The sequence below is a fragment of the Paenibacillus sp. Dod16 genome (genome assembly GCF_049893405.1).
Lineage (GTDB): Bacteria > Bacillota > Bacilli > Paenibacillales > Paenibacillaceae > Paenibacillus_AQ.
Map to the genome: position 1 here is coordinate 288688 of NZ_JBNDYG010000005.1, position 57671 is coordinate 346358.

At 50.3% G+C, this 57671-nt stretch carries 55 protein-coding genes (1 of these 55 running past the window's edge); 15 read left to right on the plus strand and 40 right to left on the minus strand.

Translation table 11 applies throughout. From position 1 onward, the window contains the following. Window positions 1-49: 49 nt before the first annotated feature. Window positions 50-775, plus strand: coding sequence for a Crp/Fnr family transcriptional regulator (locus ACPV3A_RS06165; RefSeq protein ID WP_113057034.1), 726 nt, complete (start codon window positions 50-52; stop codon window positions 773-775). Between the two features lie 84 nt (window positions 776-859). After that, a complete protein-coding gene (locus tag ACPV3A_RS06170) occupies window positions 860-1018 on the plus strand; it encodes an asparagine synthase (protein ID WP_071223816.1) in 159 nt (52 codons plus the stop codon). Between the two features lie 219 nt (window positions 1019-1237). On the opposite strand, the gene ACPV3A_RS06175 is transcribed toward ACPV3A_RS06170, so the two are convergent. From ACPV3A_RS06175 to ACPV3A_RS06220, 10 genes are all read right to left on the minus strand, one after another. Continuing rightward, complete coding sequence (locus ACPV3A_RS06175) at window positions 1238-2035, minus strand: formate/nitrite transporter family protein (protein WP_426198450.1); 798 nt, start codon at window positions 2033-2035, stop codon at window positions 1238-1240. A gap of 47 nt (window positions 2036-2082) precedes the next feature. After that, on the minus strand, window positions 2083-2400 hold the full coding sequence (nirD, locus tag ACPV3A_RS06180) for a nitrite reductase small subunit NirD (RefSeq protein WP_426198451.1): 318 nt from the start codon (window positions 2398-2400) through the stop codon (window positions 2083-2085). 95 nt (window positions 2401-2495) lie between these two features. After that, complete coding sequence (nirB, locus tag ACPV3A_RS06185; RefSeq protein ID WP_426198452.1) at window positions 2496-4934, minus strand: nitrite reductase large subunit NirB; 2439 nt, start codon at window positions 4932-4934, stop codon at window positions 2496-2498. A gap of 179 nt (window positions 4935-5113) precedes the next feature. Next, window positions 5114-5788, minus strand: a complete 675-nt coding sequence (locus tag ACPV3A_RS06190) for a hypothetical protein (protein ID WP_194541844.1) — start codon at window positions 5786-5788, stop codon at window positions 5114-5116. A gap of 183 nt (window positions 5789-5971) precedes the next feature. After that, window positions 5972-6292, minus strand: a complete 321-nt coding sequence (locus ACPV3A_RS06195; RefSeq protein WP_071223811.1) for a winged helix-turn-helix transcriptional regulator — start codon at window positions 6290-6292, stop codon at window positions 5972-5974. A 197-nt stretch (window positions 6293-6489) separates the two neighbouring features. Next, a complete protein-coding gene (locus tag ACPV3A_RS06200) occupies window positions 6490-7107 on the minus strand; it encodes a uracil-DNA glycosylase (protein ID WP_426198453.1) in 618 nt (205 codons plus the stop codon). Window positions 7108-7280: 173 nt separating this feature from the next. Beyond that, a complete protein-coding gene (locus ACPV3A_RS06205) occupies window positions 7281-8003 on the minus strand; it encodes a ThuA domain-containing protein (RefSeq protein WP_194541842.1) in 723 nt (240 codons plus the stop codon). A 45-nt stretch (window positions 8004-8048) separates the two neighbouring features. Next, window positions 8049-9017 carry a sugar phosphate isomerase/epimerase family protein gene (locus tag ACPV3A_RS06210; RefSeq protein WP_194541841.1) on the minus strand — a complete coding sequence of 323 codons (969 nt, stop codon included), beginning with the start codon at window positions 9015-9017 and terminating at the stop codon, window positions 8049-8051. A gap of 45 nt (window positions 9018-9062) precedes the next feature. After that, complete coding sequence (locus ACPV3A_RS06215; RefSeq protein WP_426198454.1) at window positions 9063-10148, minus strand: Gfo/Idh/MocA family protein; 1086 nt, start codon at window positions 10146-10148, stop codon at window positions 9063-9065. 172 nt (window positions 10149-10320) lie between these two features. Next, on the minus strand, window positions 10321-11421 hold the full coding sequence (locus ACPV3A_RS06220; RefSeq protein ID WP_194541839.1) for a Gfo/Idh/MocA family protein: 1101 nt from the start codon (window positions 11419-11421) through the stop codon (window positions 10321-10323). Window positions 11422-11562: 141 nt separating this feature from the next. On the opposite strand from ACPV3A_RS06220, the gene ACPV3A_RS06225 reads away from it, so the two are divergent. Further along, complete coding sequence (locus tag ACPV3A_RS06225; protein WP_100536197.1) at window positions 11563-12381, plus strand: AraC family transcriptional regulator; 819 nt, start codon at window positions 11563-11565, stop codon at window positions 12379-12381. Window positions 12382-12481: 100 nt separating this feature from the next. Here the strand turns inward: ACPV3A_RS06225 and ACPV3A_RS06230 are convergent, their stop codons facing one another. Together ACPV3A_RS06230 and ACPV3A_RS06235 are read right to left on the minus strand one after the other, a co-directional pair. Then, complete coding sequence (locus tag ACPV3A_RS06230; RefSeq protein ID WP_194541838.1) at window positions 12482-12790, minus strand: hypothetical protein; 309 nt, start codon at window positions 12788-12790, stop codon at window positions 12482-12484. A gap of 91 nt (window positions 12791-12881) precedes the next feature. After that, entirely contained in the window at window positions 12882-13583 is a 702-nt protein-coding gene (locus ACPV3A_RS06235) for a TerC family protein (RefSeq protein WP_194541837.1), read from the minus strand. A gap of 521 nt (window positions 13584-14104) precedes the next feature. Between ACPV3A_RS06235 and ACPV3A_RS06240 the strand changes: the two genes are divergently transcribed. The 3 genes from ACPV3A_RS06240 (at window position 14105) to ACPV3A_RS06250 (ending at window position 16085) form a co-directional block, all read left to right on the plus strand. Then, window positions 14105-14716, plus strand: coding sequence for a TVP38/TMEM64 family protein (locus tag ACPV3A_RS06240; RefSeq protein WP_194541836.1), 612 nt, complete (start codon window positions 14105-14107; stop codon window positions 14714-14716). Between the two features lie 89 nt (window positions 14717-14805). Beyond that, entirely contained in the window at window positions 14806-15771 is a 966-nt protein-coding gene (gene msrA / locus ACPV3A_RS06245) for a peptide-methionine (S)-S-oxide reductase MsrA (protein ID WP_426198455.1), read from the plus strand. 131 nt (window positions 15772-15902) lie between these two features. Next, window positions 15903-16085 carry a hypothetical protein gene (locus ACPV3A_RS06250; RefSeq protein ID WP_071223800.1) on the plus strand — a complete coding sequence of 61 codons (183 nt, stop codon included), beginning with the start codon at window positions 15903-15905 and terminating at the stop codon, window positions 16083-16085. Between the two features lie 69 nt (window positions 16086-16154). Here ACPV3A_RS06250 and ACPV3A_RS06255 read toward each other — a convergent pair whose 3' ends face one another. Beyond that, complete coding sequence (locus tag ACPV3A_RS06255; protein ID WP_426198456.1) at window positions 16155-16847, minus strand: YitT family protein; 693 nt, start codon at window positions 16845-16847, stop codon at window positions 16155-16157. Between the two features lie 487 nt (window positions 16848-17334). On the opposite strand from ACPV3A_RS06255, the gene hmpA reads away from it, so the two are divergent. Beyond that, window positions 17335-18540, plus strand: a complete 1206-nt coding sequence (gene hmpA / locus ACPV3A_RS06260; protein ID WP_194541833.1) for an NO-inducible flavohemoprotein — start codon at window positions 17335-17337, stop codon at window positions 18538-18540. Window positions 18541-18722: 182 nt separating this feature from the next. Here the strand turns inward: hmpA and ACPV3A_RS06265 are convergent, their stop codons facing one another. Next, window positions 18723-19232, minus strand: coding sequence for a Crp/Fnr family transcriptional regulator (locus tag ACPV3A_RS06265; protein ID WP_194541832.1), 510 nt, complete (start codon window positions 19230-19232; stop codon window positions 18723-18725). Between the two features lie 182 nt (window positions 19233-19414). On the opposite strand from ACPV3A_RS06265, the gene ACPV3A_RS06270 reads away from it, so the two are divergent. Both ACPV3A_RS06270 and ACPV3A_RS06275 read left to right on the plus strand, forming a co-directional pair. After that, window positions 19415-19801, plus strand: a complete 387-nt coding sequence (locus ACPV3A_RS06270; protein ID WP_426198457.1) for a hypothetical protein — start codon at window positions 19415-19417, stop codon at window positions 19799-19801. 30 nt (window positions 19802-19831) lie between these two features. Next, a complete protein-coding gene (locus ACPV3A_RS06275; protein WP_426198458.1) occupies window positions 19832-21979 on the plus strand; it encodes a YhgE/Pip family protein in 2148 nt (715 codons plus the stop codon). A gap of 130 nt (window positions 21980-22109) precedes the next feature. On the opposite strand, the gene ACPV3A_RS06280 is transcribed toward ACPV3A_RS06275, so the two are convergent. The 13 genes from ACPV3A_RS06280 to ACPV3A_RS06340 form a co-directional block, all read right to left on the minus strand. Beyond that, complete coding sequence (locus ACPV3A_RS06280; RefSeq protein WP_426198459.1) at window positions 22110-23198, minus strand: glycosyl hydrolase family 18 protein; 1089 nt, start codon at window positions 23196-23198, stop codon at window positions 22110-22112. 29 nt (window positions 23199-23227) lie between these two features. Then, window positions 23228-23803, minus strand: coding sequence for a hypothetical protein (locus ACPV3A_RS06285; RefSeq protein WP_426198460.1), 576 nt, complete (start codon window positions 23801-23803; stop codon window positions 23228-23230). Window positions 23804-23829: 26 nt separating this feature from the next. Further along, entirely contained in the window at window positions 23830-24984 is a 1155-nt protein-coding gene (locus ACPV3A_RS06290; protein ID WP_426198461.1) for a polysaccharide deacetylase family protein, read from the minus strand. A gap of 32 nt (window positions 24985-25016) precedes the next feature. Then, entirely contained in the window at window positions 25017-26888 is a 1872-nt protein-coding gene (locus ACPV3A_RS06295; RefSeq protein WP_220685937.1) for a glycosyltransferase family 2 protein, read from the minus strand. Window positions 26889-26903: 15 nt separating this feature from the next. After that, window positions 26904-28217 (minus strand): nucleotide sugar dehydrogenase, encoded by a 1314-nt coding sequence (locus ACPV3A_RS06300; RefSeq protein WP_426198462.1) that lies wholly within the window; start codon window positions 28215-28217, stop codon window positions 26904-26906. 1 nt (window position 28218) lies between these two features. Then, a complete protein-coding gene (locus ACPV3A_RS06305) occupies window positions 28219-29670 on the minus strand; it encodes a polysaccharide deacetylase family protein (RefSeq protein WP_426198554.1) in 1452 nt (483 codons plus the stop codon). Between the two features lie 399 nt (window positions 29671-30069). Next, complete coding sequence (locus ACPV3A_RS06310) at window positions 30070-30978, minus strand: hypothetical protein (protein WP_259445348.1); 909 nt, start codon at window positions 30976-30978, stop codon at window positions 30070-30072. Window positions 30979-30995: 17 nt separating this feature from the next. Beyond that, window positions 30996-32357, minus strand: a complete 1362-nt coding sequence (locus ACPV3A_RS06315) for a nucleotide sugar dehydrogenase (RefSeq protein ID WP_194541823.1) — start codon at window positions 32355-32357, stop codon at window positions 30996-30998. Window positions 32358-32540: 183 nt separating this feature from the next. After that, window positions 32541-33347 (minus strand): response regulator transcription factor, encoded by an 807-nt coding sequence (locus ACPV3A_RS06320; RefSeq protein ID WP_071223785.1) that lies wholly within the window; start codon window positions 33345-33347, stop codon window positions 32541-32543. A 61-nt stretch (window positions 33348-33408) separates the two neighbouring features. Beyond that, window positions 33409-34776 (minus strand): glycosyltransferase family 2 protein, encoded by a 1368-nt coding sequence (locus tag ACPV3A_RS06325; protein ID WP_235613270.1) that lies wholly within the window; start codon window positions 34774-34776, stop codon window positions 33409-33411. 43 nt (window positions 34777-34819) lie between these two features. Further along, entirely contained in the window at window positions 34820-36013 is a 1194-nt protein-coding gene (locus tag ACPV3A_RS06330) for a HEAT repeat domain-containing protein (protein WP_194541820.1), read from the minus strand. Window positions 36014-36031: 18 nt separating this feature from the next. Beyond that, window positions 36032-38290, minus strand: coding sequence for a hypothetical protein (locus ACPV3A_RS06335; RefSeq protein ID WP_194541819.1), 2259 nt, complete (start codon window positions 38288-38290; stop codon window positions 36032-36034). A 770-nt stretch (window positions 38291-39060) separates the two neighbouring features. Next, window positions 39061-39582 (minus strand): HPP family protein, encoded by a 522-nt coding sequence (locus tag ACPV3A_RS06340; protein WP_071223782.1) that lies wholly within the window; start codon window positions 39580-39582, stop codon window positions 39061-39063. 149 nt (window positions 39583-39731) lie between these two features. Here ACPV3A_RS06340 and ACPV3A_RS06345 point away from each other — a divergent pair, with 149 nt between their 5' ends. Then, window positions 39732-40688, plus strand: coding sequence for a GntR family transcriptional regulator (locus ACPV3A_RS06345; protein ID WP_194541818.1), 957 nt, complete (start codon window positions 39732-39734; stop codon window positions 40686-40688). A gap of 154 nt (window positions 40689-40842) precedes the next feature. Here ACPV3A_RS06345 and ACPV3A_RS06350 read toward each other — a convergent pair whose 3' ends face one another. The 6 genes from ACPV3A_RS06350 to ACPV3A_RS06375 are packed head-to-tail and all read right to left on the minus strand — an operon-like array spanning window position 40843 to window position 45082. Next, window positions 40843-41865: an ion channel gene (locus ACPV3A_RS06350; RefSeq protein WP_426198463.1), complete on the minus strand. Its 1023-nt coding sequence runs from the start codon at window positions 41863-41865 to the stop codon at window positions 40843-40845. Between the two features lie 36 nt (window positions 41866-41901). Continuing rightward, complete coding sequence (locus tag ACPV3A_RS06355) at window positions 41902-42294, minus strand: DUF350 domain-containing protein (protein WP_100536174.1); 393 nt, start codon at window positions 42292-42294, stop codon at window positions 41902-41904. Beyond that, entirely contained in the window at window positions 42291-42965 is a 675-nt protein-coding gene (locus ACPV3A_RS06360; protein WP_220685944.1) for a hypothetical protein, read from the minus strand. Before ACPV3A_RS06360 ends, ACPV3A_RS06355 begins: the two co-directional genes overlap by 4 nt. Then, entirely contained in the window at window positions 42966-44165 is a 1200-nt protein-coding gene (locus tag ACPV3A_RS06365; protein WP_426198464.1) for a glutathionylspermidine synthase family protein, read from the minus strand. Continuing rightward, window positions 44162-44842, minus strand: a complete 681-nt coding sequence (locus ACPV3A_RS06370; RefSeq protein ID WP_426198465.1) for a hypothetical protein — start codon at window positions 44840-44842, stop codon at window positions 44162-44164. Before ACPV3A_RS06370 ends, ACPV3A_RS06365 begins: the two co-directional genes overlap by 4 nt. A 24-nt stretch (window positions 44843-44866) precedes the next feature. Next, window positions 44867-45082 (minus strand): hypothetical protein, encoded by a 216-nt coding sequence (locus tag ACPV3A_RS06375; protein ID WP_113057067.1) that lies wholly within the window; start codon window positions 45080-45082, stop codon window positions 44867-44869. Window positions 45083-45411: 329 nt separating this feature from the next. On the opposite strand from ACPV3A_RS06375, the gene ACPV3A_RS06380 reads away from it, so the two are divergent. Beyond that, a complete protein-coding gene (locus ACPV3A_RS06380) occupies window positions 45412-46350 on the plus strand; it encodes an NAD(P)-dependent oxidoreductase (protein ID WP_426198466.1) in 939 nt (312 codons plus the stop codon). Between the two features lie 162 nt (window positions 46351-46512). On the opposite strand, the gene ACPV3A_RS06385 is transcribed toward ACPV3A_RS06380, so the two are convergent. The 3 genes from ACPV3A_RS06385 to ACPV3A_RS06395 form a co-directional block, all read right to left on the minus strand. Further along, window positions 46513-46752 (minus strand): glutaredoxin family protein, encoded by a 240-nt coding sequence (locus ACPV3A_RS06385; protein ID WP_071223769.1) that lies wholly within the window; start codon window positions 46750-46752, stop codon window positions 46513-46515. A 23-nt stretch (window positions 46753-46775) separates the two neighbouring features. Then, window positions 46776-47648, minus strand: coding sequence for a hypothetical protein (locus ACPV3A_RS06390; protein WP_426198467.1), 873 nt, complete (start codon window positions 47646-47648; stop codon window positions 46776-46778). Window positions 47649-47840: 192 nt separating this feature from the next. Then, window positions 47841-49439 (minus strand): cobyric acid synthase, encoded by a 1599-nt coding sequence (locus ACPV3A_RS06395; protein WP_233354807.1) that lies wholly within the window; start codon window positions 49437-49439, stop codon window positions 47841-47843. A gap of 335 nt (window positions 49440-49774) precedes the next feature. Here ACPV3A_RS06395 and ACPV3A_RS06400 point away from each other — a divergent pair, with 335 nt between their 5' ends. The 3 genes from ACPV3A_RS06400 to ACPV3A_RS06410 all read left to right on the plus strand — a co-directional run bounded on the left by ACPV3A_RS06400 (window position 49775) and on the right by ACPV3A_RS06410 (window position 52204). Continuing rightward, window positions 49775-50323, plus strand: coding sequence for a Crp/Fnr family transcriptional regulator (locus tag ACPV3A_RS06400; RefSeq protein WP_426198556.1), 549 nt, complete (start codon window positions 49775-49777; stop codon window positions 50321-50323). A gap of 86 nt (window positions 50324-50409) precedes the next feature. Then, window positions 50410-50973, plus strand: a complete 564-nt coding sequence (locus tag ACPV3A_RS06405; protein ID WP_426198468.1) for a peroxiredoxin family protein — start codon at window positions 50410-50412, stop codon at window positions 50971-50973. 256 nt (window positions 50974-51229) lie between these two features. Continuing rightward, complete coding sequence (locus tag ACPV3A_RS06410; protein ID WP_220685950.1) at window positions 51230-52204, plus strand: hypothetical protein; 975 nt, start codon at window positions 51230-51232, stop codon at window positions 52202-52204. On the opposite strand, the gene ACPV3A_RS06415 is transcribed toward ACPV3A_RS06410, so the two are convergent. From ACPV3A_RS06415 to ACPV3A_RS06430, 4 genes are all read right to left on the minus strand, one after another. Next, window positions 52199-53284, minus strand: a complete 1086-nt coding sequence (locus ACPV3A_RS06415) for a Gfo/Idh/MocA family protein (RefSeq protein ID WP_233354806.1) — start codon at window positions 53282-53284, stop codon at window positions 52199-52201. The two genes, ACPV3A_RS06410 and ACPV3A_RS06415, sit on opposite strands and share 6 nt — an antisense overlap. A 441-nt stretch (window positions 53285-53725) precedes the next feature. Continuing rightward, window positions 53726-55345, minus strand: coding sequence for an extracellular solute-binding protein (locus ACPV3A_RS06420; protein ID WP_194541804.1), 1620 nt, complete (start codon window positions 55343-55345; stop codon window positions 53726-53728). Window positions 55346-55389: 44 nt separating this feature from the next. Next, the gene (locus tag ACPV3A_RS06425; RefSeq protein ID WP_194541802.1) at window positions 55390-56310 is read right to left on the minus strand and encodes a carbohydrate ABC transporter permease; all 921 of its coding nucleotides are present in this window, start codon (window positions 56308-56310) and stop codon (window positions 55390-55392) included. Window positions 56311-56330: 20 nt separating this feature from the next. Further along, window positions 56331-57260: an ABC transporter permease gene (locus ACPV3A_RS06430; RefSeq protein ID WP_220685951.1), complete on the minus strand. Its 930-nt coding sequence runs from the start codon at window positions 57258-57260 to the stop codon at window positions 56331-56333. 315 nt (window positions 57261-57575) lie between these two features. Between ACPV3A_RS06430 and ACPV3A_RS06435 the strand changes: the two genes are divergently transcribed. After that, window positions 57576-57671 carry the start of a sensor histidine kinase gene (locus ACPV3A_RS06435; protein ID WP_426198469.1) on the plus strand. 1644 nt of this gene lie beyond the right edge of the window, so only the first 96 of its 1740 coding nucleotides appear in the window; it begins with the start codon at window positions 57576-57578; the stop codon falls past the right edge of the window.

Consider the following 57671-nt stretch of genomic DNA (forward strand, 5'->3'; position numbering starts at 1 on the left):
TATTTAAAGATTAAACAGATCAAATTTTAGGATGTTAGGGGATACCAACATGAATACTGTAGACCATGTAATGGAAATCGAAAACTTAGGGAACACGCAGTGCTTCTCGGAGCAAAACCGCAACCGTCTGCTGGTCAGCATGAAGGAAAGGGTACTCCCTGAAGGATCCCATTTGTTCTGGGAAGGCGATTTCGCCGACAAGCTGTACTACGTTAAACAAGGAAGAATCAAATTAACCAAATCGACCGATGAAGGCAAAGAGTTGATTCTATATATGTACCATCCGGGAGACATGGTCGGGCAAGCCGATCCATTCTTCAGCAACAATCACAGTTTCTCGGCAGAGGTGCTTGAGGATAGCGTTGTCGGTGTCATCGAGCACAAGGATCTGGAGCTGCTGATCTGTCAGCACTGCGACTTCGCCATTGATTTTATGAAGTGGATGGGCATTCACCACCGCATCACCCAGACCAAATTCCGGGATCTCATGATGTACGGCAAGCCCGGCGCTTTAACATCGACACTCATCCGGCTGAGCAATACCTACGGGCAGCATCAAGCGGATGATACTATTCTCATCAACAAGAAGATTACCCACACCGATCTCTCGAACATGATTGGGGCAACCCGCGAAAGCGTGAACCGGATGCTGAGCGACCTGCGCAAAAAAGATGCTATCGAATATGCCGGCGGGATGATTGTCATTAAAGATCTTCCGATGCTGCAGGAAATCTGCCATTGCGAGCTGTGCCCGAACGAAATCTGCCGGATTTAATCGGCCTCCCTTCTGTGCATAATACACAGTCATCTGCTTACAATAACCTTGTCTTTCCAAACCAAAATAAAGGGAGTGCTCAGCATGCGTGAAGGTTTGATTCCTGCTGTTCTTGGAACTGTGGTTTCTGCTTCGGGTGCCGCTCTGCTTGGCAGCAAGTATAAACTTGCCGCAACCGGTATTCTCGGCTTCGGACTGGCTCATATTGTGCTTGGTGCGATTGACCTGGTGGAACATCGGTAAGGATTGGAAGACAAGATTCACATAGCTGTCCTATTCAGTCATTGAACTGAAGGGACGGCTTTTTATGTATGTGCCCGACGGGATCCCTCTTTTTTTGTTAGGAGACGTTCCGTGCAGGTCCCTCACTTTAATTAGACAAATGAAAGAAGCGGTCAACTGTTTGGTCGACCGCTTCTTTTCGGCTGTATATTATGAGCAGCCCCTTTTCTATGATGCCTACTATGCAACCTTCTTTTGCTTGCTCCCTTTTCCCGACGAGATAAACCAATACGTCATCCCCACAAACAATCCTCCGCCAAGAATGTTCCCCAGCGTGACCGGCACCATGTTGCTGATCCATCCGCCGATGGAAATGGCCTCGGGATGCCCCGGCAAAATCGTCGCGAGCGTCAGAAGTGTCATATTGGCTACGCTATGCTCGTACCCTGTCGCAATGAAAGCAAACAGACACCACCATATTAAGATCAGCTTGGTCGTTTCTCCTTTGGCCCGAATCCCCATCCACAAGGCCAGACAGACAAGCCAGTTACACAAGATGCCTCGGAAGAACAGCTCCATAAACGGATCATTCATTTTCTTGGCGGCAGCCGTGAAGATGAGATGGTCCTGCGGCAGGCCTTTGAACAGGCCGGAAGCATACACCAGATAGCTGAGCAGAATCGCTCCGGCCAGATTGCCGATAAACACGAGCACCCAGTTCTTCAGCGTATCCCCCATTGTCGTTCGACCGGATAATGTGCTTATCGTAAAAAACATATGATTCCCGGTAAACAGCTCTGATCCTGCGAACACCACCAACGTGAGCGCGATCCCGAATGCAGCTCCCATGACGAGGGATTGGAAGGGCGAACCGGCAGCTGCGAGCGGCGCCCCCAACTTAAAGATCAATACAATTCCAATGCCGACATACGCGCCGGCCAGCATAGCCGATACCATATAGCGCAGCAGGTTACTATTCATCTGCTCCTTTTTCCCGACGGCGGCATTAACAACGGCTTCCACATCCGTTTTAAACATGGGATACCACCCCTTGATTTCGTCTGTTTAATATGCGAGATCTGGCCTTAAACACCCATCTCAACCTTCCCGTCCACGGCGCGAATCGGGTATACACGAACCTGGCCTTGATCCGGAGCCTGTACGAGTCCGGTTGAAAGCTCGATCTTCCAATCGTATAACGGATCGTAGATGTAGTGCCCGGATACGATGGCTTCCGAGAGCGGCCCTCCTTTGGGATGCGGGCTTTGATTGTCCAGCGCAAACCATTGATGATCCGAAGTCCGGAAGATGGCAATCTCCCGGTCTCCGAGATGGACCACCCTTCCGAGCTGTGACAGAAAATCATTTTCATTTCCTACCGTAATAAATCTTTCGGTTTCCATAACATGCAGCCTCCACTTCTCTTGTCTATTCCCATCCATACTGCTACAAACTCTCTGTGCTCAGGCGGCAAGAGGGGAGCAGGTTCCTCCCTCTTCTATTTGCTGATCACTGGTCTTGCATCCACGAATAACGTATTACGCAGCTTCTCGTCGTTCAGCACTTTCTTCCAAGGATCCTCAACTTGCTGCAGGGCAAGCTCGATTCTCTCCACCAGTTCCTTACGCTGCTTCGGATCGTCCAGGATAACGGCTCGGATTTGTTCCAGTCCCAAGCGTTCTACCCACTCCGATGTTCTCTCCAGGTACTTACCGGTTTCACGGTAATACTGCATCAGGGCTCCGCAGATTTCGACCAGCTCTTCATCCGTTTTCACTTTGCAGAACGAATCCGCCAGACGTGCCTTCGTGCCGCCGTTGCCTCCAACGAATATTTCCCATCCACCGTCATTGCCAACGATCCCGATATCTTTCGTGCACGACTCGGCACAGTTTCGCGGACATCCGTTGACCGCCATTTTAAATTTTGCCGGAAAATCCAGTCTTTCGAATTTCTCCTCGAGGAATGCTCCCATGCCCATCGAATCCTGCGTACCGAAACGGCAGAACTGGGATCCTACACAGGTCTTCACGGTCCGAAGCGATTTGGCATATGCATAACCCGACGGCATATCGAGCTCTTCCCAGACGCTCGGTAAGTCTTCCTTCTTAACACCGATGAGGTCCAGACGCTGTCCGCCGGTAACCTTGACAACCTTCACATTATATTTAAGCGATACATCCGCGATTTTCTTCAAATCCTCCGGCGTGGTAACGCCGCCGTACATTCTTGGGACTACCGTATACGTGCCGTCTTTCTGAATGTTGGCGTTCATCCGTTCGTTGACAAAACGGGATTCCCTCTCCTCCTGATGGGTTTCCGGGTTCAGCATGGCCAGATAATAATGGATGGCCGGGCGGCATTTCGAGCAGCCTTCCGGGTTGCTGAAGTTCAGAACATGCATGACTTCCTTCGTCGTGGTAAGTCCCTTCGCACGGATTTCCGCGACGATTTCATCCCGATCGAGTGTCGTGCATGGGCATATGCCTTGTTTGCCTGCGGCCTTAAAGCCATCGCCCAATACGCTCTGGAGTATTTGCTCCACGACAGGTTTGCAGCCGCCGCACGAGCGGGTAGCACCTGTGCAAGCTTTGATCTCATCCACTGTCGTATGACCTTGGAGAGTAATGGCATCCACGATGGCTTTTTTGGTTACGCCGTTGCATCCGCATACGATCTCATCGTCGGGCATCTTCTCCAGCGAAAATGCCTTGCCGCCTCCTGTCCCTGCACGATCCGTGCCCATGATCGAATCGTAAATCTCATCCGTCATGGCTGTCTTTTTCCGAATCATGGATTGAAGGCTTGCCGAATCGCTCACATCTCCGAACAATATCGCCCCGACAATGATATTGTCGCGGATTAATATTTTCTTATAAGTCTTGCGCCAATCATCTTTCGCGGTGATCACCGCGTGTTCGGCTTGCTCCATGAACTCTCCGGCAGAGAATACATCAACACCGCTGATTTTCAGCTTCGTCGATACAATGCTTCCCTCGTAAGGCTGGCCTTCCACGCCGCACAGATGCTTCGCCAGCACCTGTCCCTGTTCGAACAACGGCGCAACCAGGCCGTAGCATGCGCCCCGATGCTCGCAGCATTCGCCAACCGCGTACACATCCGGCCAGGAAGTTTGAAGATAATCATTAACTACGATTCCCCGGTTTACTTCGATTCCACTCGCTTGGGCGATTCCCGTGTTCGTTCTGATGCCCACTGCCATGACCACCAGGTCGGCTTCAAGCTCATCCCCATCCTTGAACCGGAGTCCCGTGACTCTGGTATCTCCCAATATTTCGGTTGTTTGTTTGCCTAGTAAGAAGTTGATACCCTGCTGTTCAAGCTCCCTTTTCAGCATGCCGGATGCCATCGAATCCAATTGGCTCTCCATCAAATCCTGCATGAGATGAACCACCGTCACCTCCATGCCGAGGCTGACCAATCCCTTGGCAGCTTCCAGACCCAGAAGCCCCCCGCCGATGACTGCCGCTTTCTTGTAGGCCTTAGCGGCCTCCAGCATCTGGGTGCAATCGGCTATGTTACGGAAACCGATAACGCCTTCTTTGTCACTACCCGGTACGGGTAAAATAAAAGGCTTCGAGCCCGTTGCTATCATTACTTTGTCATAAGGCACCGTCAATCCGTTGTCGGCTGTCACGACCTTGCGCTCTCCATCAATGGCTGTTACGGTGACACCCGTATGCAAAGTGATATGGTTATCCTCGTACCATTTCCAATCATTCAATACAATGTCATCCAAGGTTTTGCTGCCTTCCAACACATACGACAGCATAATGCGGTTATAATTCGGATGAGGCTCCTGTCCAATGACGGTGATGTCAAAATTCCCACCCAGTTTAATGATTTGCTCGACCGTGCTAATCCCGGCAATACCGTTGCCAATGACAACTAACTTTTCTCTCTTTATATTGGACATAAGTTTGATTCCTCCCCAACACGTTTATCTAGATCGTGGTATTCCGTTCCTTTCACATAAATTATATCGTCTGACGGCATTATTTATTGTGATATATTTCACATAAATCGTTAAAATTTTAAACAAAAATACCAAATAACCCTGTCCGCGTCGGAACAAGGTTATGATGAGAACACCCTCTATATAATATCGGCTTCCATATAGGCTCGTTCGCCGCTTGGCACTTTTAAATAAGGGCGAATACCCGCAAACCCCTTCGCATCCAGATTTACCCCGGTCATCCAGTTCCCCTCTAATAAGCCGCCATCCGATTGCATAGTGACGGCAGGCGCCTGAATATGCTCCTGATACAGAACGATGCCGGCCTGTATGGTCTTAAAGGCTTTTCCCTGCTCCACCAACGGTACGGCGCTGATATACGTAGGCACAAAGTAATTCGCAATCACATCCAGCTCTTCCCCGTCAAAAAACGGCTCGCTGCCAAGGAAGGGATGCATCATCACGATTTTCTCATAGAGTGACCAGATGATCATCTGCAGAAATCTTCCCGTTCGTCCCCTATTCTGCCCGGTAGCATGAAATCGATCGGTTTCATAACCAATGAACTTCCATCCGCCGGGGGCTTTGACCCATTTCTGAAACATGACTGAAGCACTGGTACCGTTTTGGTTAACGTTTTCTGCAGGTTCCGGGCTTGTTCCAGAAGCAGCTAACCACAGGGAGTCCGGCACATACTGGCTCAGCATCCGCTTGGTTTTCTCAAAAATATGAAGCACTTTTAATGAAGCGTTTTCAAGTTCTGAGATGTCCTCTTGTCCATAATGGAAACGGGAGATATACGTTCGCTTGGTCATGGGCTCGCCTCCTTGATATGCCGCTCTCGTTATTTACATCATATAGCGGCTGCGTCCGCTTGGTGCATGTCCACATATTCTTGCCGTAAATAAACAGGAACCATACTTCCGTTTAGAAAAAAAACCCTGAAATGAGGATATCTCATGCCAGGGTTTAATCATCAAGGGGAGTCTTAAGATGACTCATCTTTCGACCCATTGTTCTGCCCAGGATGCAATTTGCTCCATCACCGGACGAAGTGCTTTGCCTTTTTCAGTCAGTTCATATTCAATACGTACCGGTGTTTCCGGATAGACATGACGAATCAGTATCCCTTCACATTCCAAATCCTTCATCCGCTCGGAGAGCATTTTATCGCTCATGGACGGAATCAAATTCGAAATATCCTTAAAGCGCTTAGGCCCGCTCATCAACGTTTGAATAATCAAACCGTTCCACCGTTTGCCCAGAAAAGAAAATGCAGATTCAAAACGGGGACACATCGTAACATTTGTAACTTCCATATCCCTTCACCTCTTTACGAAGTCACCTTGTTTATAGAAACTCATAAGCTTAATCAAAAAACTAGAAAACTTACGAATTGTAAGTATGTTTCATTTTAGCACATTTCCGAGAAACTGAAAACCACCTAGCCCCTTTTTCCCATAAAATCAGCTTTTATCCCATAAAATACGAGCCAAAATATCCAAATCATTCTGGATCAATGTGGACAATTTCCTATTATACAGTACGGCCGCTGGATGGAACAGAGGGAATATCTATAGGTTTCCTCCGAAAACATATAGCCTGCACTTGGATTCTCCGGATCTGCTGCTTGCTGGACCGGGCCCTCCATCAGTTTGCCGTGCAGCGATGTCACCGTTTCATGGCTTCCGATTAACCGGTGCAGTGCCGTATTTCCCATGGGTGCGATAATGTGCGGGCGAACCCATCGGATCTCTTCATCAAGCAAAGGTGCATGGGCCCATATTTCCGCCTTCGTCGGCGTGCGATTAGAACGGCTGATGACGCTCTCGCCCGTGGATCTCACGATTAGCTTTTCCTTATAGGGCCTGCTTCTCATGGCACTGGTAATATACACTTGCTCCCGGGTCAGGGACAGACGTTCCAGGTAGGCATTCATCTCTTGCCCGGCCTGCCCTACAAAAGGTAAACCTTCCAGAACTTCATGGGCGCCGGGTGCTTCCCCAATAAACATAATCTTGGCGAAGCGGACTCCTCTCCCCAGCAGGAAGCCCTCTACGGGTTGATGGACAAGCTTGGCCTGGCATATGGCGATGATTGCGGGATCTACAGGTGCGCTTTGTACTTCATTCATGTGTACAGCCCCCCTTCTTGTATATCATACAATACCCCATACTTAGGTATATTCTATCCCTAGCCGGCAAAAACATTTCGGTGAACATTCACCGCCAACGATAAAACGAGCCGCTCAAGGGCTCCCCCTGAACGACTCGTTAACGCATGACTTCTTAATAAACGCTCGTAAACTTAGACTAAAACGGGAAGCGCGCGAACCGGCTGACTGTTGCCAAAGGTTTGCTTGCCTGCCGTGGAATAAGCCCAGTTAATCGCATTGGTGATCACTTTCAGCACTTCGGGGTTGTAGTAGGTTGGATAGGTCTCATGCCCCGGACGGAAATAGAAAATGTTCCCATGACCACGCTTGAACGTGCAACCGCTGCGGAATACTTCGCCGCCTTCGAAATTGCTGACAAATACCAGCTCGTCTGGGGCTGGAATATCGAAGAACTCGCCGTACATTTCCTCGTGCTCGATGATGATCGGGCCTGTAATTCCTGCCGCAATCGGATGTGTCGGATTTACACTCCAAATAATTTCCTGTTCTCCTGCTTCGCGCCACTTCAAATCACAGCTCGTGCCCATCAAAGCTTTGAACGGCTTGGAAAAATGTCCGGAATGAAGAACGATCAGACCCATGCCATCCTGCACGCGTTTTACGACCTTGCTTACGATTTCATCACTTACCTGGTCATGAGCCATATGCCCCCACCACAACAGCACATCGGTTGAATCCAGTACATCGTCCGTCAATCCATGCTCCGGCTGATCGAGCGTTGCCGTTCTGATAACGAAATCCGGATTTTGCAGACCCTCCGCCAAAGCTGTGTGAATCCCTGCTGGATAAACGTTCCGAACCTCATCATGGATTTTCTCGTGTACGAATTCATTCCAAATGGTTACGTTAAGCATCTTGCTGTTCCCCCTAATTGCTTATTCGGTTGTTACTCTAAGCTGTTAGACCCACCACATTTCTCCGAGCGGCTCTTCGATCAGCACTTGCTGAAGATTTTGCACCGCTTTGGAGAAGCCTTCTTCAATCGACATCAATCCATCTTCATGTTCAATGCTTACGACATAATCATATCCAACCAGACGAAGGGCACTCATCATATCCGCCCATTCCTTCACGTCATGCCCATAGCCTACGCTGCGGAACTGCCAAGCGCGATCCAGCATATTGGCATAAGACTGCATATCGGTCAGACCGTGCTTGTTCACGTTGATCGGGTCAATGCTTGTATCCTTCGCGTGGAAGTGGTGGATTGCCCCTTCGCGGCCCAAAATTTGAATCGCTTGAACAGGGTCGATCCCTTGCCACCACATATGACTCGGATCCAGGTTGGCACCGATCACTTCGCCTGCGGCTTCACGTAAACGGAGCAGCGTGCCAGGCGTATGAACGGAGAAGCCGCCGTGCAATTCCAAACCAATCTTCACATTGCGGTCTGCAGCAAATTTACCCCATTCGGTCCAGTAAGGAATGACCTTGTTATCCCACTGCCAGGTCAGAATCTCTTGGTAGTCGTTAGGCCAAGGCGCAACCGGCCAGTTCGGGTATTTGGCATCCTCATGGTCGCCTGGGCAGCCGGAGAATGTGTTAACAACAGGTACTTCAAGCTTCTCGGCAAGCTCTACCGTTTTTACGTATGTGTCATGGAACTCTTTTGCGATCGCTTTTTGCGGATGAAGCGGGTTGCCATGGCAGCTCAGTGCGCTAATGATCAACCCACGGGATTCCACCGCATTTTTGAAGTTTTTCAGCGCAGTTTCATTCTCCAGCAGCTCGACCGGGTTGCAATGTGCATTCCCAGGATAACCGCCTGTTCCGATCTCAACCGCTTTAAGACCCTTGGATGCCACATAGTCCAATGCATCCTCCAATTTACGTCCGCTCAACAATACCATAAATACGCCTAATTTCATTGTATACCTCCTGGTTTACCTTAATATTAGTAGGGATTGCAAGATTTAGTTATCGAAATAAACCGCTTTTCCTGTCTTCGCCGATTCATAGATCGCTTCCAGAATTTGCGTTACAACAAACGCTTGCTCCGGCTTAACCACAGGGTCCTTATCCTCAATAATGGCCTCCAGCCACATTCTGGCTTCACGGTCCGAATCATTTTCCTTGGAGCCGGAATAGAACGCTACGCCGCCGGCAATCAAATCAACTTTGGTTTCGTACAATCTGCTCATTTTCTCGCCGTTAATACGCAGACCGTCCTTCATATCAGCCCCGCCTTCTGTTCCCGCCAACACGGCTTTGGCTTCGCCGGTCTCAACGACGTTAAGGGCCCAGCTGGATTCCAGAATAATCGTTGCGCCGTTCTCCATCGTAATGAACCCGAATGCCGAATCCTCTACCTTGAACTCCTTCGGATCCCAAGGACCGAACGCATTCGCCGCATTCTCCCGTTGACCAAGTTTATGGAACGTGGATCCCAGCACGCTCTTCGGCTTGTAGTTGTCCATCAGCCACAAGGTCAAATCCAGCGCATGGGTACCGATATCGATCAACGGACCTCCGCCTTGCTTCTCTTCGTCAAGGAATACGCCCCAGGTCGGAACGGCACGGCGGCGAACAGCCAGAGCTTTACCGTAGTAGATCTCGCCCAGCTCGCCTTCCTCACAGACGCCTTTCAGATACATGCTATCGTCGCGGAAACGGTTGTTGTAACCGATGGTAAGTTTTTTCCCTGTACGCTTCGCGGCGTCCAGCATCGCTTTGGCTTCGGAAACGGTCTTCGCCATAGGCTTTTCGCACATCACGTGCTTGCCGGCTTCAAGGGATGCTACCGTAATCTCGGAGTGGGAATCGTTCGGCGTACATACATGGATAACATCGATGCTGCCGTCTTGCAGCAATTCTCTGAAATCCGTGTACACTTTTGCGCCTTCAACCCCGTACTCAGCAGCCGCCTTCTGCGCACGCTCTTCTACGATGTCGCAAAAAGCGACCAGTTCCGCCTGCGCCTGCTTCTTCAAGCTCGGCATATGCTTGCCATTGGCGATTCCCCCACAACCGATAATTCCGATCTTCAACGTTTTCGACATGTCCATTTCCTCCCCATAGGCATTTGATCATTTTGGATGCTCTCCAAATATTAGTGCAACGCTTTCATGCGGACCATTTCCAAGAACTCACACCCCTGTCAGATCCGTCAGAAGCTGGTTTGCATGTCGTTCATAACCAGTGTACAAGAATATGAACCGGGCTGCCAGTTCGCTATTCCGACATGTTTGCCTGCTGCGGCGCCGGAAGTTTGCCGTAGCGGTATGTGCTTTGCAGAACGATATGTCGGCCCTCCAGCGAAGACTGCTGGAACGACTGCATAATCTCCAGCACGTGGTATGCCAGACGGGCACTCACGCGATGGTCCTTCTGCTCATGAATTGATTGGATCATATCATTGATACCCAGCCCCCGCTCGTTCTTCCCGCATTCAAATGCGGGGTCAAGCAGCTCCCATTCCTCGGAGCCGTGCTTCCGGAGCTTCACTTCGCCGTTAAAGTAGTTCGGATCCCCGAGACTTAGGCTTCCCTGAGTGCCATAGATTTCGATCCAGGGCAGGTTCGATCCGCCAAAGATATCGAAACTTGTAATCATGGTTGCAATGGCACCGTTCTCAAAATCCAGCGTCCCTGCTAAATGCGTTGGGGTCTGAACCGTAATCGGTTTTCCTTGGAGCGGGCCGGAGCCGATGGCGCGGTCTGGAATCTGGATGCCGGTGGATGCACTGATCCGGCTTGCAGGACCAAGCAGCTCTACGAGGGCCGATACATAGTAAGGACCCATATCCATCATTGGACCTCCGCCCGAGGCGTAAAAAAATTCAGGATTAGGATGCCAAGCTTCCGGTCCTGAACCCATCATAAACGCCGTAGCGGCAACAGGTCTGCCAATAAGCCCGGATTCAATAGCGGCTTTGGCCGTCTGTACGCCGGAGCCCAGAAACGTATCGGGCGCGCAGCCGACGCGAAGTCCTTTTTGATCTGCCATATTTAGCACCCGGCGGGCTTCATCAAGGGTAATCGCCAGCGGCTTTTCACTGTAAACATGCTTCCCTGCTTCCAGCGAAGCAATGTCCACATTGGCGTGGCTGGCCGGAATGGTCAGATTAATAATAAACTCAATGTCAGTCTGTGCAAGCATCTCCTCAACTGTATACACGTTCGGGATGTTGAACTCTTCGGCCTTCTTCTTCGCGTTGTCCGGAATAAGGTCAGCACATGCCACGACTTCAACCCAAGGGCTGTTCTTTAAGTTCGTGAAGTATACGCCGCTGATGGTTCCGCAGCCAATTATACCTGCTTTCATTTTTTTCATCGCTGTCACTCCTTGAGTGTTTTAGATGTGCTCGGACTAGTACCATGGTATTCTTTTATGCTTTCGTTTAAAATGAAGAATATGATTAAAACATGAACAATCTGGTCATTATTTTCTTATTCTTCAAAGGGGACTTTAGCAATGGATTCAAATCTTTCCAACCAAGTCGTAGCAGCGGATTTCTCATTTCATCGTAAACCTTTCAAGATGTCCCTGGCTGACGGTTTCGACACCTACCTGATGCGATGGCAGACCGACGGCAAATGCCGTGCCAAAATCGATGACGAGCTGTCACTCGTTGAAGCAGGGGATCTGTTAATCTTCACGCCAGGACAACCCTATGAACTCCGAATAGATGACGAATATAACGCTTTGGGTGAGTTAACCATCGAAAGCGGAGATTACCATATTTTTTTCAAGGGTCCCTGGGCTGACGCGTGGTGGAATTCCAAGAAACGCCCAACCAAAATTCGGGTTCCACTGGAAGAGCGTTACCTGAGTCTGTTTCGGCAAATTCTGCTGGAGCAGCGCCGTGTATCGGATCCTTATCCGGAGATTTCGGATTACACGGTGCGGATTTTGTGCCTCGAAGTGGACCGCCTGTTATCGGAGCAGCCATCGACCACACCCAAGACGTATCTAGCCTACCGCATGAAAAATTACATTGAAGAGAATGCCTCCTCGATGTTCAAGCTGGAGGACGTCGCGGCCCATGTCGGCATTAGTGTCTCTCGGGCAGTCCATCTGTTCAAAGAAGCGTTTGGCACCACCATCATGCAATACACCATGGACGTTCGCCTGAGCATGGCCAAGGAACGGATTGTGTTTAGTCCTCTCTCGCTGGAGGATGTTGCCGAAACGTCCGGCTTTGCCAACTATACTTATTTTCACCGCGTTTTCCGCTCCCGATTCGGCGTTTCGCCCAAACAATTCCGCATGGCCAGCCGAACGTCAAACTGATCGTGCCAGCAGTGCAGTAAAAAAGCGGGTCGACCAAGGTTTTTCCTTGATCGGCCCGCTTCTTTCTTGAATCAAATGTAAGATATTCCATGATCCAAAATTACTTCTTATCACGGTTGGCCGCCGCCTCGGATACAACGATAGCCAAGTCTTCATTTCCGAATAACGACAGGACGCCAAGCAGGGTCTGATCCGGTATTTCACCAGCTTCTTCCTTGGGCACCGTTAATTCCAGCACCCGTGCCAGCCGCTCATTGTCCGGCTGATTCGGATATGCTTTACGGTACAGTTCCGCTGGGTCAAGTCCGTGATTCACACACCACTGGGCAAACACGAGGATCATCATATCCTCGTCCTGGCGGTACGACTCCGCAATCCGTTCTTCTACGGATTTTTCCGTAAATTCCATGTGTTACCCCTCCTCATGCGAAAAGGGCTTCGGAGCTCTCTTCGTTCATGAAGACATTATACCGTTTACTTGCGCTCAGACAAAGTCTAAACTAGTCAACCATCTTGACCTGCACCGGATGGCTCTTCGCTTTTTGGTCATTTTTCTTCTTCATCCAAGTTCCAAGACTGATGATAATGGCAATAACAAGAATTTCAAAACCATACTTCAGAACGCCATTGGCGAACCAGCTGTGAATCATCGGCTCTTCCACAATCATCTTCGATGCGGTCCAGGCTAACACGGCAGCACCGATCGTGATGATAATAGGAAAGCGATCCGTCAACTTCAGGATAATGGTACTGCCCCACACCATAATTGGAACCGAAATCGCAAGCCCGATAATAACCAGCATGAAGCTTTCGCCAGCAGCGCCAGCTACAGCAAGCACGTTATCCAGTCCCATCATCGCGTCCGCGATAATAATCGTACGGATTGCCGCCCACATTTGGTTGCCAGCGGAAATTTCATGCTGCTTCTCATCCACCATCAGCTTGTAGGCAATCCACAACAGGGCAAAGCCACCGATCAATCGCAAGCCGGGGATCATTAAGAGCTGTACAACGAGGAGTGTGGCCACGATACGAATCACGATCGCACCGACGGTACCCCACAGGATGACCTTCTTCTGGTCCTCCTTCTGGACATTACGAGCGGCAAGCCCGATAACAATCGCGTTGTCGCCTGCCAACACAAGGTCAATGAGGACAATCGATAGCAGTGCCATCCAAAAATCCATCGACATGATATCCATGCTTCTCCCATCCTYTCTGCATTTTCTTTAGATTTACACCTACCGATGTCCTCCACCAAAAAAAACGCTGTTCCCTTAGATTACAAGGTCTACAGCGTTTTTTGGGCGCAAAAATAGACCTCCACCTCATTCATAAATAAATCAGGCAAAGGTCTCGCTAAACAACATAATCGTTGCCAATAAAGCCGGGGATGATTGATCCCGTAATGACGACTTTACTTACGATATAGAATTTATAAGTTATCAGCGGAACCCATGAAATTCTATATCGCAAGAAAACCAACCTTTGAATCGCGGTTGCTTCCTTGAAAGGCCACGATAGAAGGTTTTCTTATGAAGCTACTCCCCTTTGGGAACTATTCGGTTGGACATATTATAACATATGAAAAATCGCTTGTATATTCAATTTTTCCCACCGAAATCGAATGCTTAGCTGTCCGAAATATGGGCAGCAGTCCTGTTTTTTTGCTATCATGGTGCTATTCTGGTTGACTTTGACTTTCGCAAAGTGAGGATTGAACATGAAGAGATGGATCATACCCGCAATTTATTCAACAGCCCTGATACTGGCATTTGCATACAGACATGAAATCATAGACTGGCTGAGAGGAAATCCCCCGCTCTACCTGATGATCCTGCTGGCAGCCCTGCTTGCCTTATTTCCTATTGCGCCCTATAAAGTCATTATCGCTATTCTCGGTTATGCATATGGGACACTCTGGGCTGCAGCCATTTCGTGGTTCGGAACAACGATAGCGGCCGTCATCCTGTATGCGGCAGTTCGGTCCCTGTACCAGGAGCCCGGCAGGCGACTGCTTGGCAAATACGAGGCTATCCATAGGTTTACAGCCCTGGTAGAAAGGCGCCCCTTTCAGTCGATCCTGCTCGCGCGCTTACTGCCCATTATTCCGCAAATGGCCGTCAATATTTATGCCGGCGTCGCATCCATTCCATTCTGGACGTACACAACCGCTTCAGCCATCGGTAAAATCCCCGCGATTCTCCTGTATGCCTGGCTGGGCAGCGGGTTTTCCGATCATCCGCTCCTCTTCGCGGGTATCGCGGGCGGACTTATGCTGGTTACCGCTCTGTGCCTGGCCGCTGTCCGGTGGTATAAAGGGAGACCGGCTTAACGGAGCATCATTTTGGTTTCCCTGACCAAAATGATTATAATATAGAGTAAGACTTACATTTATATGTTATAACGATGGAGGGATAATAGATGAATAATAGTTCAACCCCAAGTGAATTGGCTACCTTTGCGGGAGGCTGCTTCTGGTGTATGGTCTCTCCTTTTGATGAGCTGCCGGGCATCCTGAAGGTTGTTTCCGGCTATACGGGCGGCCATAAGGAAAATCCGACCTATGAAGAGGTATGCTCTGATACAACAGGTCATTACGAGGCTGTTCAAATCACCTATAACCCGGAAGTGTTCCCTTACGAAAAGCTGCTCGAGCTCTTCTGGCAGCAAATCGATCCTACGGATGAGGGCGGACAATTCCATGACCGGGGCACATCTTACCGGACTGCTATTTTTTACCACACGGAGGAGCAGCGTGAACTTGCGGAGCAATCCAAGCAAGCCGTAGCTGCCAGCGGACGATTCGATGGACCGATCGTAACGCCCATCATCCCCGCCAGCACTTTCTATGAAGCTGAAGAATATCATCAGGATTATCACAAGAAAAACCCGAGCCATTACAAACGCTATCGCAAAGGTTCAGGACGCGAGGATTTCATTGAGCAGCACTGGTCGGATCCGGTAGATCCAGCCGAGCTTAAACAGCGCCTGACACCGATCCAATATGAAGTGACCCAGAATAACGCAACCGAGCCTCCGTTCCACAATGAGTTCTGGGACCATCACGGGGAAGGCATTTACGTGGATATCGTATCCGGCGAGCCGCTCTTCAGCTCAACGGACAAATATGATGCCGGCTGCGGATGGCCGAGCTTCACCCGTCCGATTCGCGAATACAACATTAAGGAAAAAATGGATCTTACCCATATGATGGTCCGCACCGAGGTAAGAAGCAAAAAAGGCGACTCGCACCTCGGCCATGTATTTGACGACGGACCTGGGCCGAACGGGCTTCGCTACTGCATCAATTCTGCGGCACTCCGATTTGTACCGAAGGAAGAGATGCAAAAGGAAGGCTACGGCGAGTATTTGCAGCTGTTTGAATAAATCCAAGTTTCCTAGTGCATTGCCCTTCAGGGCAATGCACTTTTTGGTACGATTGAACCCGCTTATTCAATTTGGCTGCACGGGGTAATATACATTACATACGAATTAGAGATGAACTGGAGGGATTGCACATGCCTTGGAGCAAACATGATTATCCGCCATCCATGAAAAATCTGGAGCCTCGGGTGAGGAATAAAGCCGTGGAAATTGCCAATGCCCTGCTGGAGGAAGATTACGATGAAGGTCGTGCCATCGCTATCGCCACCGCCAAGGCACAGGAGTGGGATGAGAATCATCCGAAGGACGAGAAGTGAAAATCCGGGCATAAGCATACGAAAGAAGCTCACCCTGCATGCGGGTGAGCTTCTCTTAGTTGGACCGTCTTATGAACGGCCGCTAACGGTATGCTGCGCTGTCTTCGGAGTAACCGGAGTGCTTGGGGCACGGACCGCCTTCCGAATCGGTTTCTTTTCCGTTTTCTCGGTACCGTACGTCACTGTGATGGTGATCACTTGTCCGGCAATCGATACGGCTAATATAGTATATAAGGTTTCAACCAATGGCATGTAGAATAGCGATAATAGCAGTACTACGGCATCCATCAGGAAAAACACCGTCCCTACCTTAAGCCCGCTCCACTCGCTGAACAGCACGGAGATCACGTCGTCACCGCCTGTCGCTCCGCCGAAACGGAGCACGATGCCTGCACCAAAGCCCGTCAATAAACCGGACAGCAGCGCGGCTGCCAGCAAGTTATCATTCAGATCGATCACAAGCGTGGAATACCGCTCGATCAATGCGTAGAACAAGGTGAACATGCTCGCCGCAACTACGGTATTGATAATGAACTTCCGACCTTTGATGAATAAGGCAACCAGCAGAACCGGTATGTCCATGAGGACCATACTTAATGCGGGCGGAATATCAAGCGCATATTTGCCAAGCAGCGCAAGGCCGACAAAGCCGCCTTCGGTTAAATGATTGTGAAAATTAATGTGATAATACGTAAAAGCCATTAAAAACGTTCCGAACAACATCGCCGACATGGTGATAATTGTGTTTTGTCTTTTCCTCATACAGGATCCCTCTTGTCGTAGTAGATTGGTCAGACATAGGCCAATCTCTACATAGAGGCAACCTGGAGGAGTTCATCCTTCGAACCATAGTTCCCATCCTTTCGTAAGAGACCGTCCTTGTCTTCTGACGTCCGACTTCGCTCTACGAAGGAAGCTATGTGTATGAGAGATCATAACGTTTCCAAATCGTCCTTTGGGGATTCGTCCTTCGGGGACACATGGTATCCTGATCCTTTCTCGTTTTAATTAGACTGCTTACATTATTATAACACAGTTGGCATACAAGCTAAACAGCTGGCTAGAATGAACTGGAATATATATATGAAATATGTAAAAAAACTCGCTTTCAGAACTCCCTTCATAAAATATCGCTGTTCTGTTCACATATTCGCTAAATCCGATGTGACTTAAATCACAAATACCCCTTCTTCCCTTGTCTATACTTAAATCGAATACGAATTCGAATTATGAATCAGGGGGAGTCTGCATGTTAAGCCAGCATACGATTGAGGTCGTTAAATCGACCGTTCCTGTTCTTGAAACACATGGAACGGCAATTACGACTGCATTTTACCAAAAATTGTTTCATCATCATCCGGAGCTTCTTAACATATTCAACCATGCGAATCAACGAGAAGGAAAACAGCCCTTTGCCCTTGCCAATGCCGTATACGCCGCCGCAGCCCATATCGACCGTCTTGAAGCGATTGTCCCGGTTGTTAAGCAGATCGGACACAAACACCGGGCATTAAACATTTTGCCCGAGCACTATCCAATCGTTGGCGAAACGCTGCTCGCCGCCATGAAGGAAGTGCTGGGAGACGCTGCAACGCCCGAAATTATCGAGGCCTGGGCCGAAGCTTACGGGGCTATTGCCGATGTCTTCATTGGCATTGAAGCGGATATGTACCAACAAGCCGCGAACGAGGCCGGCGGCTGGAGCGGATACCGCAATTTCGTCATTGACCGGAAGGTGGAAGAAAGCTCCGTTATCACTTCCTTTTATCTGGTCCCGCAGGACGGTGGCGAGATTTCCGCTTATCAACCCGGTCAATATATCACGCTCCGGGTGAAACCCGAAGGTGAAGCCTATTATCATAATCGTCATTACAGTCTCTCATCCGCACCGGGTCAGCCTTACTACAGAATTACGGTCAAGCGTGAGGATGAACTGGAAGGAAAGCCCGCAGGCGTCGTCTCCACTTGGCTGCACCGTCATGCCGAGGTTGGGACCGTTCTTGAGGTCACGGCTCCGGCCGGTACCTTTACGCTGGATACGGACAGCGATCTTCCGCTTGTCTTGATCAGCGGCGGCGTCGGTTTAACCCCGATGGTGGCCATGCTCGAAACCGTGCTGCTGGAACAGCCTGACCGGAACGTAACCTTTATTCATGCGGCCAAGTGCGGCAGCCAGCATGCGATGAAAGCTCACATCGATGCGCTTGCCTCCAAATATCCGCAGCTAACCTCTTATGTCATTTATGAACAACCGGAATCGGAGGATCAGTGTCACCAAGCAGGGTATATTGATCTTGATTTCCTGCGCAAAACCGTTGATGACAAGGCCGACTTCTACTTCTGCGGCCCCGTTCCGTTCATGCGAGCCGTGAACAATCATTTGAAATCGATGGAGGTACCTTCGGACCGAATTCATTATGAATTTTTCGGCCCGGCTGGTACATTGGAAGATTAAAATAACCGTATTACACAATCAAAGGGTGCCTGTCTTGCATAAAGACAGGCACCCTTTTTAGATGGTACACGCTTGCTGTCGACTATTATCCAGCGAAGAAGATAACCATATGCCAGTTCTGGTCATGCGCAATTTATAAAACTATGTACCTTGGCGTTCATACCGTCCTCAATATTTCGGAACTAGATATGCTTGCCCTGTTCCCGCAGCAGCCGGTTTACCGTTTCTCTCCTCACGCCGATCAGCTGTCCGATCTCTTCCTGCGTCAGATACTCGGTCAAGTGTATTCCCTGTGAATACTCATCCAGCCACTGGATCAGCAGCTCAAGCCGCTCCGCAGGTCCTCCGACCGTCAAGTGATCCAGCCTCATCTGCATGAACCGCACCTTTTCCTGCAGCAATCTGGCCACCTCGAGCGGTTTCTGCGGATCCTCCGCAAGCTGGCGGTACCACGCTTCAGCCGATATGACCTCCACTTCGCTCTGGATCAGAGCGATCGCCGTTCCATGTGTCTCCTTCGGGCTGATCAGGGAATGGTGCGGCACCGTTTCACCGGGATATAAAATATTGAAAAGCACCATATTGCCATTCGGATGGAGACGGGTCACCTTGAACAATCCGCTCCGGATGTGATATAGATGATCGCCGCTATCTCCTTGCCTGAACAGTATTTCGCCTTTATGAAGAATCATTAATGAATCGCCTCCTGATGAATGCAGTTATCAGGAGTGTAAACGATATGCCGTCATGAATCCACTGGAGTCAAATAACAATTACCAGAAATTAATGGTTGCGCGCCGTATATTGTTGGCATACCATGTGTATAATAGAACATATGTTCCTGTATTTATTCATGTTTGAGGATGTGTCTCTTATGATGAAACCTTCCACTCCTCCTCCGCCTTCACTAGAAGACGAAGCCCTGATCCGAGATTATCTGCTGCATCACTTCATTCAGTCTGTTCTCGAGCGGGATATTCAGATTCTCAAGACCCTTCAACTGAAAATGGGTGAGCTCTATATCTTAAATCTGCAGCACATTAAAAAAGGATATTCGGATCATGCCTGGTTCCTACAACAACAAATGAGAAGGCGCGGCATCCGGATTCATAGTCAGAGCGGTACAGCCGAGGAAGGGCTGCGTGTCCAGTATTTATGCCGCGGATATGATGGCTGTCTGCTCTACGAATGGCACTCCTTCAAGGAAGAGATAAAGGATCGGCTCGTTTCGTATCTTGGCACGGATTTGGCGGCATACTAGCACCAACTACGTACAAGACAGGAGCGCTCCATGAAGAATATCTTCCACATATATTCTGCCGATATCCATAGAATCATCCGTAATTGGGCTGCAGGCGTCATCATCGTCGGGCTCGCTATTCTTCCTTCTCTGTATGCCTGGTTTAACATTGAGGCCTCCTGGGATCCCTACGGCCAGACCTCCGGCGTCTCCATTGCCGTTGCCAACCTGGATAAAGGCACCACCCTCCGCGATCAGCCCATTAACCTGGGAAAAGAAATCGTGGAGTCCCTCCATCACAATGAGAAGCTGGGGTGGCGTTTTACAGAGGATAGCGAGAACGCCATTCAGGGTGTACGGCGCGGCGATGATTACGCCGCTATCATTATTCCGGAGAACTTCTCTGCCCGGATCGGCACCGTGCTGACCAATGAGCCTGTCAAAGCTCAGATCCTCTATTATACGAACGAAAAAATCAACGCCATTTCTCCCAAAGTGACGGCCCAGGGTGCATCCGGTGTTGTGGAGGAAATCAGCAAAAATTTCATCAAAACCGCCAACGGCACCATCTTCGAGATTTTCAACACGCTCGGGATTGAGATTGAGAACCAGCTCCCGGCCATCAATAAAGTACGAAGCCTTCTGTTCCGGCTCGAAAAAAGCTTTCCGGAGCTCAATGAAGCGGTGGGCACAGCTGCACAAGATATTAAGCTGGCCAACCGATTGGTTCAGCAAGCCGACGCCGCCCTGCCTCGCCTTGAAGGGATTGCCACGGACGGCAAAGCCATGGCCGGTGCGCTGGCGGAGTTCGCGAATCAGGCCGCCGGTGCCTCGAAATCGCTGGAGCCAACTCTGCGTCAGGACTTGGAGGTACTGGCTGCAACCACCGGAGCGCTCTCGCAAGTGCTGGACGCTCTAGGGCAAGCCGACATTGACCCGAAGGAGCTTGCCAGCCGCCTGAACGCTGCGCAGGAACGCGCAGAGACCGCAGCGAAAGCTGCCGCCCGGCTGGGTCAATTGTTCAAGCGGCTGGGCTCCATCTCCCCGGCAGCAGCTTCCGGGGCGGCCAAGCTCGAGGATATTGCCGCACGATGGACCTCAGCTCAATCCGTGCTGCAAACCATAGCCCAAGCCGTGGAACGGGGAGAAGAAGCGCCAGCAGATTCCATCGATAAGTTGAAAAAGCTGAACGATGATATTACGGGACTGACCAACACGCTGTTAAGCCGCTACGATACGGAGATCGGTCCAGCGATAAGCAAAGCCTTCACCTCGGGCGCAGACACGGCTAAGCGCGTGCAGCAGGAGCTGACCCAGGCACTTGCCAGCGTCCCCGACATTCAGCATTTGCTCAAAGACGCCCGGAAAGGTCTTAAAGTAGGCGGAGAAGAAGTACAGCTTGCTCAAAGCCGTCTGCCGGAGGCCGAGCTTCGGATTACGCAGCTGGCGAATCGGCTCCGTGAGATGGAAGCTGAGGGAGATATCCAAGAGGTTATTAATTTGCTTCAAAATAATTTCGAGCTCGAAAGCCAGTTTTTTGCCGAGCCTGTAACGCTGGAAGAGAATCGCCTGTATCCGATCCCGAACTACGGGTCCGCCATGTCTCCCTTCTTCACGACTTTATCCTTGTGGGTAGGTGCCCTGCTGCTCGTTTCCCTGCTCTCCGTTGAGGTTCATGATGAAGAGAGAAGCTTCCGCAGCATCGAGGTTTACTTCGGACGCTATTTAACCTTTCTCACCATTGCCCTGTTCCAAGCGCTATTCGTCACCCTGGGGGATATCTATTTGCTGCGGACCTATGTGGTGAATCCGGGCTGTTTCATCCTGTTTGCGCTGCTGATCAGCTCCATCTTCATGCTGATTGTGTATACGCTGGTGTCCGTATTCGGCAATGTCGGAAAAGCGATGGCCATCGTACTTCTCGTGCTGCAGCTCGCAGGCGCGGGCGGAACGTTCCCGATCCAGATGACGCCGCCCTTCTTCCAGGCATTGCATCCGTATCTGCCGTTCACCTACGCCATTAGCATGATGCGGGAAGCCGTTGGCGGCATTCTATGGGATATTGTCATCCGGGATGTCCTGTTCATGCTGATCTTTGCCGCAATTGCGCTGATGATCGGGATTGCGCTCAAGAAGCCGATCAACCGGGCCAGCGGCGGTCTTGTCCGTAAAGCGAGAGCCTCGAAACTCATCCATTAATCCTGCCCCCTTTCGGAGCGTATATCCGAACAGAAAGACTGCCTGATTACAACTTGAGTCAACCTTTATGCAAAAGGACACCCCAAGCGGCTTCATAGAGCCATGGGATGTCCTTTTTTTCATATAAGATTCACTTATGTTGGGATTGCTGATGATATTCCTTCAGCTGTTTCAACGTATCCTCTTCCATATCCCCAAGCCGCCAGATCGCAATCTTCGAAACACCCGTATCTGTCGCCGTATCCATCCAGCCGGCAATGGTCATACCATCTGCATACCATACCGTATGGCCGATGCCTTGCTCGTCCGTATATTCATAATACAGGGCACCGCTTGAAGAATCCCGCTTCGGCACTTCCGAGATGGAATGCGCCAGCTCCACCGCACGCTTTTCCGTTAAAGAGACAACCTTGCCGTTCTTCGCCCAATCAAACCCTCCAACCGACAGTGCGATGGCGTGGTCTCCCGGAATCCTGCGCAGTTTGTCCGCCAGCTTTCTGATCAAGGCATGATCCGCCTTCGGCCCCGGTCCGCTATGCCCTCCGTACAAGTTATATGCCATCAGGACATAATCCGGGCCTGCCGGCAACAACTCCAAGGATGACTGGGAGATCCCCGGCTCCAGGACGATTCGAAGAGAGAAACCCTCAGCTTGTAAACGTTCATACAGCTCCTTGTACAGAGCGCATAAATTCGCCCAATCTTCCTTGCGTACCTTTTCGTAATCCAGCTCCACGCCACGAAAGCCATGCTGGGATACTACAGCCAGTATGTGCCCGATATGCTGGCTGCGGCTTTCCGGGGTAGCCACGATCCGGGAGATGAGCTCAGGATCCTTCTGATCCGCCGTCCCATCGGTATCGAAGTGATCGTTTACGATGGTCAAGACCCGGCGAAGCTGCTCCCCTTTCCGGGAAATCTCCTGAAATTCAGGCAGCCCCTCCCGAAAATCCGAAGTAAAATGGAGTTCGTCTTTATGATTGAAGTAGGCTGCAAAAAAATGAATCTCTTCAAGCTCGCTGCCGAGCTGCTCCATATCGGTTATGCCCGTCCTCCACTGCCAATCCGCAATCCAGGCAGACAGCTTTACTCCCGTTTGCGGTATCTGAGCCTGCAGTGCTTTCTCCTGCTCTTCGGTGCGCAGCCACCAGAAGGAGACAGCAGCGCACAAAGCCATCAGCACCACTGCTCCTGCCCATTTCCTCCTGCGATTCTTCATTCTTGTTCACGTCCTACGCCATCCGAATTTTAAAAGGTCTCCACAGCCCAGTCAACCGCCCGGTTCAAACTTCTCTGCACGCCTGTCAGGACTCCGGTCAGTCCGGACGGCTTGTTCGTAAACAGCAGCTTCCGATCGCCGCCCGCAGACTCAGATGTTATGGTGACATCTTCAAAAATAGCGTCGTAAATATCATCCTTCTCATTCTGCTCGTGATATTGCGATTCAAACGCCACGCCCCCTGCGCCAATCGAAACATCCACAGGCTGCTGGTCCAGAATTAACTGTTGATCGACACTCACCGACACGGAATGGCCTTTCACCGAAATCTCCAACGAGCGGTTGCCAAGTATGTTGACCGGATACTCATTCTCATCATCCCGATCTCCGGCCTGCGTCTGTTCCTTGGTATATACCGATGCTTTGTCGAATTGCAGATCCTCTTCACCCCACTCGACCTTCGGCAGGGAATAAGTGAACAGCTCCTCGGGCGCTTGACCTGCTCGCTTCTGCTCTACCACCACGCTATTGTTCTCCAGAAGGAGTCTTACGTAAGTGCCCTTGGTCCGATCGTAACGGACATAGATGGACTGCCGTCCTACCACATTGCCGAGCGCTTTAGCCGAGACGGTTACGTCAGTCTCTTCGCTACTTTTAAATAAACCGTCCCTGCCTGAGACGGAGGCGATGTGACCACGAAACGGTTATCCGAAAATTCAACCGCTCCGCCGAGCAGCTCCCACTTGTCAGCCTGCTGCTTGTCCCCCCGCACAAACTGCATAGATTGTCCTTGGTCCTTGTGCAGCTTCATCAACAGGTGGTTGGTGGACCAGTAAGGAGCAGGTTGGACCCGAGTCAGATTATAAAGATCGCTATCCTGCGAGTTGAAAGCCATACCTTCCCGGTTGAAATTCATCCCAAACAACTGCTCAATCTGCTCCGTATTAGCATCGGCTACAAGCTGATTCATGCCGCTGCCAAGCGCATTGGCATGCATGATCATATATGTCCCTGGAACGTAACCCAGCGATTCCGTGTAGACTTTATTCATCGCCTCATAGTCAGCTTGAATCCGTTCTTCCATCTCCGCGCGGTTCTCGAGCGGTATCATGTTCTCGTCGCGAATGAAATCCATCAAATAGTGGTTGTAATACTCCACGTTGGATTTGCTGGTCAGTTCCCCCTCATCCTTAACGCCGATATAACGGCCTTCACTATCAAAAATATTAATATAAGTCAGCCGGTTGCCGTTGGTCCCCAGCTCCCAATAACCGGTGCGGGTCATCTTCAGCATATCCTTCGGCTGCAGAAATTTACGTTCACTGTTGCCCATTTTGTCCGCATAGGACAGGAAGGTGGCCTTATAGTTGTATTTCTCCAGCAGCGGCTGCGCGAACAGCGCGGAGTCATTCCGTCCATCTTCAAAGGACAGATACAGCGCTTTATCCGGCAGCTTCTTGCCATTACGATAATAATCGATAATATCTTGCTGCGAAATCGTGGTGTAGCCCTGTTCATATAAGGCCTTCAATTGTGCATCCAGCTGGCTCTTGGATACGAGCTTGGATGTCCCGGTGCGGCCGACCCCGAAATAGGATAGCGCAATAAAGCCCTGATCCTGACGCCAGGCCGCTCTGTCCGGCTCCTTATAGGTGCGAAAATCGAAAATCGCATTCGCCAGCAGGACAGCTACTACGGCCAATACAACGACCTGTGCCGTAACTTTGATGATTTTGCGGCGATTTTTTCGCTGAACATTGAGGGCTGCATTTTGTTTTTTACCCATTTGTCATCCTCACTTCAACCGCTTTGACACGATCAGAACGGTAATCCGAATTTTTTGCCTTTACGCTTGCGGGCTTCCTTCTTCTCTCTAGCTTCAATATCCTGCGGTGTTTCCCGGGTCCCCCATGTCGACTTCCAGAAGGTAAACCAGGCCACCGGCATCTGCCATAACAGGACAAACTCATAGAACAGACAGAACACGAAGCCGAACACCCAGAGCTTGCTCTTGCGAAACAGCAGGTGGGCAAGACTCATGAGCAGCGCCATCAGCAGCAAGCCCATCAGGAAGGTCCCCGGGAAAATGCCGTGAACGATCGGCACGTACATCAAGTTATAGGCAACCACGACAGGCGCGGCAATCGGCACGATTAGGCCTATGTAGAAAAACAATGCCATAAACGGCTCTTTGCGCCAAATAAAGCTTCCGGCCCGGAGCGACTCGCGCAGCCAGGAGCGCTTCCAGCGCATCTGCTGCTTCAGGAACACCTTCATCTGCGAAGGGACAATCGTCGAGCATATGGCGGAATCCTGGTAACCGGTGCGATGTGTTTTCAAAATAAAGTTCGTCATGCTTCGGTCATCCCCGAAGGTGGCGGGTCTGCCTAGAAACTTCTGGTTCAGCCAGGCGTCCGCATGCTGCAGGATCAGCTCTTTCCGATAGCAGGATAACGGGCCCGACAAGCAGGTCACGCTGTCAAACCAGGACTCCGCCGCTTTCATGATCCGAAAAGCAATATAATAACGGACCGTCTGCAGCTTCGTCATGTTATTGGTATATTTGTTCTCGACGTCCGTCCGGCCGGCCACGCCGCCCATCTTAGGGTCCTGAAAAGGCTGAACGAGGTGGCGAATCGCCGTCGGGTCCAGAAAGCTGTCGGAGTCCACAAACACCACCAAATCATGCTTCGCCATCTCCACACCCTTGACCAGGGCAACCCGCTTGCCCGCATTCTCCGGCAGCACCGTATAGGACAAGCGTTCGCGGGTAGCGTATCGCTCCGCCTCGGAGTGAATCACTTCAATCATATCCTTGATCTGCTGCACCGATTGGTCTGTCGATCGGTCATCCACGACGATGACCTCCAGCTTATCGACCGGATAATCCTGATTAATACAGCTGAGAATCGTACGTTTAATCCAATCCGCTTCATTGAAGCAGGGGATGATAATCGAAACCCCCGGTGTATAATCCGGATTGATCGGCACATCGCGGTACAATGCCCCAAACAGGTAGCGAGTTAGCAAAAACAGGGCTGCGATTAAGCTGTACAAATACAGCACCATGTTGTATTTAAAATAGATAATGCTCTCGGCCCGCATCAGCATGATGAAGAGCACCGCCACGAACATCAACGCGCTGGCAGAATATACGGAATAGCCCCACCGTTTGCGCTGAAAATATTCAGTCAGCGGTTTCTCAAATTCCAAGGCAAGCATATGTTCTTCACCGGATTCTGCCAAATTCGTGGCCCGGCGAACGATGCTTGCATCCATCCTTACAGCCGATTCGAAACCTTCCGGCATCGCGCCTGGCGGGATCCGGAATCGGGCCTTTACCTTGTCGCCCACTTCGAGACCTGAAGAAGCGTCCGGCAGCTTGAGCAGCAGGCCCGTGGCCGAAATATCGGCTGCCTGTCCCTTAATCCCGGCTTTTTTCTTTTTCCCCTTGGGGACGATCCATACTTCAAATTCCGCTTCATAACGCAAGCTGAGCATACGCAGCTTATTTAAATATTCAGAGCTGGACAAATCATCCCCGGGCTGCTCAGCCCGGTTGCCTCTCCGGTCCGCGTTCAAACGAATCTGCTCCGGGTCAGGTACATAGGAAAGAGTACGTCTATCCGTGCGCGGAACCGCAAGAACTTCTTTAGTGCTCTTCGGTTGCTTTCTTTTTATAATCCTCATTGCTTTCTCCCATCGTTACAAACTCCAATAATGAAAGCCATTTGCTTCATATTCGGTTTTTGGATAAGCTCCCTTCACGTCGATCAGAAGCTTCTCTCCTTCAGAGCTAAACATGTCCTTGAATTCGGCAATCCCAAGCTGCTTGAACTCCCGGTGAGCGACGGCGAGAACCGCAATCTGAATGTCTTTCAATTCGCTCATGTCCAACAGCTCGATACCATATTCTTCATAAGCCTGATGCGGGTCCACATGCGGGTCCGCGACCATCGGTTGAATTCCGTAGTCCTGCAGCTCCGTAATAATATCGATGACTTTGGAGTTGCGGATATCCCGGCAGTCTTCCTTAAAGGCCAGACCCATTACCGCCACCTTCGCCCTCATCAGATCGATACCTTGGCGAACCGCGAGTTTAATGACATGCTGGGCGATGTATTTGCCCATTCCGTCATTAATATGCCGCCCGGCCAAAATAATTTTGGAATGATATCCCGTATCCTCGGCCTTGTACGTCAAATAATATGGATCAATTCCGATGCAATGTCCGCCAACAAGCCCCGGCCGGAACGGGAGGAAATTCCACTTCGTTTCTGCAGCCCGCAGCACGGCATTCGTATCGATATCCATCTCGTTGAACAGCATGGAGAGCTCGTTCATGAAAGCGATATTGATATCGCGCTGGGCATTCTCGATGACCTTGGCTGCTTCCGCCACCCGGATGCTTTCCGCCCGGTGAACGCCTGCATCAATAATCAGCTCATATAGGCTGGCAACCGTCTCCAGTGCCTCCGGGTCATTACCGGACACAATTTTCACGATGGTCTCGAGTCGGTGTACCTGGTCTCCGGGATTGATTCGTTCCGGGGAATACCCCACCTTGAAATCCTCGCCCAGGCGCAGGCCGGACTCCTCTTCAAGAATCGGAATGCAAACTTCCTCCGTTACGCCCGGATAAACCGTTGACTCATACACAACAACCGCTCCCCGGATCAATGCGCGGCCGACCAATCGGCTGGCATTGCGCACGAATTTCAGGTCCGGGACATTTCCGCTTTTTACGGGTGTCGGAACGGCGACAATAAAGCAGCGCGCTTCCTTCAGCTTGTCCGGATCCGAGGTGAAGGACGCCGTGCAGTTCGCAAGCGAAGAATCTCCGATCTCACCGGTAGCATCGAATCCGCTGCGGTACTGCTGCACCTTGGCCTCGCTCAGATCGAAGCCGATGACATCCAGCTTTCTTGAGAATGCGACCGCCAGCGGCAGCCCCACATATCCAAGACCGACGACCGCTAATTTGTCAACGCGGTCCAACATATTCACATATAATTCCATCTTATTCCATCTCCATTGCGGTTTTATCCTGCAGCTGCATCATGTCCGCCATTTTTACAAACGTATATCCTTTATTCTTCAGCCCTTCGAGTACTCGGGGCAGGGCCTCAATAGTATGAATGTCATCCAGCATATGAAGCAAAATGACGCTTCCCTTTTGTGTCTTGGTCATAACTCCGTTCACAATATCGTCGGCACTGTTGGAAATATCCCAATCCAGCGTAGTCACATCATACATTGCAATGGCGGGGTAACCGGCAGCCGCCAGCGCTTTGGCGCGTTCGTCATCTACCACGCCGGTCGGCGGGCGAAACAGCATGACAGGCTGCTGCTGTATGGCCTCCGTAATAACCTGGTGGGCCTTGACGACATCCTGCTGCAGCTCTTCCGGCGTTAGCGATGTAACGACGGGATGGCTGTAGGAATGATTGGCCACATCGTGTCCGCCTTCGACCATCGCCCGCGCCAAATTCGGGTTGCTTTCCACTCCTTTGGCCCGCAGGAAGAAGGTGGCCTTCACATCATGCTCCTCCAAAATATCAAGGATGCGGGTTACCGTTTTGTCGCTTCCGAAATCATCAAAGGTCAGGGCAACCTCTTTTCTGTTCGTATTGACTTTATAAACCAGTTCATATTTCGCCTGTTCATAATCCGGGTTCATTCTAGCAGCGTCGTATCCCGGAATTAACTCGAGCGGTTTTCGCACGCCGCCATTGCGCACCAGCTCATCCAGCGTAACCAATTGATATCCGATATTGTCCACGGCCTGGGCTATGTATTTAATAGAAGAAATCACTTCCGGATTGACATCGGTATTCATGGAAATAATGCCGCCTCTGGAGATGTACCTGGTCACATACTCTCCAATCTCTTCTGCACTCTGCATATTGCGATCCTTGGGATTAATGTTGTAACTTACAACGGCCTTCATTCCAAGATGTGCAGCTGCCAGCGGCACTTCATCCGGATAATCGCCCGAGCGTGTCCGCACATAGCGGGGCAGGACGCCCGTTTCCCGCTCAATGACATCATTCGCGAGTTTGATTTCCTTATAAATCTGATCGTAATCAAGCTGATTCATATCGAGCTGATTGAGCGTATTGTTCTCAATTTCATGACCTTTGGACAAAATGGCATCCGCAATGTCTGGTTCCTCCGCCACACGGATCCCCGGAAGAAAGAAGGTCGCCTTGATTCCATAGGCATCCAGCTCATCGATCAGGGCCATCATGGTCGCTTTATCGCCCATGCCGTTAAAGGTGAGCGCCAATTCTTTCCTGGCTGTGTAAACAAACGGGATTTCCCTGCTCTTTTCCCCTGTATACCGTTCCACTTTTTGAACTGTCGCTGTCGAACCGCCCGCTTCATCGCTGGGAGCTTGCTTACCACCAAAAAGACCACAACCCCCCAGTAACGCCAGGGTTAACAACAGTCCGGTCATTCTTGTTAGCATGTATAACATTCGGGTTTTACTAAAATCTCTTTTCATCTGGATACTCCTTTTAAATTTCAACAATTGCTATAACATTTTGGAAAAATTCATGGATTTTCATCATTTTCATAACTTTGAATTACAATAAGGAACCCCGGTCGTCCAGCTTATGTAATCCGTTGCCCATGATTTTTCTAAACATGCGTTTACTCCCTGCCGCTCGATGATTCACATTATAGAATTCAGTTCTATACAATTTCTAAACATTTCCGATTTAACCGGGACTTGGCCCCCTGTCAGACAAAAAAAATACCTCCGAAAGTCTCTTAAGACCTTCGAAGGTATGTTGAATAGTGAATGATTCATGTTGTTCATGTTGTTACCATTTAACCTGAAAATCGCTATTGAACCTCATACAAATCAAGGCTCTTCCCCAGCCATCGCGGTTCGTTTGTGAACCCAAGCCTGGTAGTGATGGACGGCCAGTCCCGCAAAGGAGTTATGGTCGCTGCCAAGTTTGGCGGCACGCAGGGCTTCATCCTCCATCTCCTGTTCGCTCTTGGCAAAGAAGGTGAGATGCTCGCCTTCCTCCGTATCCCCAAGCTCCATGCCGATCCAGACAGACTTGCCGAGTTCGTCCGCCTGCTCCAGTTCTTCCTTGGACAATTCATACATCTGCTCCCCGCTGTCCCGGTACGCCATAACGGCAATCGCGTCCGTATTCTCGATCATCCAGCGGCTGAACGAATCGGCATCCGCGCTGCGGGGTCCAGGTATCGAGTCAAGCCAGAAAGGAACGGCGGCACTGAACGTTAGCCCCTGACGCTTTGCCTCCTGCACCCAAACCTCCATGTTCGCGCTCCATTCTTCCACCACCTGTGCCTGTTCACGGCCCCATCTTCGGAGCACATAGGGCTCAACATCGAGCTGCACGCCCTCGAATTTCTCCTCCGGCGCAGCCGTACGATTGTACGCTTCCAGCCAGGCCAGCAGCTCCATCCCTTTTCGCCGGCCTTCCTCATAAGCCCAATCCGGCTGACCGTTCAAGGCATGGACGCTGATCCCCTGCTGATGTGCTGCAGCTACAAAATGGCGGTATTCTTCGTCCGTCACCTCTTGTTGAATCTGCAAAAAGATCGTTGTGATGCCTTCCCTGCCGCTAAAGGCTACAATCTCCTCCGTTTCACTCCGGATCAGACTTGCATCCCACAGCCATGTAGCCTTGTTTTGATTCACCTTGCCCGACGGGAGAAGAAAAAGGATCAGCAGCAAAAGACAGATGCCGGCAACCAGAATGATCCACTTCGCTTTTGCATGTATAGGCCTCATTCTTCTCGTCCATTTCATCAGATCAAGACAGCCTCACCCGGCTCAGCTACATGCTGAACGGAATGGCCGATCTTGTAGATATGAGGCTCGGCGAACGCTTTAAATGCATTTCGTGTATCTAAGATTGGCACGCCGGTCGAAGCGATCGAATGATAATCCAGATTGCTGTGGTTTGTAATGAGGACGATGCAGTCATAGCGGCTGAACTTCGCCAGATCATACTCCACGCTGCGAACCGTCCCGCCTTGCTTATCCACAAAGCTGTGGGCATACGGATCGTAATAATCCACATAGGCGCCATTTTCCTTGAACTGTTCATATACTTCAAGGCCCGGGGATTCACGCAAATCGCTGATGTCCGGTTTGTAAGCCATGCCTAACAGCAGGATATTGGAGCGTTTGATCGATTTGGCATATTCGTTCAGAATCGTAGCCGTCTTGTTGATCACATAGTAAGGCATATTATCGTTGGTGGACTGTGCCAGCTCAATAAATTTGCTGTAGAAGCGGAAGCCCTTGGCCTTCCAGGACAGATACATGGGATCCAGCGGGATGCAATGGCCGCCAATGCCCGGTCCCGGATAGAATGGCATGAATCCGAACGGCTTGGTTGCCGCTGCATTGATCACTTCCCATACATCAATGCCCATGCGGTCACACATCATGGCCATCTCGTTAACAAAGGCAATATTCACGCTGCGGAACGTATTTTCCAGCAGTTTGGACATTTCCGCCACTTTCGGGTTGCTGACGGGCACCACCGTCTCCACGTACTGCTTGTATAACGCTTCACCCAGCTTTAGGCAGGCATCCGTCGTTCCTCCGATGACCTTCGGGGTATTTCGGGTATTGAACCGGCTGTTGGATGGATCGACCCGTTCCGGCGAGAAGCACAGATAGAAGTTTTGGCCAACCTTATAACCGAGCTTCTCAATCGGTTGTTGAATCAGCTCCTCCGTGGTTCCCGGATAAGTCGTGCTCTCCAGTGTAATTAACAGGTTAGGCTTCATAAAGCGTTTGAGCTGATCGACTACCATTGTAATGTAGGATGTATCCGGGTCCTGATTCTCGCTGAGCGGCGTCGGCACGCAGATGCTGACGGCGTCGATCACAGCAATCATGCTGTAATCCGTTGTCGGCTTAAAGCGTCCGGTCTCCATGCATGCCGCAAGCTCTTCGGACGAGATGTCACTAATATAGGACTCGCCGCGGTAAATGCGGTCAATTTTGTCAGAATCCAGATCGATACCGATGACCGTGAATCCCTGTCTTACCATTTCCACAGCCAGCGGCAATCCTACATAGCCCAGTCCCACTACACCCAGAACCGCTTTCTTATTCTCAATGGCACTCAATAAAGTTTCATATTCCTCATTCACAAGTATTCAACCTCCATCGGATGTTTAGTCTATTCGTCTATTTCTTTTGCCTATTCGCCAAAAGACAGACCTCGTTTTGTTGAACTCTCTCCTTGCGATTAAAGAACCTCTCAGCTCAACTAATCACGTATCATTCATCAATCATCAATTCTCATCAAACTAGAAGCGTTAGTAACGATGTGTTTAATGAAGGCAGCGGCGGATGCGGGCATCCAGCTCCACTGGCGAGAACGGTTTGGTTACATAATCATCCACCCCGTTTTGGAAGCATTGGCTGATCGTTTGCTCCACTCGTTTCTCCGTTAGTACCACAATTTTCGGCGGCTCCTTCATATCCAGCTGCTGGATATGATGGATGAAAGGCAGGCCGTCGATGCCATGCAGGTTGAGCTCGGTCAGCACAAGATCCGGCTCCCATTTCGGGATGAGATCCAGCGCCTCCAAACCGTCTACGGCTTCAAGCGTTTCATAACCTTGCATGGCCAAGCGGATCTGTAAAAACTCCCTCACCGTGGCATCTTGATCCACGATGAGAATGCGGTTTTGACCGCTGTCTGCTTCCTCCTGCGTAAATATATGAATATCCGAAGAGGTGCTGAGCTTGGTCGCTTCCGCCATCTGCTTCAACGTCAGCGCTGATGGCACTTCCGTAAGCGCGGCAAGCGTAATACGCGGATCTGCTTGCTCCAAACGGCCTTGCAGATGCTGCTTCAGGAGCAATGCCTGATAATGGGCGGCATCAAGCGAATATCCAGGCAAGGTAACGGCCATTACACCGGTTTGGGTGTCTTGCAGTACCTCACCGTTCACGCCGGACAGCTGATCCACAAAGCTTTGAACCTCTGCCAGCCCAGCCTCCGTCTCGGACAGATTGCCTGCACAGTACAGAAACAGCAATGCTGTTCCATGGCTATGGTTTCTCACTTCCTCCTCCAGGCGGCCGTAAAAATCTACGGCCTGCACGCGTTGCAATGTTGCGGATTGAGACATAACTGTAGGTCCCACCTCTCTTTATATTTTGATGCTGTTACATATGAACCGGGCCTTGAAGTCAGGCAGCCTCGTTCTTATCTTTCCAGCTCTGCCGGGTCATGGTCCCCCATGAATTGTTGTTTTGCAGATATTGAATATGCCCCTGTACTCTCCACAGCACACCTAACTGGTGGTATCCCACAAATTTGAGTGCCGAGAAGAGGAGCATCTTCACCAGATCGGACAATTTGGTATACCGGCGGAAGGCCATCTCCTCCAGGATGAGAGCTCCCACGCTGAGCAGGTACCCACTTAAAAAATTGACGAGTCCAAACACGACCAGTACATGCCAATTTGTCATATCCAGCAATACATATCCAAGCAGAGCCAGAAGGCCCGTAATTCTGAAGTAAGGGTTTAACGCTTCAAAAATAACGTTGTAGGGCATCGTCAACATGCCCATGACTTTATATTTCGGATTGAACACCATATCGCGGTTCTCAATCATGTTCTTTAAGTTTCCCCGTCCCCAGCGCTTGCGCTGGTTGGACAGAATGTTGTAGCTGTCCGGCGCCTGCGTCCAGCACACCGCTTCCGGGCAAAAGGAAACGCGGTACTTGATTTTATTTTCCAGCATATAGCGGTGCAGCTTGATAATGATATTCATATCTTCGCCGGGGTAGCCACCCCGATAGCCGCCCACCGCGATGACATAATCTTTCCGGAACAAGCCGAAGGCTCCCGAGACGATGATGAGCCCGTTGAAATGACTCCACCCGATTCGTCCTCCCAGGAAAGCTTTCAAATATTCGATCGATTGGAACATCGGCCATATCCGGCGCGGCAAGGATACGTCCTTAACCTCTCCGTTCTCAATCACGCAGCCATTGGCGATCCGAACATCTCCGCCGATAGCCACCGTTTCCTCCGGATTCTCCATGTACATGCGGGCCATTCGGATCAGTGCATCCTTCTCCAGCAACGAATCCGCATCGATGGAAGAAATCAGCGGATAACGGGACAGGTTAATGCCCGCGTTCAATGAATCCGCCTTACCGCCATTCTCTTTGTCAATGAGATATAGCTGAGGGTACTGCGGATTATAATAAATGCCGCGAACCTTGTTCGTGCTGATGTTGCCGCGGATCTCCGGATTAGGAAGCAGCGTCAAACCATACTCCTCAATCAGCACCTTCAGCGTTTCGTCGGAAGATCCGTCATTGATGACAATGACCTCATAGGTTGGATAGTTCAGCGTCATCAGACAGCGGACATTCTCCGCGATAGTGAGCTCTTCGTTATAGGCCGGAACCAGCAAAGATACCGATGGAACCAGTTCCGAACCCGAGAGCGTATTGTACTTGGAATACGTGGCGCGTCTGAAAATATCTTTAATATTTCTGAAAGAAAACATCAGAATTACAAAATAAAGCGCGCTAACGATCATGACGTAATAAATCGCCACCATCCCGTAAGTGAGCAGGATATCTCTAAGCAGTGTAATCTCCTCCTACTCCTGCAACCGTGCTGATCCGTTTGTTCGTTTGAACACCGAAATAACGATCGTACACCAGTTTTCTTTTGTTAAATGCCACCATTTGTTCGACTTGCTCGTATTCGCCTTCGTTGGACATGATCCGTTCGATCCGGTACAAGGCCGTCTCCCTGGCTGGACCTTCTCCTGTCAGGGCAGCTTGGCACAAGGTCTCGAATCCTTGTTCTCCCAACATCGCAAGACTCTCCGCGCTGTTGTTGCGCACATGCCAATTCTCGTCCTTCAAGGCGGAAGCCAGAATCGGAATGCTGCCTGCGGCGTGCAGTCGTCCCAGCGCTTTGGCCGCTGCGGCACGTACTTCCCACTCATGATCATTCATAAGCTCCGCAATGGTATCATCCTTCAGTGCCGGATAAGAGCCAAGATACAGCTTGACCGCCTCCGCACGCACGTCCTTCTCCTCGGAACCGACCAGTCGATCGAGTGCCGGCACGACAGCCGGAATGGCCTGCCCCCACATGGCTACAAGCGATACCTTGACCAGTCCAGGATCGGGATCATCCAAGAGCTTGCGCATGAGGCTGGCCGAATCGAGCCGGGTTTCAAGCAATATATCGGCAGCCATATGATGAATGGCTTTATCGTAGGACAGCAGTTTGGACAACATCTCTCGAATCTGCTGTGACTGAACTGCGCTTTTGGCAATCGCCCGCGCAATGATGATGGTCATCGGGCCGTATTTGGTGCGGTTCATCAGCTGCTGAAGCTGCGGCACAGCCTCTTCCGCACGCATCCCTCCAAGGCGGTAGACCGCCTCAATACGACGGTCTTTCCGCAGGCTGGATAATGCCCGAACCTCCTCTTCCACAAATCCGGCTTCCCGGCATAAGCGCAGCAGCTTGTCTCTGGCGTCCCCTTTGAATTGCTCGATCCACTCTATAAACTTGGCTTGAATGACCCGGCGCTCAGCCGAAGTCAATTTGCCTGGCGGGAGTTCCAGCTTCGTATCGTCATGCAGATGACTCTGGACATACACAAAATAGTCATGATGTTTTTCTGTTAAACGTTCCGTTTCTCTTTGTACAGCATTGTGCTTGATCTTCATTTGGAACAACAGGATAATGCCGGCTGCAATAAGGCCGAGACATACATAGACAAAGACGTATGCCATTTCTAAATTTGAAAACATATCCGATGGCTCCTCCTTTTATTTAGCATCTGGTTTCCGCTCCGTTTCAGACAGACGGGTGAATATGTCCTGCATATCATAATAGCTTTGTTTTAATCGTTCACTGTACTTGGTTGCTTCCCATAGCTCCCAAGTATAAGGTTCAATCTCCTCCAGGTTGATGGACTCTGCCGATCCTGACGCTGACTGCCCGTTATTCTCAGATCGCTGCGCGATCCACGGAGCCAGCCGGATCCCTTCCGCTGTTATCGTGCTGAATGTACGCTTGTCTTGAAGCGGACTGTAATCCAGCACCTGCAGCGAACTCGGATCCCCGAACCCGAGCAGCATCCATGGAATTCTCATCTCCACGAACCTGTCTTGATACTGCCAGGCCGTTAGAGAATTAAAATCCGGAGATTGCGGATCACTGGTCCCCCGTTTCAGCATCCCTACTCTTTCATCCACAAACGGATGGGAAAAGCGGGTATCCGGCGGATTCATCAGCAGGCTGATGGCCAGCTTCCAGGCATGAAACGAACCTCCGGACACCACAGGATCGTCCTTGGTCCCCTTCGCTTCCTCTCCTGGCAGCATCCAATACCCCTCTTTGCCGTACAACCGGCTGTGGAAATCGTAGGATGGCGCAATGGTGACCTGGGACTCATCCTCTTGACCTAACTGAATCAAAGTTTCCAAAGCTCCACCTGTAAGCGTTCGTCCCGCCAATTCTTTCTTAGGGATGTCGCCGCCAGGAATCGTATCTGCTCCGATGAAAAGCTTGGAACGTTCGGGATCAAACGCTTCCTCCAGTTCCATGCCGATATACAGGTAGGCTTCATCATGAGTCAGCTTCATGTTCTTGACGCCCGGTGCCGTTCCGGACCAGGTCTTGACTTCCCCTTCGGGAACTTTATCCCAATCGCTGAGATCCCCGTCGATCGTGATCTGCTCTACCTTGCCCGGCTGCATCGCAAGAACGCCGAACATCTTCTCATTCGTCAGTACATTCAACCAGAATGCCCGGCGGTCTGCCGGTATTTCAAAAGGCATTGTATTCCATGTTTTCTTGAACCATTCGTCCTGCCACATGAACAGGATCGCCCCGGAATAACCTTCGTCGTAAATATCCTGGGTCAGCGAGACGTTGACTAAGCCTTGCTCAGCTTCATCATGCCCCCCTTGATCCTTACCGCCGGGACCATGGTGCGAAATACCGATGGATGAAGGTACGCCGTACTCGGTGACCATAATCGGCATATCTTCGAAAGCTGCCTTCAATTTTCGCAGGTAGGCTTTGTACGTGTTGTAACCCCCATTACCATCAGGAATGGTCTGCAGCGTTTTGTCCGTCCGGAAAAAATCCGGGTAGTACGGGTATACATGGTATGCGGCAAAATAACCTGCATCCCAGTTCACCGGTTCTACATGCCTTGCATCGACAGATACCAAGTCCTCTTCAAACAGCGGTTCCCCCGGATGCTCAAGCACGTCCGTTGTGACCCAATTGGTAAATGTCATCGGATGCTGCCATCCGTACTTCTGCTCCTCGGCAGCCGTATGGTCCAATAAAGATGCCAGCCAATTCTCAAAAGGACTTGCGTCCTTCGTCCCCGAGAAATAGGACCCCTCATACCGAGGGACATCCTTATGTACCGTGTTGGTGTTATCGACCATGGTTGGGTCCCATTCAGTTCCCACGTGCCAGGCCATAAGGTACTTGCCTGCATTGACCTTATACTTGCCACTCGACTGTCCATGCTTAGCCTCAACATTGATATCGCCGTAGACAGCAGCAACAGCCTTCGATATCTCCGCTTTGAACGTCTGGACGATTTCTTCGTCATACGCATCCTTGCGCTCGATCAGCTGCTCCTCCGGTGACCAAATGCCCTGCATGAAGTACAAGGGGTCATCGCCTTTATCCCGGTTATATTTCACAAGTGCAGAATAGAAGACCGGATTATGCACGGTGTAGACCCTGATTACGTTCGCTCCCATATCATCAATCTGTTTAAACCAGCGAAGGTAATCCTCCTCCGTTGCCGGAAGCTCACCGGGATAATGTCCGGGTACGGTTGCCCCCAGATTCACGCCTTTGGCAAAAACCTCTTTCCAAACTTCCTCATCCTCATATACGAGAAAGGAGGTTCCCTCTGTTTTGAATTTCATTTTCACGCCGTCCGCATCCGCATACGTCTTTAATGACGGCCGTAGATATCCTAGAATTACAGCGGCACCGCAGAGAAGCACTATAGTGAAAAGTGCTGCGATCACCCACCATTTTCGCCTGCTCATCGTCTTCGTTGCTCACCTGCCCTTTCTATGACATGTTTGTTGCTGCACCGACACATGACGACTGAGCCATACTCGTCATTCTATAGCCGATGCGTTCCCGATACCATATTCCTTCTTTACCAACTTTTCCGATATCGATAGTAGTCAAAAAGAAGTAAAACAAACCTCTTCCACATTTTTCCCCCGATAAAACTTACCGCTGCCTCTTCACCCCTGTCATTTGACAACTTAACAGCCTGATGTTAGTTGTGTGCAGTGAACAGCATCGCTGTCCGAATAAAGCTGGAACTGCACGACTTCATTCCATTTGAGGAAAGCAGCGATATGACGAAGATTTTCAGAAAATTTTCGTGAATCATAAGGTTAAACGCAAAAAAATTGCTAAAGTTCCGGTCATTTTTACATCATTATCCATAGTTATTACAAATTTGATACCAAAGTCGTATAAAAAAACGGCTGAGAACCGCATTCTGTAAAGGTTTGGCAATATTTACCTTTTATACAAAATGAGAATAGAGTCCTGTACCGGGATTGTGTAATATTCTATAGAATTGACACTCGGGATCAAGTGGTAAGTATCGCCTATTTTTTATGATTTCGGTTTGGATCTCCCCGCATCGTGGTATATAAATTAGTTTGGGAAATTTAAAATCTGCGGCAGAATAACATAAATCAGACCCGGTCCATTGTAGATCCGAGTCTGTTATTGGCGATATAAGATTGAAGAAGTTACCATGATTACCGTTTATTCATCAAAGAAAAAACTGCCTTCACCACCAAAAAGTCGGATATCTTCGCTCCTTCACCGCATTATTGACTAGCAGAGCCACAACCACGATCATGACGGACCCGGCAAGCACAGGGGTAAACAAGAATGACCATCCGCTGCCAGCCATAATCACAACCAAAGGGTCTGCACCAGCCGGTGGATGGGTCGTTTTGGTTATCCCCATCAAGCTGATTGCCGCTCCCACGCCGATGGCCATAGCCCAGATTCCGTCACCCAGAACCTCAAGCGTTACGAGTCCCGTGAATGTGGAAATCAGATGACCTCCCACGAGGTTCCTGGGCTGTGATAGCGGCGCATCCCACACCGCAAACGCAAGCACGCAGCTCGCCCCAAAGGGTGCCATGATCCAAACACTCCCTGCAAGTGTCGTCAGAAGAGCCAACAATCCGATGGAAACAGCGCCGCCGATAAAGCCAATGGCGATATTCATGGGACGAACGGTCAACGGACTTCTAGCCCCTCCCTTCATTTTCTGTACATATGCTGCTGCCTGGTCCTTCATTGATTATCCCCCTATATTCATAATTAACTAGTTATTTGGTTATATATAAAATAATGAATCACAACCTTACATGTCAATACCTTTCTTGATAATTTGCAGATGTTTGTGTACAGTTAAATTACTAGTTGACTAGGAAAGGATGTTTCGTTATGCCGCATAAACTGATGCTTCGTGTCGACCCGCACGCCACCCTTAATGTCAGTACTCAGGTTAAAGAGCAGTTAAAGTGGCTGATTGGTATTGGACAGATCGAACCATTCGATATGCTCCCTCCGGCCGGTGCGCTGGCGGATCTGCTGGGACTGAATCGCAACACCGTAAATCTGGTCTACAACCAGTTGAAGGATGAGGGGATCGTCTCGATGCATAAAGGCAAAGGAACGCAGGTATTGAACAACGCACAGGTAGAGGAGCTTAGAACTCGCAGAAAGATCATGCACGCGCTGGTAGAGCGAACGACGGAGGAGCTAAGCTCCGTTAACATCCCGGCGAGCGAGTTCTTTGCCGCATCCCTCGCCTTTACCCTGCTGCAGGAGCCTGTCCTGAACACGAAACAGCGTATTTTGTTCATCGAATGCAAGGAACATGATTTTCCCTTTTATCAGAAAGCGATTGAGCAAATAACGGGTGCCGAAGTGAAAACGGTATTTCTCGAGGACCTGTTGACGGGGACACAAGCCATATTCGACGCACTGGAGTACTCAAACCTCATCGTCACGACTTTAAACCACGATACCGAAGTGAAGGCTTTGTGCAGCAAATATGACAAAAAAGTAACGGTCATTGGCGCCAGCGTGGAAACATCGGTCCTGCTCGATATTGCCCGGCTTACACCTGGAAGTGGTATCAGCTTTGTTTGCTTGGGTAAGGCAGGTGCACAGTGGATGGCCAGCCGTATGAAAGAAGCTGGTATTGAGGGGGTCCATGCCAGCTTGGCTGGGCTGGATAATCGGGAGGACCTACTGCAGCGGATCGAGGAATCCGATCTGATCTATGCATCTGACGCCGCATATGAAGAGGTTCGAGCCTTATCCCCCGGCAAAGTGAAGCTGTTTCCCATGACGCTGGAGAAGAGCAGCGAGAGCGTTCTGAGAGAGTTGGTCTGAATCTTAACGCACGAAAACGCCCGCTGTTATAAACAGGGGGCGTTGTTGGGCTGGATATTTCTATCTGTGCCGAATGTTCAAACTTCTGGATTCCGGTATCACTAAATCCGAAGGTCCCGTGTCATTCCACGGGCATCGGATTGAAGGCCCAACTTCAGGTAAGCTTGCCGGCAATCCGCTTATAGGTCGCCTCGTCCGAGACCACATACAATCTGGCATCCCGCGGAATCGACACATCGAGCTTGCGATTAATGCTGAGGTCGTTGCGGTCGGAGATAAGCGTCGCTCCTTGCCGCAGCAGATCCAAAAAGGCATCGCCGTAGGTGTTCCATGCAGGGTCCAATGCCACTTCGTAAATATCATCGCCATGCTGGCGGCTAAGCAGCTGCATCAGCACATCCGAGTTTCCTTCCTGCAGCGCTGCGCGTACGGCCAATCGGGACACGGCATCATGTGAGAGCACAAACTCATTCACATGATTGTAGCGGAAATTCTGAACATGCTTCTCCTGCACAATCTCAACCGTGGTATGTACATTTGGCGCAATTCGTTCAATGCTGGATACGATCAACAGCGACTTGCCGTCCACGAGAGCCGATTCATCAATTCGGGCGTCTGCAAAAACAATGGCCGATTTGGCCTCCATGATATTGGCTCTCATCAGCACGTCATCCGCTGCTGGATCGCCGCTTACAAAATGCACCTGTTCGAGATGCTCCACCGGATGACGGTTGAGCTCATCAATGAGAACAATATCTGATTCCGGTGCAAACAACAGGATCTCTTCAATAGCGGATTGTGCCTTTTTGCTCCAATTGATAATGATGACATGACCACTACCCTTAAAATTCAACCTGCCTGCTCCTCTCTGCCGCTGCATGCTTCCAAACGATTCAATCACCTTGCCGATCACCAAACTGAGCAGCCCGATACCAAAGATATAGATAAATATCGTTAATATCTTGCCTGGCACGGTAACTGCATAATAATCGCCGTACCCTACTGTTGCCATCGTGGTAAGTACCCAATAAAAGGCGTTAAACCAATGGTGAAACGTTTCCGGCTCCAGCAGAAATGCCCGGGTCGAGCACAGCACCACAAACAGTACTACAATCACGCTGATCGTTGTTTTACGCAGACGCATCATTTTCAAAGATAATCTTAGAAAAAAGTGCACGCTCCTGCTCCTCTCCCGAAAATGGTGCTATTTGACCTAAATAATCAGGCTGCTGATAGCAAAGGCCGTACCGATAAACACCATCGCAAGCAGAATGCCGATCGCAACGTTCCCCTTTTGCAGATGCTCGCTAATTCGAATGCCCGGTGTAGCCAGCTCGAATACCCAATAGGCGACAATCAAGCATACATACCCGACGGCAAACCACAGCATCATGTGCCAGATCGATGAATTCGTATATGCGGATATGCCCAGAATAATGGCCGTTGCCATAAACTTGCCGCCAAAAGCAAGGCCAACCGCAACATTGCCCTTCTTCAGCTCCTCCATGTCGTTAAACCGGGTCATCCAGCTGAAAATCAACATACCCAGCAATTGAAGCACGATAATGCAGATTACACTTACAACAATATTAATGACGACCGTCAATCCGCCCACCCCCGAAATTTTGCATAGGCCAAGTCGTAATCGGCGAAATCATGCACTTCCTCCAATACAACATCAACCCTGTCCTTCTTCTCCATTGCGGCATAACGCTTCTCATCGATCGGCTGCTTGATCCGATTGCCCGTCGGCAGCTCGATGACAGCAAAATGCCTGGTGTCCTTTTTATACGTTGTTTTATAAACCCCAACCAGCTTTACATCGGTTTTGACCGTGACTTTCAGGTTGGTTAAATCCGATTCCGCCGTTTTTTTGTCCTTAAACGACTTAATCGTCTGCCAAGACGATAATCGGATATCATTGCGCTGATTCGCATCCGTGGTAAGCTCCGCATCCATGAATTGAAGCGTCCAAATTTTATCCCCGGTAGCATAATTGTTATCGTTTGGCAGCAGCTCGTTGTCCGGCAGGACGGTCATATCGCCGCCAATCAAATCGCCAACGGTCCCTTCAATGATCCGGTAGTCCCAAGGCACGCGAGCAGAGGTTGAGGATACTTCCTCCGATCCGGTGTGGAATACCGTCGACCCATTGCCGGAGCATGCACTCAGCGCCAGGACCATGAGGGATAGGATCATTACCGCCAGGACAACCTGAGGTTTCCTCTTTCCCTTAGGAGCACCGCTATGCTGCCTTCTTTTTTGTTTCAACTGCATTTATTTCACTCCCATTGCGATAAAATGGCTGGAATTACCCGTAATCAAACCGCCCGCCCGTCCCAGCAAACCGCAAGGGATTCCGTTAAGGACGAACAATCCTGTCAGTAAATGAAATTCGCCTTCCGCCGTCTCGACGCGGGCCAGGTCTGCCCTCCGCTGATAGACCGTCGGAAACATGACACTTGTATCATAGCCGTCCTGATCCTCTACCTCGAGTTGTCCGGCCTGGTCGTACAGCTTAACTGAACCACCCTCGCGGCCGAACATCGACTTTGATACAAAATTGCCGGAGAATACCGGTTTGTTGTATGTCGGCAGCATATAATTGACGATGGCTTCACGTTCTTTCTCATCGAACAAAAGGCCCAGCTCGTACATCCCCCACATGGCGGCAAGCAGTCCTTTGGATTGCAGCAGAATGCTGTGCGGTGGGTTGAACAGCTGCCGTCGTCCTGTCTCGATGGCATAGGCAAGCGCATCTCCGCCATCATCGACGGACATCCATTCCTTCGGATATAGGGCAAACATCCGGTGAATCTCCCGGCCATCCCCGTCCTTCAGCATGCCTTCGTCCACCCACAGATCAAGACAATCCACCAACCGGATATCCAGCCCGCTGTGCCGGACCAATGCTTCGATCGTCCCGGAGTCCTCTTTATGCTCGCCGTAAGCAATGCAGGCGGCCGTATCCGGACGCTCAACTCCCCACGCTTGTGCGACCAGCTCTTGCATCCGTTCGTTGGGAGAGAAGATACCGGCCTGAGCGCACATCCACGGCGTTGCAATGGAAGCCTCAACATAGCCTGTCGGCGTGTCCGCATTCAGCTCCAGCAGCTTGATGCTGCCGTCATGGGCAATAGCAAAATCAAACCTGGCATACCGGCTGATCAATCCCTCTTCCGGCAGGGGACATTCGTCCAGCATCTGCCACAGGACGGGCGGAATGCCGATTAAACTGTATATATGATGATTGCGATGGATATAACGGACGGTTTTGTCCAGCATAGCCCATAATACCGCAGCCGCTTCTTCCAGCTCACGATAGGTCTCTTGGCGTATGGTGACAAGCTGGTCTATCCAGTAGGCCTCCCCTTCCAAATCCGCCCAGGTAAAGCCGAGCTCCACGAGCTCCGCTACGCGTCCCTCCCGATTGGGGTCAGGCAGTCCCGATACGGTGAATACGCTGTCGTGACTCATCCTCCAAAACCGCCGGATCTGGAGCTGGATTTCGAACCCGACGAGCTGAACCCGCTGGATTTGCCGCCAATGCCCCCGGACTTCGACGACGTGGAACGACGCGTAATCGTCCCCGAAGATGACGTTGAGGTCTTAGGACGGACGTTGGAGTTCACCACCGGTTTGTTCTGGAACGTACCGCTTGAATAGGTGCGGGGTTTATATGGCTTGCCGTTATTCGCATAATAACCGCGATGATTGTTGTACCATCCGCTGGATGAATAATACGAACCATTGTTGAACAGCATGTGATAAAGCAGCAAATCATCCCAGCCGAAGCCGGAATTGTACCCGCCATAGTTGTTGACGATCGTTGTTCCGCCGCCCGAACCTGATCCTGCAGCGGCTCCTTCTACCGGTTCTTCCTGGAATTCCTTCTCGCTAGGAAACGGAATGTTCCAATCAACATTCTTGTCAAAATACTTCTTTACTTCTTCTGTTGACCAGGACACCAGCTGCGGCTCTTCGGATGAGGTAACCGCTTCCGAAGCGAGGTCTTTCGCTGCTGCGCCCGATACCAGAACTGCGTTCGCCAGCAAGGCGATGCCCAGCGAGCTCGACAAGACCCGAATCGGTTTGCCTTCCGGCGTCAGCCATTTGGATGCAGGCTGATCTTTTTTGTCTTTTTCATTACTCAAGATGGTTTCTCCTTTCGGACAGGATTAATCGTTCCGCATCGGAACGAGCAGAAGCTCAAGTTTACCCGTGTCTACACTTAATCTGCCTTCAATCGTTTCATATTCCCGGCCGCCAACAACGATATAATTCACATGCTCCAGTGCAGCTACCATGTTCATCGTCCATGACCGCTCTTCAATCTGAACCAGCTCACCGTCCGGCCTCTTTTCAAACAAAATGACGTTCATCCCATTATCCACTGTGTGTCTACCCCTTCCATCTAAGCAGTGAGTATTGATACGTGTTATATTCCGAATCGTTTCAAAAAATCTACGATGGGATATCGACGCTTGCCCAGCGATCTTTTCCAAAAGACGCAACCCATATAATAACACTGCTTCTGATTATTTACACCTGCGAATTACCATTAAAAAATTGATGAAAACGAACATTCTGGCCGCACAGTACCTGATTTTTTACGTTTTATTAGGTGTAGCATCAAATTTCATGATGATGATCTGTCTTGACATTGTCACTAGTGTCATACTTTAGAATCGGTATCATTCCAGTCCAGAAAGGGGTTTTACCGATGAATGCAAATCTTGATAGATCATCAAACGTTAACCATCTTCACGATGCGAAGGCAAACAGCTCCACCCTTCCTTCAGTAACCGTGATCGGATTAGGCTCCATGGGCTCCAAGCTGGCAGGCACCTTCTTGCACAGCGGATATGCCACCACAGTCTGGAACCGCACACCTGAAAAAGCCGCTGAGCTTGTAGGCTTAGGTGCCTCCGGCGCTACGGAAATCGCAGATGCCATCGCCGCCAGCCCCCTCTTGATTATATGCGTACTTGATTATGATGCCGCCCGCCATATTCTGGAACCCATGAAGGAGAAGCTTTCCGGCAAGGTTGTCGTAAATCTGACAACCGGTACTCCCGAAGAGGCCCGCACGATGGGGACATGGATGAGAAACCATGGCGCCGAGTATCTGGATGGCGGCATCATGGCCGTCCCTTCCTTGATCGCCACGCCCCATGCCGTTATCCTCTACAGCGGTTCGAAGACAGCTTACGATAATTATAAACAGGTATTGGACAGCTTAGGTACAAGTCACTATTTAGGTTCCGATCCTGCGCTTGCCCCACTGAATGACCTGGCACTGCTAAGCGGAATGTACGGTATGTTCGGGGGCTTTATCCATGCGGTGGCGCTTGTGGGCACCGAAGGCGTGAAGGCATTGGACTTCACGACGACGCTGCTGATGCCTTTTCTGCAAGCCATGATGTCCACCATGCCGGAGATGGCGAAGCAGATCGATTCCGGTGATTACTCCGCCAAGGATGCGAGCCTGGCGATGCAGGCCGCCCACGACACCATCGGGGAGGTTAGCAGGGTACAAGGCGTCAGCCCCGAGACATTCACACCGATCTTCGAGCTGATGAAACGCCGGGTGGAGGATGGACATGGAGGGGACGACTTCGCCAGCGTGATTGAACTGATCCGCAAGCGCCCATCGTCTTGATAGGCATAAATGAGCGATTAGCGGCATGGGGCTAGCATGCAACGAAGCATTACGCTTACCGACTAGTCTAAGGCGATACTTTTTGGCTCCTCACCAGCAAAAGAAGCATGGATCCTCCCGCGGGAACGATCCATGCTTCTTTTCCATTTCCATGCGCCCTTATTATTTAATCAATTCCCTGATCTCCTGAAAGTTATCGGCAAATCCGATAAATACCTTGTCACCAATAACGATCGTAGGTACAATCTGCTTTCCTGTCAGACGTCGTACTTCTTCCGGATATTCCGGGTTCTGTGTGCAATCATACTCCGTATACGGTACCTCCTGCTCCTTGAAGTAACGCTTGGCATGATGACAGTCGCTGCAAGTGGGTATGGTATAGATTTTTAATGATTCTGTCATATCGATCACTCCTCAAGCGAAAATTATTTAATCTCAACAACAAAAGGCACGGTCATCACTTCACCCTGATGCTGAAATTGTCCCCAGATTTTGTAGATACCGCTGTGTGGGAAGGTAGTGGCGAATTCCGCATGGGGTCCTGTGCTCCGTTCGTCCAGGGGATGTACATGAATGTACTGCTCAGCGTCTTCGGACAGAATGACCACGTGCCCCACTGCGCCCAGGTATGGCTCCAGGTTGTTGATTCCTTGCTTTGTCTTGGCATCCTGAATATGATAGGCGAGCACAACCTCTTCATTCGATAACGTATTGCTTAGGCTCAGTTCAATTTCCTTGCCGTTTACTTGTTTGATTAGGCTGGAATCCGGTTGAATCGCCGAAGATTCCCCTGCTTCTCCCTCAATCTGAACCCATTCGCTTAGCGTGGCCCCTCCAGCACCCTTAGGCACAAAATCAGCGAACAATTTATAGTCGCCGCCAGCCGGGAATGTCGTGTTCACGGTAAATACGCCATTCTCCTTGTAATCCGGATGAATATGCTCGAAGAAAGACAAATCGCGATTCACGATGATCAGATGCAGGAGCTTCTCATGATTGACATCAAAATCCTGGACAGGTCCACCGTCTTGATCCGTAATTCGAATCGTCAGCTCGGATTCGGCGCCTGCTCTTACCGGTTCATTCCATGTAAACGCGGCGTTGTAATGATCTGAGGCCGTTTCATGCCCGCCAGCGTGTTCGCCATGCCCGTTCGTTTCCTGACTTTCATTTTCCTTTTTATGGTTCCCGCCATGACCGCCCGCATCGGGGGCCAGCTTCGCGTTATCGCATGCTGTCAACAATCCAAAAGCAAGTATGCCCGTTAAGGTTAGTATGGTGCCCTTCCTATTCAACATGGGCTATCACTCCAATCATCGAATATACTGCAAGACGAATGATCATGCGTCTATATATTTAGTATACCCCCCTATCCTATAATTAATCAACTTTTTTCTGTTCGCTCCATACAAATAACACCATGCTGCCTGCATGGTGTTATCTTCCTCTTCATCATTATTACCTGAATGTTCGGATGCATTCCTTATCATTCAATGCGTATAACCGATGATTTCATATATTTTTTTCATATCCACATGATTACGAACGACTTCCGCTACACGGTCAAATTCCGCGAATTTGCGCTCTTCTGCTTTGAATGTTTCCATAATTGGAGTTAGCCCTTTCTTCATCCGAATGCCATTCAACCAGGATCTGCGAAAGACATCGTTGTCAAACAAGCCATGCAGATAACATCCCCATATGCGTCCATCCGAAGTAGCTGTCCCTTCAATATGCGGTTGAATATCTTCTTTCGTCTTTAAAGCATCTGTGCCATCCGCTTCAATCGAAAAAAGCGGGCGGTATTCTGAGCCGCCAGACAAGGCGCTCCATTCGCTCACGCCCATATGGATTTCATAGGCCGTAATCGACGAATCCGCCTCTGTATCCGAGACAACGAACCTCAGCGAATGTTCCTGTAACAACTTCCCTTTCACCCGAACGGTCCTTTTATGCTTTGAAAAGGAAGTCTGAATCGGCAGCAGGCCGAGCCCCTTCGCTTCCCGAACGCTCCCTTCGACCGCATGCGGATCCGACAGCTGCTCGCCCAGCATTTGATATCCTCCGCAGATGCCAACCAGCTGTACATCCCGCTGCCGCGTCTGGCTCAAAATCGCATCGGCCAGTCCCCGATCCTGGAGGAACCCGAGGTCACTGATCGTATCCTTGGTACCAGGCAAAATAATGACGTCCGGCATTCCAAGTTCATCCGCCGATTGGACGAAGCGAACGACAACATCCGGTTCCATGCGCAGCGCATCAACATCCGTAAAGTTCGAAATACGCGGATACCGGATCACGACAATATCGAGGTCTCGTTGTTCCAGTCTTTGATTCTGAAGCTCATCCAGCACAACCGAATCCTCGGCCTCGATCCGCATGTCCTGTATATAAGGGAGTACGCCCAGCACGGGAATACCTGTCCGCTCTTCAAGCCAGTCCAGTCCCGGCTGAAGCAGCGCCAGATCCCCGCGGAATTTGTTAATGATAAATCCTTTGACCCTGGCCACCTCATGGGCCTCAAGCAGTTCAAGCGTACCTACTATGGAAGCGAACACACCTCCGCGATCGATATCGGCAACCAGAATAACCGGTGAATCCGCCCATCCTGCCAAATTCATGTTAACAATGTCCCGGTCCTTAAGATTGATCTCCGCCGGACTTCCCGCCCCCTCCATAACAACGATGTCGTAGCTCTCCCGCAGTCGATCCAGTGCATCCAGCACAATCTCTTTAGCCTTCGGCAGGAACAGAGTCCGGTAATCCATTGCACTCATCTGCATTTGAGGTACGCCGTGGATCACGATTTGCGAATGCATGTCCTTTATCGGCTTGATCAGGATCGGATTCATGTCCGTAGTTGCGGCAATGCCGCAGGCTTCAGCCTGTACGCCCTGTGCTCGGCCGATCTCTTTGCCATCCAGGGTCACATAGGAATTAAGAGCCATATTTTGCGATTTGTATGGAGCCGTGCGATAACCATCCTGTAGAAATATGCGGCATAGCGCTGTTGTGACGATGCTTTTACCTACATCCGAAGCGGTGCCCTGCAGCATGAGTACCGCTCCTTGCCTCTTCCTGATATTCATGGGTGTATCCCTTATGTATTCTGTTTCATTCATCTTCCTCACCCTTTTCCCTGACCTATACCGCTTGCTTATATCATTATAGCAAACCGTCCCAAAGGAGTCCTTCCGCATGAAATCCGGATAAATTCGCTTGAACTTTGTCAGGCCGAAATGTTAACTATATAGAATAGCAGTTTCGCATGTCCGTCCATGATTACCGAAAGGCGGAAACCCATCATGAAGCCTGAATTGAATGATAAGCAGATAACCGACATCTTCCCTTATTTGAAAGTCGTACCACCGGAAGAATGGATTCAAGCTAATCCGTTTACCAAACATTTTGAAGCAAAACGAGAATCTTTCAACGAGAGGATGCCGCGATTTATGGCATGTTCCTCATCAGCGGATCGGCACGTATCACGATCATCCACGAAGATGGCAACGAATCGGTATTAAACATCCTATCAGCCGGAGAAGTCTGTTCGCTCCTCGTACTTAGCGGGCTAAGCGGGCAGGACTATCCGGGCACTCTGATTGCCGAGTCCAAGGTCGAGGTCTTGTATGTGCTGAAAAACAGCTTCCTCCGCTGGCTGCAGGTGTATGAACCCATCCGCAGCGCTATTTTTGGCGGTCTGCTTGATGGAACACTGCGGATGGCAAACATGCTGCAGGAGAGACAGACATTACCGCTGGAGCAGCGCCTTGCCAGGACTCTGCTGCGCATCAGCTCGGATGAACATCCACTAGTGCGCACAACCCACCAAGAGCTTGCGGATGACATTGGCTCCGTAAGAGAGGTCGTTTCCCGTACGCTGGGCCAGTTCCAAAAGAAAGGATGGCTGGAGACAGGAAGAGGCTGGGTGAAAATAATCAACCGGGCCTGTCTAACAGAAGCTGCTATGTGACCTAGTCACAGAGCAATGGAGTCCTCCCTGCTACATTGGTAATAGGCCTCGCGCCTATATACCGTTAAGCCAGGAGGAAATCCAAAATGAACAACATGCTTCAACCCGGAGATTATGCTCCATTATTCCAAAGCGTAGATCAACATGGAAATATGGTTTCACTGGAAGATTATCGCGGACGTAAATTACTTCTCGCCTTTTTCCGCAACGCTGCCTGTGCCCTATGCAATCTGAGGGTGCACCAGTTTATTCAGCGATATCCTCTGTGGCAGCAGCAGCATCTGGATGTCATTTGCGTTTTTGAATCACCGGATGCAGCACTTCAGCAGCATGTCGGTCAGCAAAATGCGCCGTTTCCACTTATTGCCGATCCGAATGCGGAGCTCTACTCTCTCTATGGGGTCGAGACCTCGGTAGCCAAGACACAAGCCACCTTAGCTCAACCGAATGTGCATCAGTTCACGGATGAAGCAGAAGCGGCAGGTTTGAAGCTGACGCCGGAAGAAGGTTCAAATTTCAATCGGATTCMGGCAGAGTTTGTGTTGGACGAGGACGGCATCCTACGAATCGTGTATTACAGTCGCCTGATTACCGATCATCTGCCTTACGAAACCATTGAACGTTATGCTGGCGGAACACAGCTTCCTTAGCTGGGCTGAGCCTGTCTTTCAGTCGTTTTCAGCAGTAATAAGAACTCGTAGCATGAGACATAACAACAAGCCGATCCGGATGGATCGGCTTGTTTAGTGAAGCTTATAACTATAAGTTCAAACGCTGTCTTTAAATGCTCTTAAGGGATAATATTTTCATAATGAGGGATATATTTATCCAATAATATACTTTTTTATCTAATATTGTATTATCTTGGATAAGTGACTAGAGTTGGTTAAGGGAGGAGCTGATTGAATGATAATGCATTTCTCCAAGATTAGCAACATCTATAATCATGTCAAATGGTTTACGGATAACTTTGAATGGGTCCCCCTGCCCTTTCCCCGGATCGTTACGCTGACATTCCTGTTTTGGTTAGCGTTTACATTGTTGATCTTATTGCTCACATGCGTCTTCCACGATCCGCTGGGGAAGATGTGGCCGGTCATGAAAGTTCATCAATGGCTGTACAGGCTAAGGCCCCATACCGAAGTCATCCTGCGCATTGGGCTGGCCATCGGCTTGGTGCTGCAGCTACTGAGCGGCTCGTATCTGGCGCCCGAGTTCAGAACCAATTCCATGTGGATTATCCTCGGTCTCTCCGCCGCCGCAGCCTGCTTGCTCTATAAGCGCACATTGCCGGTGAGTGGTGCCATCTTATTCTTGCTCTATCTGCAAGCTTCATTAACCTACGGTATGTTTCATTCCATCGATTATTTGATTTATCTCGGTATCGTGTATTATCTGTTTGTGAGCGGCACTCCAATAAAAAGAACGGCTGCCCCCGTCATGTATATATGCACGGGCATGTCCCTCGCTTGGCTTGCCATGGAAAAACTGACCATTCCCGAACTGGCTTGCTCGGTAATGGGCAGCTACGGGCTTCCTACCTTCGGTTTTACCATTGAGAATTTCGTCCTGATCACCGCTTTTATCGAAATTGGGCTGGCGTGGGCATTTATCGTGGGTATCATGAGCCGATTCACCGCCCTCCTGGTATCTGGCATTTTTATTATGACAAGCCTTGTATTCGGTTACAAGGAAGTCATAGGCCATACGATCATTCATACAGTGCTGATCCTGTTCCTGATCGAAGGGACGGGGGAGCTTAAGACTCCATTTCAATTCCACCGCTCCGCGTTACTTCGCGGGTTATTTGTAAGCGTTAACTTTTGTCTCTTTCTGTTCACATTGATGGCGCTGTATATCTGGATGGGCAAGACGTTATGACTTGCTCTGGATCCGTTGGCCATGATTCCGAAGCTCTACCACCGCTTTGGTCTCATGTGCCCTAACGACTGCATCCAGCACCTCTTGATTCCGGTACCCGTCCATAAACTCTGGGATCCCGTCGGCAGGCGTTCCCCGTAATAGCCCGGCAAAATCGGCATACTGCTTGACTTTGCAATGCTGCGGCACCTCCATTGTCGTTTTCGCGAGCTGCCCGGGCTCTTCTTCGCGAATCCATATCACCCGTTCCGGATCCAATGTGCTGGCGTGGACCGTGCCGTGGTCGCCGTAAATGGATACTTCATGCTGATTGCCTGAACCGAAGGCATTGCGCGACGTCTGGAATACGCCCATCATGCCATCTGTCATCCGAGCCTGGAAGCTGGCAAAATCATCGACTTCGATCTTGGCCATCGCTCCCGTTACCGGGTCCCTGCGTTCCGGAATGATGGTATGCAGCTGGGCCGTAATTTCTTCAAATTCACCAAACAGAAATCGGGCCATATCGATCATATGCGATCCCAGATCTCCAAGCGTCCCCGTTCCCGTGACGGCTTTGTTATATCTCCACATGTAGGGAACCTGCTGGCTCGGCACGCCAAACCCTTGCAAATACTGAATGGAGAAGTGACGGATCGTCCCGAGTTTGCCCGTTCGGACAAGTTCCCTGGCATAACGAAAAGCCGGCGTGTAACGGTATGTAAAGCCTATCATGGCCTGAACCGGCTGTTTCTCGTAGAGCTCCAGCAACGGGATTGCTTCTTCGAACACCCGCGTAAATGGTTTTTCCGCCAAAAAAGGTTTGCCCGCTTGCAGGCATGCTCTAATAATATCCGCGTGCACGTTGTTAGGCGTAACCGAAATGACGGCATCGACGTCCGGATCTTCAATTAAATCCTTAAAATCTGCATATCGCTTGCCATCCTCAATTCCCAGCTGATCGCCTACTCGGGCCACCGCTTCTCCATTGACGTCGCTCACGGCCACGAACTGATAGACATTCTCTGCATTCATCCAGCGGATGTGCTCCTGCGCCATCCCGCCCAATCCAATTAATCCGATTCGAAATTGATTCATCATCGATACCCTCCTTGTATATATATCTTATCTCTCACTGGTATTGATTATGCCGTTCGGATATATGCTGGCTACCAGGTCATTATGTCTCTCATGCCGATATTCATTCCACACCGTGACTTATGTTTCGCATGGTTGCCACCTGTAGATTGATAACATTGCCCATTCATCACTACGAATTCGGATTGTTTTTCCGATCCCTGTTACCCCCGGATTTTCTCGTAATGAAATTTAATAATGTTAAAATCCGGGGATCGTATATGCTTTCGATGCGAGCTTTCCGTTGGAAAGCTTTCGGGGGTACGCTTCGCTTCTCCAAAACAATTCCGCCTTCTCCGTTGAAGCTGATCGCATAAATAAATCACAGTTTCGTCATCGTTCGAAACGTTACTGCCCCGCAGCATATCAATCTGCGGGGCAGCTCATGACGATTGCCGTCAATCCCTATTTGACGCTGATATACCGCTGATAGGCTTCCTTGCGGATTTGTACCAGCCGCTCAAGACCCATATCGTTCAGCTTCTTGACGTACGCATCCCATTCCGCATCGATATTGCCTTCGGATATCCACTTCGCGCGGGTCGTGCCGACATAACCATCGATATCCGTTGTCAGCGTAGGCAGCTCCTGGAATTCTTCGGCGCTGTACATGACGTTCGGGAACGGCGTCGTTACGTAATCGCTGCCCAGCTTGTCGATGACCAGCTTCAAGCCATCGCCCGTGGTCTCATCCAGAATGATGTTTTTCTCGAAGCTCGGGCTTACGTACTTCGGTCCAAAATCCCTTACGGATTGCTCCCAATACCAGGCATCCGCACTCGTTCCCTCCGGCGGACTCATCAGCGTAAACGTTCCGTCGTCGTTCTTCTGAATCACCGTGCCGATGGCTCCCCAGAAATTTTGGATGCTCGCTTCATTGGTATAGAACTGGTCCGCCCAACGAGCCGAAATTTCCGGGTACTTGTTCGACGTGGTAATGAGGAATTCGTTTCTGCGGAGGCTCATGCCCTGCGGCTCGCCGCCCTGATACCTTTTTCCGTCAGGTCCGGCGATGGACGGAATCGCAATATATTGATCCTTCCACTTCCCGAACACCGCGTCCGGCACCCACTGGTTCGAGAAGCCGATCAGCGCCGCATCCGGGTTCTGATGCTTCGCCGTGGACATGGTGCTGTCCTGCGTAAAGATCTCTTGGTCTATGAGGCCCTCGGCGTACAGCTTATGCGCCCACTTGATCGCTTCTTTATAATTCTCCGTGACCGGGTAGAACACGGGCTCGTTATCGATGACCATCATGCTGTTTCCGTTGATGTCCGTAATGCCGAACGGGTTCAACAGATCGATGCTGATGTTCCCCGATCCGCTGACCGGAATTTCGTCGGCCTTGCCGTTGCCGTTCGGATCTCCTTCTTTGAACGCTTTGAATACCTCGTACAGCTCGTCTGTGTTGTCCGGAATATCAAGGCCGAGCTGATCCAGCCATGTTTTGTTGATAATCGGCTGGATCGATGCTTTCGGCCTTGACGGCAGCCGCGCCGGCAAAGAGTAGATTTTACCATCCGGGAATGTGCTCATCTTCTTCATTTCGGGTGTTTCTTCCAGTGCCGCTTTCAGGTTTGGCATGTATTGATCGATATAGTCGTCGAGCGGACGGAAATAAGACAGGTTGTTCACGATGTCGGAATCGCTGAATACGATATCGCCGAAAATAATATCCGGCAGCGTACCGCTCGCCAGCATGATCGACTTTTGTTCGCCCCAATCATTGGAAGACATGATTTGCCAATTGATTTTGACATTCGTCTCCTTCTCCAAATCCTTGAGCCACTGGTTCTGAAGGAACGTATCCCCCATGTTGCCCCAGCGAACGGTCAGCACGTCCAGCGTTATCGGCTCATTGACAATCGGCAGGCCTTCTTTGTTAAACGCGGTTTCGGCATCCGTCTTGGCGTCCTCCTTCTTGCCGCCGCTGCAGCCCGCCAGGCTCAACAGCAGGATTGCGGCCAGCATGATGACGCCAGCCAGTTTGAAGCGATGTCTCCTCTTTGCATGGTTTGTTCCCATTTAACCATTCCCCCAATTATTATTTTTAATAGATCCATCCGGCTTTACGACTTCACGGCTCCGATCATCACCCCCTGATTGAAATACTTCTGTACAAACGGGTAGATGCACATGATCGGCACCGTTGCGACGATAATGACTGCATAACGCATAATATTGGCGAGTCGCAGCGCAATGGCCGCGGCTTCTCCGGTACCCATGGCGGACTGCATCTGGTTGGTGACCAGAATATTTCGCAGGATGAGCTGCAGCGGGTACAGGTTCGTATCTTTTAAATAGATCAGGGCATTGAAATAGGAGTTCCAATGACCCACTGCCGTCCACAAGGCAATGACCGAGATGACCGCTTTCGAAAGCGGAATCACGATGGTCACGAAATATCTCAGATTTCCGCAGCCATCAAGCTGGGCCGCCTCCCATAAATCCTCCGGAATGCTGCTCTGGAAAAAAGTCCGTGCCACAATGATGTTAAAGGCGGCTACCGAAAACGGCAGCACCATAACAAGAAACGTATCGTACAACTGAAAATCGCGGATCGTCATAAAAGTCGGAATCAAACCGCCATTAAAAAACATCGTAAAAATAAAGAGCAGCGATATATACTTGCGGCCTACGAGGTCTTTTCGCGAGAGCGCGTAAGCTGCCGATATGTTAACCACCAAGCCGATGGCGGTACCTACAATCGTATACACAATCGTATTTCGGTACCCAATCCATATATTAGAGTGCTTCAGCAATTCTTGATAGCCTGCCAGCGTAAAATCCTTGGGCCACAGCCATACCTGTCCATTCGCAACCGCGGCCGGCTCGCTGAACGAAGCAATGATGATGAAGTACAGCGGGTAAATCAACACGATCAGCATCAAGACAGCGAATACATACAGGCCGATCTCCAGCACCCTGTCGGAAGATCGGGTATTCCTCCGCCTTGGCGCTGTCTTCTCTTTTATTTCCACAACGCCCATAGAACCCTTCCTCTCTTGTGTTACCACAAACTGTTTTCGCTGTATTTTTTCGAAATCTGGTTAACCAGAATCAACAGAACAAAATTAATGATTGTATTAAACAGACTGATCGCCGACGAGAAGCTGTATTGGCTGCTCAGCATCCCGATTTTGTACACATAGGTGGAGATGACCTCGCTGGAGGTAATATTGAGACTGTTTTGCATAAGGTAAACCTTCTCGAAGCCGACGCCAAGCAAGCTGCCGATCCGCAATATAAGCAAGGTTACGACCGTAGGCATCAGCATCGGGATATCGATAAACCGGATTTTCTGCCACCGGCTTGCCCCGTCCATCGTAGCCGCTTCGTACAAGCTGGGGCTCACGGCGGATAACGCCGCGATATAGATAATGCTGTCCCAGCCCGTATGCTGCCACACATCCGACCATACGTACACGCTGCTGAACAAGCCGGCCGATCCCATCAGGTTCGGCGCTTCGGCACCAAAGAGCCGGAAAATATTCCCGATCAATCCCGAGCCTGGCGAGAACAGAATCAGCATGAGTCCCACCATCACGACCGTGGATATAAAATGCGGCATATAGGTTACCGTCTGGAAGAAACGCTTGAACCCATTCTGGCGCATCTGATTGACCATCAGGGCAAGCATGATCGGAATCGGGAACGTCGCAACGCTGTATAAGCTGATTACGAGCGTGTTGGTGATCGTTGTCGAGAATTGATAAGAGTTAAAAAATTTCTCGAAATACTTTAGACCCGCCCATGGACTATCCATAATGCCGAGAGCGGGACTGTAGTCCTTGAATGCGATGAGGATGCCGTACATCGGTACGTAAGAAAACAACAGAACCAGCACAACCGCAGGCAGCAGCAGCAAATACAGGCCCCAATTCTTTCTGATCCGCCCGAGGGTTGGGTGCGTGGTTCTATTCAGTTGGCCTGCTTTCAAATCGATTCCCCTTTCTGTTCGCGTCGTCGTGAAACCGGCATGTCGCGTAAGCAACTTAAGTATACTTCTGCCCGGAATCGTTATTTGGACCTCATCATGCGCTATTCGGACCTTCTCCTTATCCCCCTTCAAGGAATCCTCGAGTCCCCTGTTGGAAGCATGCCATTATCCGGACTTTACGATGTGGTATCCGGACTTTATGATAGATGCCCGAGCGTTCACTCCTGCTTTTTTCGTGATTTCCATTTATAATGTTTTTACCACCATAAAAACGCTTTCATATGGAAGCGGACTGAAAGGAACCAAGGCATCCGTATGGTTAAAGCATTGAATAACAAGCCTTATCCCATCCGTCACTATGTGAAAATCATGCTCTTTATCTCGATCTTTGCCCTTGTAGTGGATCTGGTG

Excerpts from the sequence above, each read along its gene's own strand:
- ACPV3A_RS06220 (WP_194541839.1), bottom strand. The coding sequence starts at position 11,421 with ATGAAAAAAATGAAAGCAGGTATAATTGGCTGCGGAACCATCAGCGGC.
- ACPV3A_RS06380 (WP_426198466.1), top strand. The coding sequence starts at position 45,412 with ATGAATGCAAATCTTGATAGATCATCAAACGTTAACCATCTTCACGAT.
- ACPV3A_RS06395 (WP_233354807.1), bottom strand. The coding sequence starts at position 49,439 with ATGAATATCAGGAAGAGGCAAGGAGCGGTACTCATGCTGCAGGGCACC.
- ACPV3A_RS06270 (WP_426198457.1), top strand. The coding sequence starts at position 19,415 with ATGATGAAACCTTCCACTCCTCCTCCGCCTTCACTAGAAGACGAAGCC.
- nirD (WP_426198451.1), bottom strand. The coding sequence starts at position 2,400 with ATGGAAACCGAAAGATTTATTACGGTAGGAAATGAAAATGATTTTCTG.
- ACPV3A_RS06175 (WP_426198450.1), bottom strand. The coding sequence starts at position 2,035 with ATGTTTAAAACGGATGTGGAAGCCGTTGTTAATGCCGCCGTCGGGAAA.
- ACPV3A_RS06290 (WP_426198461.1), bottom strand. The coding sequence starts at position 24,984 with ATGGGTAAAAAACAAAATGCAGCCCTCAATGTTCAGCGAAAAAATCGC.
- ACPV3A_RS06210 (WP_194541841.1), bottom strand. The coding sequence starts at position 9,017 with ATGAAATTAGGCGTATTTATGGTATTGTTGAGCGGACGTAAATTGGAG.
- ACPV3A_RS06365 (WP_426198464.1), bottom strand. The coding sequence starts at position 44,165 with ATGAGTCACGACAGCGTATTCACCGTATCGGGACTGCCTGACCCCAAT.
- ACPV3A_RS06275 (WP_426198458.1), top strand. The coding sequence starts at position 19,832 with ATGAAGAATATCTTCCACATATATTCTGCCGATATCCATAGAATCATC.
- ACPV3A_RS06415 (WP_233354806.1), bottom strand. The coding sequence starts at position 53,284 with ATGATGAATCAATTTCGAATCGGATTAATTGGATTGGGCGGGATGGCG.
- ACPV3A_RS06170 (WP_071223816.1), top strand. The coding sequence starts at position 860 with ATGCGTGAAGGTTTGATTCCTGCTGTTCTTGGAACTGTGGTTTCTGCT.
- ACPV3A_RS06305 (WP_426198554.1), bottom strand. The coding sequence starts at position 29,670 with ATGCTAACAAGAATGACCGGACTGTTGTTAACCCTGGCGTTACTGGGG.
- ACPV3A_RS06320 (WP_071223785.1), bottom strand. The coding sequence starts at position 33,347 with ATGTCTCAATCCGCAACATTGCAACGCGTGCAGGCCGTAGATTTTTAC.
- ACPV3A_RS06340 (WP_071223782.1), bottom strand. The coding sequence starts at position 39,582 with ATGAAGGACCAGGCAGCAGCATATGTACAGAAAATGAAGGGAGGGGCT.
- ACPV3A_RS06215 (WP_426198454.1), bottom strand. The coding sequence starts at position 10,148 with ATGTCGAAAACGTTGAAGATCGGAATTATCGGTTGTGGGGGAATCGCC.
- ACPV3A_RS06235 (WP_194541837.1), bottom strand. The coding sequence starts at position 13,583 with ATGGATATCATGTCGATGGATTTTTGGATGGCACTGCTATCGATTGTC.
- ACPV3A_RS06410 (WP_220685950.1), top strand. The coding sequence starts at position 51,230 with ATGATAATGCATTTCTCCAAGATTAGCAACATCTATAATCATGTCAAA.
- ACPV3A_RS06335 (WP_194541819.1), bottom strand. The coding sequence starts at position 38,290 with ATGAGCAGGCGAAAATGGTGGGTGATCGCAGCACTTTTCACTATAGTG.
- ACPV3A_RS06250 (WP_071223800.1), top strand. The coding sequence starts at position 15,903 with ATGCCTTGGAGCAAACATGATTATCCGCCATCCATGAAAAATCTGGAG.
- ACPV3A_RS06225 (WP_100536197.1), top strand. The coding sequence starts at position 11,563 with ATGGATTCAAATCTTTCCAACCAAGTCGTAGCAGCGGATTTCTCATTT.
- msrA (WP_426198455.1), top strand. The coding sequence starts at position 14,806 with ATGAATAATAGTTCAACCCCAAGTGAATTGGCTACCTTTGCGGGAGGC.
- ACPV3A_RS06205 (WP_194541842.1), bottom strand. The coding sequence starts at position 8,003 with ATGCTTAACGTAACCATTTGGAATGAATTCGTACACGAGAAAATCCAT.
- ACPV3A_RS06195 (WP_071223811.1), bottom strand. The coding sequence starts at position 6,292 with ATGGAAGTTACAAATGTTACGATGTGTCCCCGTTTTGAATCTGCATTT.
- ACPV3A_RS06190 (WP_194541844.1), bottom strand. The coding sequence starts at position 5,788 with ATGACCAAGCGAACGTATATCTCCCGTTTCCATTATGGACAAGAGGAC.
- hmpA (WP_194541833.1), top strand. The coding sequence starts at position 17,335 with ATGTTAAGCCAGCATACGATTGAGGTCGTTAAATCGACCGTTCCTGTT.
- ACPV3A_RS06330 (WP_194541820.1), bottom strand. The coding sequence starts at position 36,013 with ATGTTTTCAAATTTAGAAATGGCATACGTCTTTGTCTATGTATGTCTC.
- ACPV3A_RS06165 (WP_113057034.1), top strand. The coding sequence starts at position 50 with ATGAATACTGTAGACCATGTAATGGAAATCGAAAACTTAGGGAACACG.
- ACPV3A_RS06255 (WP_426198456.1), bottom strand. The coding sequence starts at position 16,847 with ATGAGGAAAAGACAAAACACAATTATCACCATGTCGGCGATGTTGTTC.
- ACPV3A_RS06300 (WP_426198462.1), bottom strand. The coding sequence starts at position 28,217 with ATGGAATTATATGTGAATATGTTGGACCGCGTTGACAAATTAGCGGTC.
- ACPV3A_RS06240 (WP_194541836.1), top strand. The coding sequence starts at position 14,105 with ATGAAGAGATGGATCATACCCGCAATTTATTCAACAGCCCTGATACTG.
- ACPV3A_RS06265 (WP_194541832.1), bottom strand. The coding sequence starts at position 19,232 with ATGATTCTTCATAAAGGCGAAATACTGTTCAGGCAAGGAGATAGCGGC.
- ACPV3A_RS06360 (WP_220685944.1), bottom strand. The coding sequence starts at position 42,965 with ATGCAGTTGAAACAAAAAAGAAGGCAGCATAGCGGTGCTCCTAAGGGA.
- ACPV3A_RS06200 (WP_426198453.1), bottom strand. The coding sequence starts at position 7,107 with ATGAATGAAGTACAAAGCGCACCTGTAGATCCCGCAATCATCGCCATA.
- ACPV3A_RS06390 (WP_426198467.1), bottom strand. The coding sequence starts at position 47,648 with ATGTTGAATAGGAAGGGCACCATACTAACCTTAACGGGCATACTTGCT.
- ACPV3A_RS06295 (WP_220685937.1), bottom strand. The coding sequence starts at position 26,888 with ATGAGGATTATAAAAAGAAAGCAACCGAAGAGCACTAAAGAAGTTCTT.
- ACPV3A_RS06345 (WP_194541818.1), top strand. The coding sequence starts at position 39,732 with ATGCCGCATAAACTGATGCTTCGTGTCGACCCGCACGCCACCCTTAAT.
- nirB (WP_426198452.1), bottom strand. The coding sequence starts at position 4,934 with ATGTCCAATATAAAGAGAGAAAAGTTAGTTGTCATTGGCAACGGTATT.
- ACPV3A_RS06230 (WP_194541838.1), bottom strand. The coding sequence starts at position 12,790 with ATGGAATTTACGGAAAAATCCGTAGAAGAACGGATTGCGGAGTCGTAC.
- ACPV3A_RS06280 (WP_426198459.1), bottom strand. The coding sequence starts at position 23,198 with ATGAAGAATCGCAGGAGGAAATGGGCAGGAGCAGTGGTGCTGATGGCT.
- ACPV3A_RS06310 (WP_259445348.1), bottom strand. The coding sequence starts at position 30,978 with ATGAGGCCTATACATGCAAAAGCGAAGTGGATCATTCTGGTTGCCGGC.
- ACPV3A_RS06425 (WP_194541802.1), bottom strand. The coding sequence starts at position 56,310 with ATGGGCGTTGTGGAAATAAAAGAGAAGACAGCGCCAAGGCGGAGGAAT.
- ACPV3A_RS06420 (WP_194541804.1), bottom strand. The coding sequence starts at position 55,345 with ATGGGAACAAACCATGCAAAGAGGAGACATCGCTTCAAACTGGCTGGC.
- ACPV3A_RS06325 (WP_235613270.1), bottom strand. The coding sequence starts at position 34,776 with ATGATCGTTAGCGCGCTTTATTTTGTAATTCTGATGTTTTCTTTCAGA.
- ACPV3A_RS06385 (WP_071223769.1), bottom strand. The coding sequence starts at position 46,752 with ATGACAGAATCATTAAAAATCTATACCATACCCACTTGCAGCGACTGT.